This is a genomic window from Collimonas antrihumi, assembly GCF_018304965.1.
Classification (GTDB): domain Bacteria; phylum Pseudomonadota; class Gammaproteobacteria; order Burkholderiales; family Burkholderiaceae_D; genus Collimonas; species Collimonas antrihumi.
The window spans coordinates 1-57,671 of sequence record NZ_JAGQED010000018.1; the positions used below are offsets into that span (position 1 = coordinate 1).

Sequence of the window (57,671 nt, forward strand, 5' to 3'; positions counted from 1 at the left end):
AGCCGGATGCCGACGTCATGGACCTGCTGCCGTTCAACTTCCAGCCGCAAAACGCGACAGCCGCTGGCTAACTCGGCCAGCGCCATGTCCACGCCAGTGGCCGTGTGCTTAATTCAGCGCTTACGTTACCTGGGGGCGGCGAGCAGTTTTAATTTGTGGGGTGGGCGGTTTTTTTTGCCCACGCTGAAGCGCAACCGTCCGCGTGGGCATAGGTGCCCACCCTACAAAAACCGGTCCAGTGGCAGATTAGCCTCTTGACCTATCTATTCCAGAGCAGTCTGATTTGGGGAGCTATGGTCAATTTCTGCCACCGACTTAATCGATCCTGTTGCATCCCCAACCCGTAGTTGATTAACTTGCTGACATACAATTACCCAGTGAACTATCCAACACATGCTGGCAAACAGTCCGAGAAACATCTTTTGCTGCGGAATAAACGTATATAACAAGCTGACGCTTGCGAAAATAATGCCGGTATCTCGCCCTATATCAATTTTTTGTATCTTGATATTGCGTTGAAGATTTTCGGCGTGCAAGGATTTTGCCATTTTGAACATCAAAATGTAATGCCATAAAAATGCAAATATAGGAACACACGATAGCCATACCCTCCATGGAGGGAGCGCCCTATTTTCGGGGCTAATTGATTTCAAACACTTGTACAGCGTGAGAATGTAAAGGACTCCAATCACGACTATGCCGAGAAGCATGACAATGACGACTGCAATGTGCGCAAATGCCGGGCCCGCAAATAGACTCATAGAGTGTTGAGAGTAAATTGTCGCTGGTTAGTCGATGAAGCACGTCGTTACGTAACTCTAGGCGCGCGGCCAGCAAGGGCCGTCACCGACTACAAAAACCGGTCCAGAATCTTGCGGCTAGCCTTATCCAGGGCTTGCGTGTCACGTATCAAAAACTGTACGCCATGGCTGTCGGCGATCAATAAACTAGTCGCCACTATTCGACGGATATCCTCTTCGCCTTTCAGCGTAAAAGAAGCATCGCCGCGATTGGTTTCTACGTACCAGGTGCTGGGTGCGGTGAAACTCGACACCCGTTGAATCCGCCGGATTTCCGGCATGAATTCACGGCTCGCCAATTCCTTTTCGACGATGACCCGGGTCGCATCCGGCAAATCCGTCAGGCGTGAAATCCAGGCCAGCTCCTGACCATCGGCACTCACCAGGGAAATGCCGTCATCCGGCGCGCCGATAGGAAAAGCACGTACCGGCACCACGCCTTCATGCACGTCGCCATTCGCGCTGGTGAATACCAGGCGGCCAAAGGTGTTGCGGCTTAGTTTGAAATCATGTGTTGTCATGCGACGCTTTCATCACTGTCTGCACTGTCTTCATCGACCAGCGTCGGCTCGGCGTCGACATTGCGCAACTGCGCCTGATAAAGACGATAATAAGCGCCTTCGCGCAGCATCAGCTCGTCATGGCTGCCGACTTCGACAATCTGGCCGCGATCCAGCACCACCAGCCGGTCGGCCTTGCGCAAGGTCGACAAACGATGGGCAATCGCAATCGTGGTGCGGCCTTGCACCAGGTTGTCGAGTGCTTTCTGGATCTCTTTTTCCGTAGTGGTATCGACCGACGAGGTGGCTTCATCCATGATCAGGATGCGCGGATCGATCAACAACGCGCGCGCAATCGAAATACGCTGGCGTTCGCCGCCGGACAACGCCTGGCCACGCTCGCCGACCAGCGAGTCGTAACCTTGCGGCAAGCGCAAAATGAATTCGTGGGCATGGGCGGCACGCGCGGCGGCAACGATTTCTTCACGCGTAGCTTCCGGTTTGCCGTAGCAAATATTTTCCGCAATCGTGCCGAAAAACAGGAACGGCTCTTGCAGCACCAGGCCGATATTGCGGCGATATTCCGAGATCGGCATCGAGCGGATATCGACGCCGTCAATCCGTATCGACCCTTCCGACACATCGTAAAACCGGCAAATCAGATTGACCAGCGTGCTCTTGCCGGAACCGCTATGCCCTACCAGGCCAATCATCTCGCCCGGTGCAATCGTCAGGTTGACGTCGCGCATCACGGCCCGGTTACCGTAACGGAAACCGATGTTGCGCAATTCGATGGCGCCTTTCACGTGCTCCAGATGCACCGGGTTGGCCGGCTCTGGCACACTCGATACATGATCCAGGATTTCGAAAATGCGCTTGGCGCCGACTGCGGCTTTTTGCGTTACCGAAACGATCCGGCTCATCGAATCAAGACGGGTATAGAAACGGCTGATGTAAGCCAGGAACGAGGCCAGCACACCGACCGTGATTTCATTCTTCGAGACTTGCCAGATACCGAAAATCCAGACCACCAGCAACCCTACTTCGGTCAGCAAAGTCACCGTCGGCGAGAACAGGGACCAGATTTTATTGACCCGGTCGTTGACCAGCAGGTTGTGCTGGTTGGCATCGCGGAAACGCGTGGCTTCACGCTTTTCCTGGGCAAACGCCTTGACCACGCGAATCCCCGGAATGGTGTCGGCCAGCACATTGGTTACCTCGGCCCAGATACGGTCGATCTTTTCAAAACCGTGCTTCAACCGGTCCCGTACCAGATGGATCATCCAGGCAATGAACGGCAACGGCACCAGAGTCACCAGCGCCAGCCACGGATTGATCGAGAACAGGATCACGGCGGTCATGACGATCATCAGTACGTCAATCGCAAAGTCCAGCAGATGCAAGGACAGGAAGACGCAGATACGATCGCTTTCGGAACCGATGCGGGCCATCAGGTCGCCGGTGCGTTTGCCGCCGAAATACTCTTGCGACAGGCGCAGCAGATGTTCATACGTGGTGGTGCGCAAATTGGCGCCGATGCGCTCGCTGACCAACGCCAGGATGTAGGTACGGGCCCAACCCAGGCTCCAGGCCACCAAGGCGGAAGCCAGCAAACCGGACAAGTACAACTTGACCAGGTCGTGATTGATCGGCTTGCCGTTTTGATAAGGGATCAGCACGTTGTCCATCAAGGGGCCCATCAGATAAGGCGGCACCAGGGTGGCAGCGGTAGAAATCAGCATCAGGATAAAACCCAGCGCCAGCATGCCTTTGTATGGTTTGGCAAACCGCGCCAGCCGGAACAAGGCCCAGGTTGACGATGGCGCTTCACCTTTTTCGGGACAAATCAGGCATTCATCGCTATCCGGCGGCAACGGCGCTTTGCATTGCGGGCAAGTTGCCTGCTCCTCGCGTAACGCAGCATGTCCCGCCAGATGATCGTCGCGCTGCTGCTCGAAGACTTTAATCAGGCGCAGCGCTTCCAGGTTGAGACCGAGCGTGTAGCGCCAGCAAGCCAGCCGCTGTTGTTCATCGTGCAATTCCAGGCTGCCGACGCCGGCATGATCATGATGGCCCAGCGTCAAACCCGGCCGGTAGGCCCATTCGCTCCAGCTGCTGTCTTCGTCCATTTTTGCCAGCACGCGGCGGTTGGTGAGCAGCACGACGCCGTGCGCAAAATGCAGTGACGCATTGAGGTCGACTTCCAACGACGCCAGCACTTCCTCTGCAGGAGCGAGCAACGTTGTCACTTCAGCACGCAGGGAAGCGGTCAAGATATGGGACAAATAAATACCGGTGGTAGGCACAGGGGATAATGGATTGCTAGGGTTGCTTTTCATCTGAACGGCATGGTGTGGCCCGTATATTTTTACACGGACCGGATGGAATTTTGTGTGAAATCGCCTTAATTGGCGCACATCGTCTGCCGCAAGTATTATATCCTATCGTGTTTTTCAGAAATGTTACTTTTCGTTACCAATTAAACATATCTTTTCACTATTTGGTAACTCTCTGTAAACCAATTCACGGTTTAGCGCGTTACAGCTAGCTACAGGGTGTTGAAACCGATATAAGCAAAAATTCAGCATTCACGCTTCATAAGCCTTATTGCATAGCCTCATTGCTCACTCATGAAAAACATTGAAATCCTCCGTATCATGTCGCTGCGCGGACCAAATATCTGGACGTATCGATCAACCCTTGAGGCGTGGATCGACATCGGCGAACTGGAAGATTTCCCGTCCAATACCCTGCCCGGCTTTAACCAGCGCCTGACCAGCTGGTTGCCTTCCCTGATCGAGCATCGCTGCAGCTACGGCGAACGCGGCGGTTTTGTCCAGCGGCTGCAAGACGGCACCTGGCCCGGCCACATCCTGGAACACGTCACACTGGAACTGCAAAACCTGGCTGGCATGCCGGGCGGTTTCGGCAAGGCGCGCAGCACCTCGGTGCGCGGCGTCTACAAAGTGGCAGTCCGCGCGCGCCATGAACAGGTGACCCGCGCCGCCCTGCACGCTGCCCGCGATCTGGTGATGGCTGCAATTGAAGACAAACCATTCGACGTCCACGCCAGCATCACTGAACTGCGCAGCATGGTGGATTCGCGCTGCCTGGGGCCAAGCACGGCCTGCATCGTCGAAGCAGCGGACGAACGGCGCATCCCCTCATTCCGCCTGACTGAAGGCAATCTGGTCCAGCTCGGCCATGGCGTTCGCCAGCGCCGTATCTGGACCGCGGAAACCGACCAGACCAGCGCCATCGCCGAAAGCATCTCTAGCGACAAAGACTTGACCAAAACCTTGCTGCAGGCTTGCGGCGTGCCGATTCCTGAAGGCCAGCTAGTGGACAGCGCCGCCGAAGCCTGGGAAGCGGCCGAGGATATCGGCTTGCCGGTGGTCGTCAAGCCTTCTGACGCCAATCACGGCCGCGGCGTATTCACCGATCTGAAGACCCGCGCCCAAATCGAAACCGCTTACGAGCTCGCATTGCAAGAAGGCAGCAGCGTGATTGTCGAACGTTTCATTCGCGGCAATGAACATCGGCTATTGATTGTAGGTGGCCGGGTGGCCGCAGCTGCGCGCGGCGAACCGCTATCGGTTACCGCTGACGGCACTTCGACAATCCGGCAACTCATCGATGACCAGATCAATTCCGACCCGCGCCGTGGCGAACTTGAAGAGTGCCCGCTTAGCCCGGTGTTGCTGGACGAAGAGCCTGTGGTACGGGTCGAACTCGAACGGCAAGGCTTTACCGGTGAATCGATTCCTGCGGCAGGCCTGCAAGTATTAATCCAACGTAACGGCAATGTCTCCATCGACGTCACCGATCTGGTCCACCCGAGCGTCGCCGCGGCGGCTTCGCTGGCAGCACGCGTGGTTGGCCTGGATATTGCCGGTGTCGACCTGGTGGCGGAAGATATTTCTCGGCCGCTGGAAGAACAGCGCGGCGCTATCGTCGAAGTCAATGCCGGCCCTGGCCTGCTGATGCATCTCAAACCGGCGCAAGGCAGGGCGCGCCCGGTCGGCAGAGCCATCATCGAACACTTGTTTGCGGCAGCTGACAATGGCCGCATCCCGATTGTCGGCGTCACCGGCACGCATGGTAAAACCACGGTCTCGCGCCTGATTGCCTGGCAACTCCATTTGAGCGGCCACCATGTCGGCTTGGCTTGCGGCGACGGTTTGTATTTCGCGCAACGGCAAGTTGAAAAAGGCGACCGCGCCAATTGGGAATCGGCGCAGCGTGTGCTGATCAACCGTGCGGTCGACGCGGCAGTGTTCGAGAACAGCCATGACACCATTTTGTCGGAAGGCTTGGTCTACGATCGCTGCCAGGTTGGCGTCGTCACCAACATTGCGGCCGACGACAGCTCGCCGCAGTACTACATCGCCGATGCCGAGGAAATGGTGAAAGTCACGCGGACCCAGGTCGATGTCGTCTTGCCGAGCGGCGTCGCGGTGCTGAACGCCGCCGATCCGCTGGTGGCAGGCATGGCGCCGCTGTGCGACGGTGAAGTGATTTTCTTTGGCATCGACGCTACCCTGCCGGTGATTGCAGAGCAGCTTGAACAAAACCGGCGCGCAGTCTTTGTCCGCAATGACCAGATCATGCTGGCGATCGGCAAAAACGAAATGCTGCTGGCCGACATCACCACCGTGCCGCTGATTGCGCGCAACAAAGATAGCTTCCAGATTGAAAATGTGCTGGCGGCGGTTGCTGCCGCATGGGCGCTGGATATCTCTCACGACTTGATACGTGCAGGGATAGAGACTTTCGAGATGGTTTAAAAATGTAGGGTGGGCACAAAAACGTGCCCACCCTACTTCTGTCATTAGTATTAATAGGAAAACTTGTTGATGGACGTATCACGTATCCGAGTACTTCGCGGCCCCAATCTGTGGAGTCGACATACCGCTATCGAAGCCATCGTGTCTTGCGCCGAGGCCGAACGCGCCATTGCAGGCATTACCGGCTTTGAAGCCAAGCTGCGTGAACGGTTTCCGCAGATGGGTTTTTTGCAAACCAGCGGCAAGAACGAGGTCGTGTCGATGGCGCATGCGCTTGAAATTGCTGCGCTCGGACTGCAATCGGAAGCCGGATGCCCTGTGACCTTCAGCCGCACCGTGCCGACCCTGGAAGCCGGCGTCTATCAAGTGATCGTCGAATACACCGAAGAAGAAGTCGGCAAGATGGCGTTCAAGCTGGCGCAGGAACTATGCCTGGCAGCGCTGCAAGACCAGCCGTTCGATCTCGTCAGCGCCTTGGCTAACCTGAAGGAACTGGACGAAGACATTCGCCTCGGCCCAAGCACCGGCTCCATCGTGCAAGCGGCTGTCATGCGCGGGATTCCGTTCCGCCGCCTGACCGGCGGCAGCATGGTGCAGTTCGGCTGGGGTAGCCGGCAACGCCGCATCCAGGCTGCCGAAACCAACCACACCAGCGCCATCGCCGAATCGATCGCGCAGGATAAAGACCTGACTAAAAAATTGTTGAATGCGGCCGGCGTGCCAGTACCTATGGGCCGGGTTGTCACCAGCGCCGAACAAGCCTGGGAAGCCGCACAGGAAATCGCCGGCGCGGTGGTACTCAAGCCGCGCGACGGCAATCAAGGCAAGGGAGTGGCAGTCAATATCACCGCCCGTGAGCAAGTCATGGCGGCCTTTGAAGTCGCCGCCAATATCTGTTCGGAAGTGATCGTCGAGCGTTATCTGCCCGGTCACGATTTCCGCCTGTTGGTGGTCGGGAATCAGCTGGTGGCCGCGGCCCGCCGCGATCCGCCGCAAGTCATCGGCGATGGCGTGCGCACTATCGGCCAGCTGGTAGAGCAAGTCAACAGCGACCCGCTGCGCGGCGACGGCCACGCAACCTCCCTGACCAAGATCCGCTTCGATGCGATCGCCCTGGCAACTTTGGCCAAGCAACATTACACAGCCGACTCGATTCCGCAGCAAGGTGTGCGCGTAGTCTTGCGCAACAACGCCAACCTGAGCACCGGCGGCACGGCGACCGACGTCACCGAGGACGTCCATCCTGAAATGGCGGCGCGTGCAGTGGCTGCGGCACAAATGGTGGGACTGGATATCTGCGGTGTCGATGTAGTCTGCAACAACGTCCATCAACCGCTGGAAGAACAAGAAGGCGGCGTGGTGGAAGTCAACGCCGCACCTGGTTTGCGCATGCACATCAGCCCTTCCTACGGCAAGGGCCGCGCAGTAGGCGCTGCTATCATGTCGACCATGTTCGCCAGCGGCGATAATGGCCGCATCCCGCTGGTAGCGGTAGCGGGCACCAATGGCAAGACGACCACCGTGCGCCTGATCGCCCACCTGTTGGGACGCAAAGGATTACGCGTCGGCATGACCAATTCCGACGGTGTATACATCGAACAGCAACGCATCGACACCGGCGACTGCAGTGGTCCGCGCAGCGCCCGTAATGTGTTGATGCATCCAGACGTCGATGCAGCCGTATTTGAAACTGCACGCGGCGGTATCTTGCGTGAAGGCCTGGGCTTCGATCGCTGCGATGTCGCCGTGGTCACCAATATCGGCATGGGTGATCACCTCGGCTTGAGCTATATCAGCACGGTCGAAGATTTGAGCGTGGTCAAACGCGTAATCGTCGAAAACGTTTCCCCCGGCGGGCACGCAGTCTTGAACGCGGCCGATCCTATGGTCGCCAGCATGGCCAAATCCTGCCCTGGGTCGATCACCTATTTCGCCCACGATTTCCATCATCCGCTGATGACTACCCATCGCGCGCAGGGGCATCGGGTGGTGTACCAGGACGGCAATGCCATTGTCGCTGCCAAGGGTAAGCAAGAATATCGGATAGCGCTGCATGATATCCCGCTGACCCGTAACGGTACGATCGGCTTCCAGATCGAAAACGCCATGGCTGCCATCGCCGCCGCCTGGGCCCTGGACCTGGATTGGGATGTGGTTCGCGCCGGCCTCGGCACCTTCGTCAACGATGCGGCTACCGCACCCGGCCGCTTCAACGTATTCGACTATCGCGGCGCGACCCTGATTGCCGACTACGGCCACAATCCCGATGCGATCCAGGCGCTGGTAAAGGCCATCGACAGCATGCCCGCCAAACGCCGCTCGGTAGTCATCAGCGGCGCCGGCGACCGGCGCGATATCGACATCCGTCACCAGACAGAAATTCTGGGCGATGCTTTCGACCAGGTGATCCTGTATCAAGATCAATGCCAACGCGGCCGCGCCGACGGCGAAGTGCTCGGCCTGTTGCGCGAAGGCTTGCAAAATGCCCGCCGCACCACGTCGACTGAAGAAATCAATGGCGAATTTATTGCTATTGATACCGCGTTATCGCATTTGTCGCCGGGTGATCTTTGCCTGATTCTGGTAGACCAGGTGGAAGAAGCGCTGGCGCACATTGCGAAGCGCATCGCTGAAGTGTGATTTTAATAGGGGGGGCGCAGGTGCTCGCCGTTCAGTTGTGAACCGACGACGTAGTGATCTGGGGTCAGAGTCTAATGCCGTTAAGTTAAGGTTACCGGTTATAGCGCTTGGCACGTCGTTCCCGCGAACGCGGGAATCCATTTTAACCACCATACTGTGCAACATGGATCCCCGCGTTCGCGGGGATGACGGAGTGACCGCATTGGTCCATCTAAAGAATACCGTTCGTGGCTTAACTTAACGGCATTAAGGTCAGAGTCAACTTTCGCAGGTTTTATCGCGAAACTTGACTGTGACCGCGGTTAGTTCGTGCTGCTTGTCGCGTAGACCTTAAAAACTCCGGTCTTGCAATTTGCCTATGCCGGCTTATGCCCGGTTAGCGCGGCGCCGGCATTTAGTGGCAGCCGCCGGGTTACCGGAATCGACGCCATCGAAAACAGGCCGATGACTATGAAGGCCGGCCAGAAATCTGCGGCCACGATGGTCGAATGACCTTGCAGGCGGCTCGACATGTGTACCGCCAGACCGCCGATGGTCACCCCCAGGCCCAAAGAAATCTGCTGTACCACGCTGGCCAGGCTGGTAGCGCGGCTGACATCGGCGCTATCCAGGTCGGCGTATGCCATGGTGTTGAGGCAGGTGAATTGCATGGAAGGGAAAAACCCGCCCAGCAGTACCACCGCCATCATCACCAGATACGGCGTGGCCGGGGTAAATAAACCGTACGACGCCAGCGCCAGTCCGGCCAGCACCGCGTTCCAGATCAACACTGAACGGAAGCCGTAACGGCGCAGGACCGACGTACCGATGGCTTTCATGAAGATCGCGCCGAAGGCCGACGCGCAAGTGATGGTGCCGGCGTGAAAGGCATTCATGCCAAAACCGATCTGCAAAGCCAGCGGCAGCAGGAACGGCACCGCGCCCAGCCCGATCCGGAACAGCGAACCGCCCAGCACGCTGGCGCGGAAGGTCGGAATCCGCAACAAACGCAGATCCAGCAACGGGAACGGCTCGCGCCGCGCATGCAGCAAATACACGTATAAGGTCGAGCCGCCCAGCACCATCATCGCGAATGCCCATTCCGACGCCAGCAACTCGCCATCGATCATCGACAAGCCCAGCATCGTCAGCGTGCTGCCGACTGCCGACAGGACAAAACCCTTCATGTCCAGCGGCTGCAAATCGTCGGAACGGTAATTCTCGATATAGCGGCTGGCGAGGTACATGCCAAGAATGCTGATAGGTACATTAATCAGGAAAATCCAGCGCCAGTGGAAATAAGTCGTGATGAAACCGCCCAGCGGCGGACCGATCACCGGCCCCAGTTGCGAGGGGATCGTCAGATAGCTGATGGCTTTGACCAGTTCGGTACGCGGTACCGAACGGAAAATCACGATGCGCCCGACCGGCACCATCATGGCGCCGCCTATGCCTTGCAAAAAGCGCGCAGCGACAAATGCCGCCAGCGAGCTGGACGCGGCGCACATCAGCGAACCCGCCAGGAACACCATGATGGCGGAACGGAATACGGTGCGCGCGCCGAAGCGATCGGCAACCCAGCCGCTGATCGGGATGAACACGCCGAGCCCGACCACATATGAGGTCAATGCCAGTTTAAGGGTAAGAGGGTCTTGTCCGAGGTCGCGCGCCAGTACTGGCAGCGACGTGGCAATCACCGTCGCGTCCATGTTTTCCATGAACAGCGCACAAGCGACAATTAGCGGAATGAGAAGAGTACGTTGCACTGCCGATGATCGTAAGGTAAACAAAAAGACAGATGCACGCAGTGTTGCATCTGTCTGGTCAGGAGTTTACACCTATTCGTGAAAGCCGGCAGGATGTACGACAACTACCTGTTCATTATGCAGAAACGGCATGGCGTCAGGCCAGCTTGCGTTGCCCCGGATCGTAGTAAAACTGTTCTTCAACGATCTTGTCCCCGCGCCAAAGCTGCCAGGCAATTTCGTCTTGCCGGAAACTGCGGCCATCGTGGGCCACTATTTCGAACAGCCAGTTGATGGCCACCCGGTCACCATCGATCAGGAAGGATTTGGCTGCCAGCGTGCGGATTTCCTTGCAAGCGGCCAGCGCTTTTTCCTCTCCCGCGACTAACAACTGCATTCCTTTGCGCGGCGGCTCCTGGTTTTCCTGCATGGATGCATCTTCGGCATAAAATTCCCGGATCGCTTCTACATACTTGCCTTGCACAACCAACGCGATGAAGCTTTCAACATGTTCTCGACCTGGCATGGGATGGTCCTGTAATGTAATGGAACGAAGTGGATAGGAATCAAAACTATACCCCGCTTCAGAACGGCCCGTTGGACTCGCGTAATTTATCCGGCAAGCCGTCATGCGGACCGAGCGGATCCTTCGGCGCCCCGGCCCAATACAGATCACCGATTCCTGTATTCCGGTCAGGATGCAAGGGATAATAAACCTGGTTATCGGCAGGCCGGCGTTCCCCCACCACCAGCAGTCGGACGTCGCTGTCCGTATTGTTGATAAAGGTATGTGCGATACCTGTACCGGCGGGAAATCCGACGCCGTCGCCCTGCGCCAGCCGATGCAGATGGCCGTCCAGCCATACATCCGGATTACCTTCAATGACGTAGACGAATTCTTCTTCCGTCTTCTCGGCGTGCGGCCACGACGTACGGCGCCCGGGCGGCAGCACTTCGTGATGAATACCGAGGCGATTCAAACCGAATACGCGGCCGAACGGCGAACCTATCGCCATCAGCTCGGCGCTGCCGGGATAGCCCGAGTTATCCGCATCCTGAATCTCCTGCCAGTGTTTGATGCATTCCGGTCTATTCATTGTCATTCCCTAACTGGCTTGTCTTTATTGTGAAAGCAGAATCCGATAGCCGACCGCGGTTTCAGTCAGCAGATGTTTTGGCTGGGCCGGATCGTCTTCCAGTTTCTGCCGCAAGTGTCCCATATAAATCCGCAGATAGTGGCCGCTCTCCGAATGCGATGGCCCCCACACTTCTTTCAGCAGCTGCGGATTGGTCACTACCCGTCCGGCGTTGGCTATCAGCACCGTCAACAACCGATACTCGGTCGGCGTCAGATGTACTTGCTGTTGCGCCTTGGTGACCAGCCGTGCTTGCAGGTCAAGCGTGACGTCGCCGAAACGGATCAGGCCATCGTCACCGGCCAGCGGCTGGTGTTGGCGCCGCAACGTAGCGCGCACCCGCGCCAGCAATTCGCCGACGCCGAACGGCTTGCTCAGGTAATCGTCGGCGCCGGCATCCAGTGCTTTGATCTTGTCGGTTTCATTGACCCGTGCCGACAGCACGATGATTGGCACGCGCGACCATTTCCTGACATCCAGGATGAAATCGACGCCGTCGCCGTCCGGCAGGCCGAGATCGAGAATCACCAGGTTCGGCTTGCGTGTGCCGCAATCGATCAGGCCACGCTGCATGGTCTCTGCTTCAAACACCTGCCAGCCTTCGCTCTCCAGAGCGGCGCGGACAAAACGCCGGATCTGCGGTTCGTCTTCTACCAGCAGTGCTACGGGTGTCGGTTGCATCGTCATGCTCTCTCTGTGTCGTCGCCGACGCTCGGTTTGTGTTCTTCAAGGTCGGGCATGCCGGGAGGTATCCCGAGCGGAATGGTAAAGATGAATTCAGCGCCGCGCTGGCCGCTTTGGCCAAGATGATCGCTGCGGGCGTGGATGGTGCCGCCGTGGGCCTCGACAATCGCGCGGCAAATCGCCAGCCCTAGCCCGACGCCGGGTTTGGCCGATTCGCGCTCGCCGCGTGTGAATTTCTCGAATATCGCATCCTCCATACCGGCCGGCAGACCTGGTCCGTCATCTGCCACGGTAACCGCCAGGAAACCGCCGTTGACCACAGCGCCCAATACGATGTGCGAGCCGGCCGGCGTGTACTTGGCGGCGTTCTCCAGCAAATTGCACAGCACGCGCTCAATCAATACCGCATCGAAACGAATCAACGGCAGCTCGTGCGCGACCCGGATTTCCACCTGATGTCCAAGCAACGCAGAGCCACTGGCGCGCAACGCACTGCCGACCACTTCCTCGAACGGCTGCCATTGCAGATTCAACTTTACCTCTCCGCTCTGGATTCTGGCCATATCCAACAGATTGGTGACCAATGCGCTCATGCGCAGCATTTCGCTATGCAGCGCGCCGGCCAGCACTTGCTGGTGCTGTTGCAATGGCGGTTTGGATAACACCAGCGACTCGGACAAACCAATCAAGGCCGTCAGAGGCGTGCGCAAATCATGCGACAGCGCGGACAACAGGGAATTGCGCAAACGCTCGGATTCCATGCGCACCAAGGCATCCTGCGCCACTTCGACATAGTGCACGCGCTCCAACGCAATCGCGGTCAAGGTGGCGAACGTGTACAGCTGTTGCTGCTGCTCCGGAATCAGGATCCAGCGCCGACTGTGCGGCAAGATCACCAGCACGCCTCGGGTGCGCATCGGCGCCACCAAGGGCAGATACAGATAGCTGCTGGCCGGCAGCGTGTCGGTGCCGATGCCGGCGCTGCTGGCGTTGTCGAAAGCCCACTGGGCGATACCCATGTCGAGCGCGGTAGCGACATTCGCCACGTCATCCGGTATCACCGCCGGCATTTGCAGTCTGCCGGCATCATCCGGTATCAGCAGCAAAGTCTTGGCCTGGAAACTGCGTTGCAGGAACAGCCGGCTGGTTTCAAATATCTGCTCGGTCTGCAGCACGCCGGACAAGGCCCTGGCGAATTCGAACAAGGCGCGCGAGCGTGCTTCACGGTCTGACGCGATGCGCGCCTGATAGCGCAATCCGGCGGTCAAATGGGTGATCGTCAGGCCTACCGCCAGCATCACGCCGAAGGTCAGCAAGTACTGGAAATCGCTGACCGCAAACGAAAAACGCGGCGGCACGAAAAAGAAATCGAAAGAAGCGATACTCAGCAACGCGACAAAGATTGCCGGTCCGCGGCCGTAACGGGTGGCGATCAAGACTTCTGCCAACAGATACAGCATGACGATGTTGGCCAGGTCGAAAAACGGCAGTATCGGCGTCGCCAGCAGGGTTACCAGCACACATGCCGCAAGCGCCCATGCATAACCCCACCATTCGATCCGACTCTGCATCGGCACGTGGCGCGGCGAGATTTTTCCAGCAGCGTCTCCCTGCTTTTCCGCAGCGCCGGTCGGCGGCACGCCGATTTCAATCAGGTCGACGTCGCTCGCAAGCGCGGCGATGCGCGCGGATTGGCTAGCCTGCCAGGGAAACTTGCGCTGGCTACGGCCAATGATGATCTTTGAAAAATTATGGCTGCGGGCATAGCCGGCCATAACGGCAGCTACTTCGTTGCCGGCCAATACGGCGGTTGTCGCTCCCAGATCCTGCGCCAGCTTGAGCGTCTTCAGGATGCGTTCGCGCTTGGCGGACGGAAAACGCTGCAACCTTGGCGTCTCGACATATACCGCATGCCATTCGGCATTGAGCTGGGTCGCCAGCCGTGCAGTGCTGCGGATGACATGTTCTGCGCTTGGTGAAGGGCCGACGCAAGCCAGCAAGGCGGCATCGGTCTGCCACACCGCGCCTATCGATTTTTCAATCCGGTAGGCTTGGACATCGCCCTGCAAACGATCCGCGGTACGGCGCAATGCCAGTTCACGCAGCGCGATCAGATTGCCTTTGCGAAAAAAATTACGTGAGGCGCGTTCGGCTTGCGGCAGCTTGTAGACTTTGCCGAGCTTGAGCCGGTTCAGCAATTCATCGGCCGGCAAATCCACCAGCACCACTTCGTCGGCGGCATCGAACACGGTATCCGGCAAGGTTTCCGCAACCCGGATGCCGGTAATTCCGCCGACCACGTCGTTCAAGCTTTCCAGGTGCTGGACATTCAGCGTGGTGAAGACATCGATCCCGGCATTCAGTAATTCTTCAACGTCTTGCCAGCGCTTCGGATGGCGTGAACCGGCGGCATTGGAATGCGCCAGTTCATCCACCAGGATCAGCGAAGGCTTGCGCCGCAAGGCGGCGTCCAGATCGAATTCCGGCAGCTGCTTGTCGCGATACGCGACCTGCTTCATGGGCAGCAATTCCAGTCCGTTCAACATGGCGGCGGTTTCAGCCCGGCCATGGCTCTCGATCACACCGGCCAACACATCACGGCCTTCACTATGCAATTTATGCGCAGCCCCGAGCATCGCGTAGGTTTTCCCGACACCTGCCGAGGCGCCGAAATAGATCCGCAATTTTCCTCGTCCGGCCAGACTCTCCTGCACCTGCAGTTGCGCCAGGAGAGCATCCGGATCGGGACGCAGATCGTCGTTTGAATAGGGTGAAGACACTGATTGCCTTGTAAAAGCCATCGATATAGCAATATATCAATCGTAGCGCAAAATGCAGATTGAATTCGGTAGATTGAATCCGTCTGGCGCTACGATATCCTGAAAGCTAGTTAAAACGTTTTCGTCGCCGATACTACCAACGCCGTTTTACCCAGGTTTTTGCGATCCGGCGCCGGCCCGACGTAATTATTGGTGTCGGTACCGATCACGGCAACGCTGCCTGACAGGATGCCGAAATCCTTGGTCAGGCCGATTTTCCAGTCGTTATAGCTTAATGTCGAATTATTTTTGACGGTTTGATGGCCGGCATGCAAATTGACCGTATAACCGTTGCTGACATCGACATTGGCGCCAAGGTCCAGGTAGCCGCTGTTCTTGCTGTTGGCGGCGCCGAACAGATTGGTCAGCGACTGCGAATATTTGATATATGCGGGACCGTAGCCAAGCTGTCCATAAAGTTCCGTCGTATCGGCATCAGGATTCAGGTCATTGGATGGGTAGACATACGACAGGACTCCGAAATCGTAGCTCAGGTCTTGTGTGAAATTACCTTTCTTTCCGGCATAGATATCCCACTCGATATTGCCGTTGCCGCCACTGTCCTTGACCCATTTAAGCGTCGATAGCCAGGTGCCGGCATACAGGCCGGTTGGATTATTGCTGTAGTCTGCGCCGCCCTGCAGAGCCGGCTCCAGACGTGTTTGGGAGATACCGCGAAAGCGATAGTCGGAGACGACGCCGACATTGAACGTCAAGGAATTATCGGGACCGGCCTTCTCCACCTCCTCCGCCTGCGAGCAGTTTGCAATGAAGGCAGTAACGCCGATGACGGTAACCAGATTAGCAAAACAGATAATTTTCTTCATGAATTCCAAGTGATAGAAAAATGGGGAGGACTTAATACCGTTAAGTCAAGGTTACCGCTTATAGCGCTTGGCACGTCATTCCCGCGAACGCGGGAATCCATTTTAACCACCATACTGTGCAACATGGATCCCCGCGTTCGCGGGGATGACGGAGTGACAGCATTGGTCCATCTAAAGAATACCGTTCGGGGCTTAACTTAACGGCATTAGGGACGGAACTTAATTTGAGGCCGGATGCTGCCGGTCCAGAGCCAGATTCAACGCTATGACATTGACGCGTGGCTCGCCGAGGAAACCAAGGCTGCGCTCCAGCTTTAAACTATCGATCAGACTATGCACGGTATCGACGTTCAATTTGCGTTCACGCGCAATGCGTCCCGCCTGGTAATAGGCCGCAGCAAGGCTGATTTCCGGATCCAGGCCGCTGCCGGAAGCCGTCACCAGATCGACCGGAATCGGTAGCGTGTTGCCTGGATCGGCGGCTTTCAAGGCATCGACCCGCCCCTTCACGGCATCTATCAGCGCCGGATTGCCCGGCCCGAAGTTAGAGCCGCCGGAAGACTGGGCGTTGTATGGCATAGGACTGGTTGCTGACAGGCGTCCCCAGAAATAGTTGGGCGCGGAAAACTCCTGGCCGATTAGCCGTGAGCCGATCAGCTTGCCGTTTTGCACGATCAGACTGCCAGACGCCTGGTCGGGAAAAGCCACTTTGCCGATCCCGGTCACGGCCAGCGGATAGATCACGCCGCACAGCACGGTAAGACCGACGAACAGCACCAGTGCCGGCCGCAATACGCCTTGCGACGTGATTTTCGTGACGTTTGCTGCAGCTGCCGATGGCGCTGTAGACAGTGTTGTTGTAGATGCGGATTTCATTTCAATACTCCTGATTACACCAGATGCATTACCGACAGAATCATGTCGATCAGTTTGATGCCGATAAAGGGCAATACGATACCGCCCAGGCCGTAGATCAGCAGGTTACGACGCAATAGCGATGCAGCGCCGACCGCACGATACCTGACGCCTTTCAACGCCAGCGGAATCAATACCACGATGATCAAAGCGTTGAAGATAACCGCAGACATGATGGCCGACGACGGGCTGGCCAGGCGCATCACGTTAAGCGCTGCAAGCTGCGGATAAGTAGTGATGAACGCCGCCGGGATAATCGCGAAGTACTTGGCGATATCGTTGGCAATCGAAAAGGTCGACAAGGCGCCGCGCGTCATCAGCATCTGCTTGCCGATTTCGACGATTTCCAGCAACTTGGTCGGATTCGAATCGAGATCGACCATATTACCGGCCTCTTTCGCCGCTTGCGTGCCGCTGTTCATCGCCACCGCTACGTCAGCCTGGGCCAGCGCCGGCGCATCGTTGGTGCCGTCGCCAGTCATCGCTACCAGCCGGCCTTCCGACTGATAGCTGCGGATCAGCTTGAGCTTGTCTTCCGGCGTCGCTTCGGCCAGAAAATCGTCGACCCCAGCTTCGGCGGCAATCGATGCTGCGGTGAGACGGTTATCGCCGGTGATCATGACAGTCTTGATCCCCATCCGGCGCAGTTCGGCAAAACGCTCCTTGATGCCGCCCTTGACGATATCCTTCAGTTCGACCACGCCCATCACCACGCCTTCATCCACCACCACCAGTGGCGTGCTGCCGCGGCGGGCGACGTCGTCGACGTTGTGGGCGACTTCGGCTGGAAACGGCTGCCCCAGTTCTTGCAGATAGTTCTTGAGCGCTTCCGACGAACCTTTGCGGATTGCACGAATCTTGCCAAATTCGCCGATATCGATGCCACTCATGCGCGTCTGCGCGGTGAACGGCACGAAGGAGGCATGCAACGTGGTCATCTCGCGTTCACGAATATTGAAGCGCTGTTTTGCCAGCACCACGATACTGCGCCCTTCCGGCGTTTCATCCGCCAGCGAAGCAAGTTGCGCGACGTCTGCGAGTTGCTGCTCTGTGATGCCAGGTGCAGGAATGAACGCCGAAGCCTGACGGTTACCGAGGGTAATGGTGCCAGTCTTGTCCAGCAACAGCACGTCAACGTCGCCGGCAGCTTCCACCGCACGGCCGGAGGTGGCGATCACATTGGCTTGCATCATGCGGCTCATGCCGGCCACGCCGATAGCGGACAGCAAGGCGCCGATGGTGGTCGGGATCAGACACACCAGCAAGGCAACCAGTACCGTGATCGTGATCGGCATACCGCTTTTGGCGGCAGTTACGCTAAACAGGGAGAATGGCAACAAGGTCACCGTCACCAGCAAGAACACAATAGTCAGCGCTACCAGCAAAATGGTGAGGGCGATTTCATTCGGTGTCTTTTGGCGCTTGGCGCTTTCCACCATCGAAATCATGCGGTCGAGGAAAGCTTCGCCTGGATTGACCGATACCCGTACCACCAGCCAGTCGGACAGCACCCGGGTGCCGCCGGTAACCGCGGAAAAGTCACCACCGGACTCGCGGATCACAGGAGCAGATTCGCCGGTGATCGCACTTTCGTCGACCGAGGCCACGCCTTCGATGACTTCGCCGTCGACCGGAATCACGTCGCCGGCTTCTACCAGCACGACATCACCCTTGCGCAGATTGCTGGCCGGCGTTGCCGACCAGTTGCTGAGCTGGCCCTCAGGCTTGCTGTCGCGCTCCAGCTTTTTGGCTGAAACGGTTTGCTTCAAGGCGCGCAGCGATTCTGCCTGCGCCTTGCTGCGTCCTTCCGCCAAAGCCTCGGCGAAATTGGCAAACAGAACAGTGAACCAGAGCCATATCGAGATGGCCAGGATAAAAGCCGGACTGGCTTCACCTTTGCCGGTCAACGCTTGGAAATACAACAGCGTGGTCAGGATACTACCGATATAAACCACAAACATGACCGGGTTGCGCAATTGCGTTTGCGGCGCCAGCTTTTTAAACGATGCGACGATGGCCGGGCCCACGAGCGCGGAATCGAAGAGCGTCAGATTGGTGCGTGACATGATGTTCCTTCTTCTTATCTTATTGTGCAAACATTTGCAGATGTTCGACGACTGGGCCTAACGCCAGAGCCGGTACGTAATTAAGTACGCCCACCAGCACCACGACACCGATCAGCAACGCGATGAACAGCGGGCCATGGGTCGGCATCGTGCCGGAGTTAGGTTCCAGCCGCTTTTTGGCAGCGAACGAACCAGCCATGGCCAGGATCGTGACGATGATGATGAAACGTCCGAACCACATTGCTATCGCCAACATGACGTTATAGAACGGCGTGTTGGCGGTTAAGCCGGCGAAGGCGCTGCCGTTGTTGTTGGCGGCAGACGAGAAGGCGTAAAGTATTTCGCTGAAGCCGTGGGCGCCCGGGTTAAGGATGCCCGCCACGCCAGCCGTCGCCATCACCGCAATCGCCGTACCGCCCAACACCAGCATTGGTGTCGCCAGGATGGCGATCGAAGTCATTTTCATTTCGAACGACTGGATCTTCTTACCCAGATATTCCGGCGTGCGGCCGATCATCAGGCCGGCGATGAATACCGCCATGATCGCAAACACCAGCATGCCGTACAGGCCGGAACCGACGCCGCCGAACACCACTTCGCCCATTTGAATCAACGCCATCGGCACCATGCCGCCCAATGCCGTAAATGAATCGTGCATGGCGTTCACCGCACCGCAAGACGCAGCCGTGGTAACCGCGGCAAACAAGGCCGAAGCGCTGATGCCGAAACGGCTTTCCTTGCCTTCCATGTTGCCGCCCGATTGCAGCAGGCTATGCGCCTGGTCGATGCCTAATGCGCTAAGGCCGGGATGCGATTGCTGCTCGGCGTACATCACCACGGCCGTCATGATCACGAAAATGATGGTCATCGCCGCCAGCACCGCCCAGCCCTGGCGGATATCGCCAACCATGAAACCGAAGGTGAAACACAGCGCCGCCGGGATCAGGAAGATGGCCAGCATCTCCATGAAATTCGACAACGGCGTCGGGTTTTCATATGGATGGGCAGAGTTGGCGTTGAAGAAACCGCCGCCGTTGGTGCCGATCATCTTGATCGCCTCTTGCGAAGCCACCGGGCCCATGGCCAAGGTTTGCACCTTGGTATTCATGGTCTCCGGCACCGGCTTGCCCGCGGCATCATTGACCAACTGACCGTCAGCGCCGACTTTGGGCTGCTGATAAGTCAGCGGCTGCACGATGGTGGCGTCTTTATATGAATCGAAATTCTGGATCACGCCTTGACTGATCAGGAACACCGAGAAAATCACCGATAACGGTAACAACAGGTACACGGTAGTGCGGGTGATGTCGGTCCAGAAATTACCGATCGACTGTGCAGAGTGACGCGAGAAACCACGGATCAGTGCGAAGGCAACCGCGATACCGGTAGCTGCGGAGAAGAAGTTCTGCACTGCCAGCACCAGCATCTGGGTCAGGTAACTCATCGCGCTTTCACCCGAATAACCTTGCCAGTTGGTGTTGGTGATAAAGCTGACCGCAGTGTTGAATGCAGAATCGGAACTGAGATTCACAAAATGCTGCGGATTCAGCGGCAACCAGAGTTGGAAACGTTGCAAGGCGTAAGTCGCCAGCGCGCCGATGGTATTAAACAGCAGCAATGCCAGTGCATAGGTCTTCCAGTTCATCTCGGACCTGGCCTGGATGCCGGCGCAACGATACAGCCATTGCTCGATCCGACTGAACCAGCCGAAACCGGTTACCGGCGCATGATCGGACGATCCGGCGGCCACTTGCACGATAAATTTCCCGAGCGGGTAGCTCAGCACCAGCAGCACCGCCAGGAAAGCTATCAATAACATGGTGGATTGGGAGGTCATGTCAGAAGTCCTCCGCTTTGATCAAGGCCACGACCAGATACACCAGCAGCGCGACAGTAACCACCGCGCCAAGCACATAAAACGGGTTCATTGCCGGCTCTCCAATTTTTTGCATCCCACCGCCAGCGCCCAGGTGACGACAAACATCGCCACGATTGCGCCAACATAAATTCCGTCCATCGCCAGATCCTTCAGCTCCATCATTACCCTCATCACAGATTAGTTGCGGTATCGTCAGGCTATAGAGAAGCTTCTAAAAATGTCGTAAAGAGTCTGGATCGGGGTGTAAACAAAGTGTAAAAAAACCGTAAAAGCCCCGAGGGAAAGCCCGTTATCTGAAGGACAAACAGGTTCCATGCCTTTTTTGCACCTTCCGGCTCAATTTTTGCTGGCAAACGCGGTACACTTTCAGCCTCGCCAGCTAACGCCATGACACCTACATGCACTACGCTCTAGATCTGCGCACCTTTATTTTTAGTCATTATTTCTATACTGGTTTGCGGATCGCCACGGGTGTGGTGGGGCTGACCATGCTGGTGCTGCAGTTCAGCGACCTGCCGACTGCGATGACGGTTTGTATCGGCGCCTTGTCGACCAGCCTGATGGATTTGCCGAGTTCGCTGCGCCACAAATTCAACGAAATGCTGTCGAGCGTGCTGTTGTGCACCGTGGTCACCCTGATCATCAGCTTGTGCGCGCCGTTTCACTGGCTGCTGAGCTTCATGCTGGTGGTAGTGACTTTCCTCGCCAGCATGATGGTGGTGTACGGTAAAAAGGCTATGCCCTTGCAATTTGCCGCCTTGTTCGTGATGACTTTGTCGATGGAAAACGCCATGAACGTGGAGCAGGCGTTTTTCCATACCGGCTTGTTCCTGGCGGGCGGCCTGTCTTATCTGGCCTACTCGATGGTGGTCTCCTGGTTCCTGCGCAGCCGCATCAAGCAGCAGGTGCTGGCCGAAGCCTTGTTTGAACTGGCGCGCTATATCAATATCAAAGCCGATTTCTACGATATGCATGTCGACCTGAACAGCCAGTTCAATCTCCTGGTGCGCCAGCAGATCGTGCTGGCGGAAAAGCAGCAGGCATCGCGCGACCTGATCCTGCGCGATCCCAGGAACCAGGAAGATGCGATCCTGGTGCAGGTTCATTTCGGCATGTTCGATCTGTATGAACACATTCTCTCGACCCACACCGACTACGCCATCCTGCGCCAGCATCTGGCCGATGCCGAAGTCCTGACTTATCTGCGCGACCTGGTCGACAAGGCGGCCAAGGATATCGAAACGATTGCCTACGCAGTCACCCGCAAGCGCGCCTCATTCGCCAGCATCAGCTACAAGGCGGAGCGGCGTTCGATCGAAAGCGAACTGCAGCAATTGCAGCAGGACAGCCTGGCCGGCAAGGTGTCAGAGGATGCGCTGGACATCCTGCGCACCACCTACGGCAAAATTTGCGATGCGATCGATATGATCGGCCAGCTGCACCACGCCACGCAAAGCGTGCAAGGACCGTTGCCGGTACTGCTGGGCAAAGACATGACGCCGTTCCTGACGCAGCAAAAATACCAGTTGGGCGTGCTGGTTGCCAATCTGCGCTGGCACTCGCCGACATTCCGCTTTGCGGTGCGTGCCGCGCTGGCGATTTCCTGCGGCCTGCTGGCGGCCGATGCCCTGCCCTACGCCGGCCACGGTTACTGGATCGTGCTGACGATTGCCATCATTTTGAAGCCCAGCTTCAGCCAGACCAAGCAGCGCCGCAGCGACCGCCTGATCGGTACCCTGATAGGGTGCGTGGCGACTGCGCTGATCTTGCGCTTCGTGCACGAGCCGATTGCATTGCTCGGCTTTTTATTCATGGCCACAGTGGCGGCGCCGGCATTCATCTACGTCAAGTATCGCTACACAGCAATCGCCGCCAGTATGCAGATACTGCTGCAAATCAATCTGGTGATCCCGAGTAGCGGCCATGTCATCGGCGAACGCCTGATCGACACGCTGATCGGCGCGGCCATCGCTACCGCATTCAGCTTCGTCTTGCCAAGCTGGGAATATCGCACGCTGCCGCAGTTGATCCGGAATGTCCTGAAGAGCAACCAGCGTTTTCTGGACGCCAGCAACCAGCTCATGCAAGGCAAGGCGCGGGACGACTTCATCTACCGTATCTGCCGCAAGCGTTTTCTCGACAGCATGTCCGAACTGGTATCGACGCTGGTGCGCATGCTCGACGAGCCGGTCAGCAAGCATCGCGCGGTGGAAAACCTGAATCAGTTCATTGTCCAGAATTATCTTGTCATGGCGCATGTGGCGGCCCTGCGCATGCTGTTGCGCCGCAACGCTGAAGGCATGCCGCATGAAGCGGTCAATCTGGAACTGGATGCGGCGACTGCACGGGTCGGCAAGACCTTGGGGCTGGCGGAACTTGTACTTAATCCGAACGCCCCCTTGCCACCCTCCGATGGCGTGCCGATCGCCTCGCAAGAGATCGATGCCGGCGCCCAGGCGGAAAGCTGGCCATCGTGGCACCCGCTGCTGCAGCGGGTAGAGTTACTCTGTCAGGACAGCGAAAAAATCGCCGTCAACAGTGCGGCGATCGGGCGGATTCTGGCGGCATGACGGCGATATGCAACGCGAGCGGTCAAGTTAGGTCGTTTAGTTTTAGTCTGAAGCTACAGGTTTTTGTCTACGTCGTCGTGTTCGCCGCAAATCCTCATGTACGCCGTTTCTTCTTCATAAGTAAAACTAGCTTTGTACGTATCATTTGTTGTCAAATGAATAGAGTACACAGGAACTTTTTTATTTTGATCTAAGGCGGATAAAACTTGTTTGTTGGTTAGAGCGTGTAGATGTAACTTCGCTGGCGCGTTGTCAATATCAAGCAAGATGAGTTCACTCAAGGCACGCTTAGCTTCCTTTAATACGTCTGGCTTGAGTTTCCTGAATGTTTTTTGAAATATAGGGTTGCCATAATTTACTGCGCGAATCTGCCTTACCTTGCTCATGCAGAAGCAATAATTTTATCTAACAGGCGATCAGATTCCTCTTTTGAATGGGCGGTATAGTCATTCAGTCTTTTGGCATAATTTGCGTCGTGCTCAGCAATTGCCCATTGCAGTTGATTTGCTTCATCATATTGCTCACTCATCAATTCCAGGATCGTGTTTAGTTCAAGATGGATTTTTTCCACAGCATCGCCAAATCGGGCCATTTCGGTAGCGGCTTTCAGGATTTGGCCACGGTCAGCATGTAAAACCTGCTTCAAATCCTCTATCTTGCCCCGCAATATCATTTCAGGATCAATAGGTTCGGGATCTGTATTTTGTCGCACTTCCAATACGGAAATTTTTAATTTCCCACAAACGTCCGCCGCGATAGAAGATGCTTTCTTCAATCTTGGCAAAAGAAAATAGTTTCCAACGAAAGCGATAGATCGGGGAAGGCCGAGGAGAGTCTTAGGTGAGGACATTCGTTCAACGCGCTTTGCAGATTCCAGAGCGTCACGAATGGCTATATTCATCGATGCAATTTGCATGCTTTCCTCTCGGCTTCCAAATGGGCTGTACGTTTCACAACGTTCGATTGAAAATCATACTACAGATTCAAATTTTTCCAGCTGTGCGTTCATCCAGCTTCCCTGTATCACTTCCCTGTATCACATGAGGTAGGCGACTTTTAAGAAAAAACTTATTCAGTTTCTCCCGATTAAGACGACCAAAGCATATGCATCTGAAATTTCCATGTAGTATTATTTTCATGTGGAAATTCATTTGCGAATTTCCCCGTCTTTAATGGAGTAAAAATGAAAATCTCCCTATCAAAACTCGCGGTCGCATCTGCCCTGTTAGCTCTGGCTTCAAGCGCCATGGCCAGCGCCAACGGCGGCACCATCCAATTCTCCGGCCGCATTGTCGCGCCGCCGTGCAGCACCGGCAGCTTCAATGCCGGACAGTTGAATCTCCAATGCGACAATCTCAGCGCCTTCGCTGTCTCGTTTCAGCGCGTTGGCAGCAATGCAAACCCTGCCGCTACGACAATCACCTTGACGCGCGATGGCAAACCGTTGGGAACAGAGGAAGCGACCTCTTACCAGATGGTCCTGCGGGGACATACCCAGCTGGGCCTGTCTGCCAAGGCTCCGGCTGCAGGCGCCACTCTTAGCCCGGTCATGATGACTGTCACCTATCTATAGACAACGCAAAACAGTGCAATAAATTGATGGATCAATCCAGCCGCAGCGTTTCCGCCACGCTTTGCGGCTGGTCAGTCTCGGAACCGGGCTTCCGGCAAACCACGCACATCAGGCAGGCGTAACTGGAGCACTCCCCCTGCTGCCGGCTCGGCCAGCAAGGCAGCATCCGATAGCGATTCACGCGCGCTGGTTATGTACAACGTATCCAAAGCCGCCCCGCCAAACGCCACGCAACTAGGCTGCGCTACCGGCACCTGGACGATGCGCTCAATGCTGCCGTCCGGCGCGTAACGCAGCACACGATGACCGCCCCACCGGGCATTCCACAGATAACCAGCGCTGTCGATAGTTGAGCCATCCGGTTCGCCCGGCTGCTCCTGCAAGTCGGCAAACAGGCGATCGTTGCCGATCGTGCCGGCATCGGTGTCGTAGTCGCAGCAACGAATCGTCCTGGTGGGCGAATCGCAGTAATACATGGTGTGTCCATCCGGACTAAAGCAGATGCTGTTACGTCTCCTTGAAATTATTATGAATTCATCCACTGCAGGACCGCACGCGGTAACCAGGTAAGCATGACGACGCTGGACCAGCGTGAATGTGGGCTCATAGCAAGGATTGCTGCGATATCGATCCAATGAATTTTTACGCCACATCAATACTGTATTTGGTATCATTTTGAGAGCTTCACCGTGGCGGCAAAGCCGGTGGAGCGAAGTGGATCAAAGGTGGATCCAATAAATGGCGTACAAAAAAATCAACTAATAAGACGACAATGCCTACCAACGACACCAACTGGTTTCTGCGCGCACGCCTGAAAACCCGGCAGCTGCTTTTGCTGATAGCACTGGATGATGAGCGCAATATCCATCGTGCGGCGGAGGCGCTCAACATGACGCAGCCGGCCGCCTCCAAGCAACTCAAGGATCTGGAAGACATGCTGGATGTGCAGCTGTTCGAGCGGCTGCCGCGCGGCATGCGGCCGACCATCTATGGCGAAGCGATGATCCGCCATTCGCGCATGGCGCTGACCAGTTTGTCGCATGCGCACGACGACATCACGGCGCTGAAGTCCGGCCTGTCCGGGCAAGTGAATGTCGGCGCGATCCTGTCGCCCGGCATGGTGCTGCTGCCGCCGGCGATTGCACGGCTAAAGCAGCAGGCGCCGATGCTGCGGATCGGGGTCGAGGTGGAGAGCAGCAATATCTTGCTGGAGCGGCTTCAGCGCGGCTCGCTGGATTTCCTGGTGGCGCGCATCATGGATCAGGATGACAACCACAATCTCGACTATGAAGAGTTATCGGACGAACCGGTATGCGCAGTGGCGCGAGTCGATCATCCCTTGCGCCATGTCACCAACCTGCAGTTGAAGGATATCGCCGATGCCGGCTGGATCCTGCCGCCCAAGGGCAGCATCTTGCGCCATCGGGTCGACATGATGTTTCACAAGGACGGCCTGGCGCCGCCCGCCAACGTGGTCGACACCACCGCGATCCTGGTCATCAGCAGCCTGTTGCAGCAAACCGATTTCCTGCACGTGATGCCGGCCGAGGTGGCGCGCTTTTATGCGCAGGTGAACGTACTGGCGATACTGCCGATCGAGTTGCCGTGCAAGATGGATGGCTTCGGCATCATCACCCGGCGTCTGCAGATACTTTCCCCGGGCGCGAAAATCCTGCAACAAACGATTCGTGACGTCGCGGCGCAAATCTACTAGAGTAGAGACGTTAGCCCCGACGGCGACGGCAAACATCATGATCCGGGGCGGTCAATAAAAAATCAGAAAAAAGGGGATGGTCGATGTTAACCAAATTAGCAAAATACCGATTTCCGGCTTTAATTGCAGCCGCCTTCTTTGTTTGTAATGCTGGCGCACAAACGTCCGTGACTGAGGTACGTGCGCCAGCGGAATCAAGCATTCCAGCCGGCCCCAGGGGAGCCGCGATTCAGGAAGGCCGGAAACTGATGAACGAGACCCATCAGCGCCTGCCCAAAAATGTCGGGAACGGCCTCAATTGCACCAATTGTCATCTGGCTGGCGGCGCCACGGCGAACGCATCGCCGTGGGTCGGTATCTGGGGAGTTTTTCCGGAATACCGCGCGCGTAGCGGCAAGCTGATCTCCTTGCAGGAAAGGATCAACGATTGCTTCGAGCGTTCGATGAATGGCAAGCCGCTGCCATATACGTCGACGGAAATGACGAATATCCTGGCTTACATGCAGTGGTTGTCGACCGGCGTGCCGACTGGCGTAAGCGTGGCGGGAAGAGGTTTCGGAGCGATCGACCAGAAACTCAAGGCGGATCCGAACCACGGCAAGCAGGTGTATGCAGACAAATGCGCGAGCTGCCATGGTGCAGACGGAGCAGGCATGAAAAACGGCGAACACGGCTATACCTTCCCGCCGCTATGGGGAGCAGACTCCTTCAACGACGGCGCCGGCATGGCCCGCACCTACACGGCGGCGGCGTTCGTCAAACACAATATGCCGCTGGGCCAGGGTGGCACCTTGACGGACCAGGAGGCGGTGGATGTATCGGAATTCTTCACCCATCAGCCGCGACCGGTCTATCCCGGAAAATCACATGACTGGCCGCTGGGTGATAAGCCGAAAGATGCGCGCAGCTGAGCGCTCAAGCCCAACCTGCATCTACGATGAATTCCTGCGCGGTGCACATCGCGCTATCATCTCCGTTCGACAAATCACGGATTTACCAAGCCGACGTGTCGGCTATCTTCAATGACTTAACAACAATGGTCGCCAAGAAATCCATGTTCTAAATTTTATTAAAAAAATAACTATACTTACCAAAAAAACCATACATGCGGCAGGGGAAGTTGACGTATTATTAATTTTAATAATTTGTCATCCTACCTGGAGTTGCCGCCACTATGTTTACTTCCCCACGAACACTGAGTGTAAAAAGCGCAGCCATCCCAAAAATAATGGGACAACCGGCGTTAGTCGCTGTGAGCATCAAGGGCACTGAGGCGCTCAATAATCTCTTCATTTATAAGATTCTGCTTAAAACCCCAGATGATATGCTCAATTTCGGCCCGGCAGCCGATCATGATCTCGCCGCATTTGAACGGCAAGAACTGACGGTAGAAATACAGTTGGATGGCGCGGGCAGCTTTATCCCGGGCATGCCCGGTAGCAGCGGTTCGGCGAACGTAGGCGCCGGCATCCGCGAAATTTCCGGGATCATTACGCGTGCCACAATGCTGCGGCAAGTCGGGCGCCATGCGTTTTATGAACTTACGCTGGAACCTTGGCTGAGACTAGCTGATGACAACGCCGATTGCCGGATTTTCCAAGACAAATCCGTTGTCGACATTCTGGATGAAGTGTTATCCAAATACACCTTCTCGGTCGACAAGCGTCTTTTTGACGACTACCCCAAGAGAGATTACGTTACCCAATATTCGGAATCGGATTTCACTTTCTTCAGCAGATTATGCCAGGACGCCGGCATAAATTATTGCTTCGAACATACAGACGGTAAGCATCGCCTAGTGCTATCAGACAGCAATTCATCGCATCGACCGTTTCACAGCGAGGCCTATCACGCACTTAACTACTTTGACGAAAAGCCGCGCATCGACCAGGAATACATCCATACATTCTCACCGTCGCAACGCTTGACACCCGGCCGCTACACTACACGCGATTACGATTACACCCGGCCGAGAAGCACACTTGAAGTAACCGACAATGACCCGCGCGCGTCCGACCATAATGCCGAGGTCTACGAATACCATACCGATGCACATTATGTGCAACCGAAAGCCGGCCCTCAGCAGGCAACAAATGATCCTTTGGACGAGGGCAGGAAAAATGCCCGCATACGGATGGAACGTTTACGCAACGACGTTCAGCGCGCCAGCGGTTCTGGCCACTTGCGTGCCGTGGTGCCTGGTTGCACCTTCAAGCTGGGCCGTCATCCGTCGACTCAAGCCAACATTGAATATTTAATCGTCGCCACGCACTTCGAAATGGAGGAAGTCGGACAAGCGACCCAACCTCAGGATAGCGGTTCACAACAGTTCCGTGTCAATGTCGATTTTGAAGTGGTGCCGTTGCGTGGCGGACAATATCGCCCCGAACGGGTCACACCAAGACCGGCCATGCACATCCTCACCGCCATCGTCGTCGGGCCGGAGAATGAACCGCTCTGGACCGACAATCTAGGCCGGATCAAGGTGCAATTCCAATGGGATCGTCTGGGGCAAAGCGATCAAAACAGCAGTTGCTGGGTGCGGGTTTCCAGTCCATGGGCGGGCAATCAACTGGGCGCCATCCACATTCCCCGCATCAACCAGGAAGTCTTGATCGATTTCATCAGCGGGAATCCGGATTTGCCGATCTGCACCGGGCGCGTACACAATACGCTCAATACGCCGCCCTGGTCGTTGCCCGGCCAAAGCGCACTATCCGGCTGGCGCTCACGCGAGCTCAGCAAAGACGGCGGCAACAGCGCCGGCGGCCGAAGCAATCATCTGATCCTGGACGACACTGAAGACAAGATACAAACACAACTCAAGAGCGATCATCAGCACAGCCAGCTCAGTCTCGGCAATATCACCCGCATTGAAGACAACGCTGGTCGCAAAGATCCGCGGGGTGAAGGTTTTGAGTTGCGCACCGACGGCCATGGCGCGATACGCGCCAAGGATGGTTTGATCATCACTACCGAAGCGCGGAACAAGGCGCAAAGCCATATCAAGGACATTGATGAACCGGTGCAGCGGCTGACGCAAGCACGTGAACAACAGGAAAGCCAGGCTGATCTCGCTCAGCAACATCAAGCGCAAGAAAACGGCGTCGATCAGAGTGATGTCTGCAAGGCTATCAAGGCGCAGAACGATGCGATCAAAGGTAGCGGCGGTGATGCGAAAGCTGGGAATTTCCCGGAACTGACAGAACCACATCTGGTTCTTGCCAGTCCTGCCGGAATTGAAACCACGACGCCGAAATCGACCCATATCGCCAGCGGCGAGCATATTGCGTTGACCAGCGGCTGGCATCTATCGATGGCTGTGGGTAAATCGCTGTATGCCAGCATTGCCGATAAGTTGTCGGTATTTGTCCATAAACTTGGTATCAAACTGATTGCCGCCAGTGGCAAAGTGCAGATACAGGCGCAGAACGACGACATGGAACTGATCGCCAAGAAGGTCATGGACATTATCAGCGCCACCGACTGGATCAATCTGAAAGCCAGGAAAGGGATTCGCCTGCAAGGCGGTCACAGCGAGTTTGTCATCGGTGGCGACGATGACGGGATCATCGGCCGCACGCCTGGCGTGTTCCACGTGTGGTCGGCAGATACGCAGACGTTTGGACCGAAGAGCGTTCCTCTTGCCTTACCTACATTTCCACAGTCCGTATGCAAAGAGTGCATGAGCGCAGCCATGGCAGCGCGTTCGGTCGCTGGCTCCCCTACTCTTTGACGACTTACCTGAAAGAATAACCCTATGTATTTCGGCGTAGATCCACACCACCCTGAATTAAACAGCCTGATCCAGACAACTATCAGCGCGACCATTGAAAGGCACGGCAAGCTCCGCGTGTATGCGCTGGTCGACGGCGTCTTTGACGATAATCTAGGCCGCCAACTTTGGGCGCTCAGCAATCAAACCGATACCGGTGTCGTCTCGCTGTATGACAACACGGTGTTAAGCGGGTATGAAGAATGCGCACCGTTTCTGATGAATCTGTCGCCGGAGAATCTACCAAAGTTACTCAAGTTCAGTGTCGACAAACCGATGCTGAGCGTTCTGCAAAGCCCGTTGTCCCTCGGGGCGATGCAACAGCACTTTGCAGGTTTTTTACAGATACGCACAACTTCCGATGGCGTGCGCATGCCGCTGCGGTTTGCCGATGTCATGTGCAGTCAGAATGCGCTAAAGATGTTCAATGATGCACAACACAGTGCGTTCTGTTCCGGCTTCACGGCATGGCATTTGATTAATCGCAAAGGCACGCTTACCAGCGTCGACGGCACTTGTCTGGACGCTGCTACCTATATCCGGCCCGCTGTCGGCGAAGGTAATGCCATCGATATCACCGACAGACAGTACGTTGACCTAATCAATGGTGGCGAGGCGGATTTCATCCTCTGCGATCTCGCCAAGAAAGCGTTCCCCGTGGTCGCGGAACGCACTCCTTCAGTCCTGTACAGCATGATCAGTGCGCTATTGAAACAGTTGACCGTGTACCGCATTAACAATGATGCGGAGAGATATGCGTTGGTTACACAAGCCATCATGCTTCCCGAACGGGAACAGGCATTGACCTTGTTGGAGGACGCGAAAAAATATGGCGTGGAGATCGCGTTGCAACGTGCTGCTTCAGCACAGTGATCGAAAAAATATTGAAACGAAGGAAATTCATGCACATCAGATATTCACACTTACTCGCCGCGACGCTGGCACTCAGCGGCTGTACGACTACAACACAGAACACGGGGCCGGAAGCGATCTCCAAGCCATCCATGGTTGTCAATATTCCGATGACCCCCGTGTCTATCGGATGTTTGAGCCATGACGGCGCTCCTCCCATTACTTCATTTTACGTTCAAGAACCATTTAGCAAGCAAATGCTAGGGGGACTCAGTTGCGGCGGAAGTGGTGCTTTTGGCTACATGCTCCCCTTGACATGGCAACCCGGCATGAAAGTTAAGGTGCGCTGGAAACCGAATGCACGCGATTGGATAGAAAAAAACACCACGATTCGGCGCTATAACGAAGCCGGAGATATTTTTGTTCATTTTTTTGCAAACGATGAGGTACGTATAGTCTCAGCTGCCCGTTATGGTGCCCAAAATCCAAACCATCCAATTCTTAAGAGTCTGACAATCGCCCCACCGGAGGAAGAGTAAATGAGCGAACCGATTCTCTCCGCGCCACCGCGCATTTCAAGTTCCGCAACAGAAGAAATGACGCCAAAAACTGTCAACGTGGCTAGTCGCATTCTTAAAGACCAACAGCCCACCGTCAACGCTCCCCCTTGCCAAAAATTGATCAATATTGGTTTGTTTTTCGATGGCACCAATAACAACATGATTCGCGACATGCCGCAACAATGTCATACCAACGTCGTCAAAATGTTTAATGCACATAAAGATGTCAATGAAAAAGGAGCGCTACAAGAACCAGGGCACTACAAGTTTTATGTCCCCGGTCTCGGTACACGTTTTCCTGAAAACCTCGAGTGGCGCGAAACCACAGATGGGAAAGCCTTTGGTAAAGGTGGCCAGGCTAGAATTTTATTTGCGCTACTTGAAGTCTATAACGCGATTTACCGGGCATTTAGCGAAGATGCCTTTATGTTCAGCCGACAGGAAATTACCGCCAAAATCCAGCAATACGCTAAAGACATCGAAACCAACGACCCCTTGGGTGATCCAAAAACTCCGCGTCCAACTCGCCGAAGTTGGTTTGACGAACTCAGCAAAATACTCGACGAAAAATTAAGCAAGGCACGTCAAGACAGGCAGCAACCAGTTATTCCAAAAATTACACTGAACGTATTCGGCTTTTCTCGCGGCGCAGTCGAAGCCCGGGCTTTTTGTTACTGGTTTTCTGATGTTCTGAAAGACGGAAAACTTGCCAGCATGCGTGCCGAAATTAATTTCTTAGGCTTGTTCGACAGTGTGGCGTCAATTGGCCCAGCGAATTCCGCATCAGAAACGACACCGCTTTTCTTTGCTGACGGTCACTTTAGCTGGGCCAAGGAAATCCGAAAACCTTTACCTGGCTGTGTCAAAAAAACTGTGCACTACGTCGCGGCCCACGAACAACGTCGCAACTTTCCGCTCACCCGCGTCAAAGGTAATGATGTCACCGAATATATGTATCCAGGCGTGCACAGCGATGTCGGCGGCGGTTACAGTCCGGGTGATCAGGGCCGGGGGATGACAATGGGCACAATGCTCTCGCAGATACCGCTGCTACATATGCATCGAGCAGCGACTACGGCTGGAGTACCCTTGCTGTCCCATGCACAAATGCCGTCGGATTTAACTGCCGATTACGATCTTAGTTCCGATCTGAGCGAAGCCTGGAATTTCTACATGAAAGCTCTCGATTTCAAACCCGAAGCAGATTTCAAGATCGAACCGAACGGAACTGTAATGGGAAGTTATCACGCCATGGTACGAGAGCATATGCGCCTGTTTTATAGTTTCCGACGCAGATATCTGAACGAGTACCAGAACATTCCTTCGTTTTCCAAAGCCAGCAAGCAGGACCAGGAAGACCTGAATAGTTACAACGAATTGTTAAAAGGCGACCTGGCGGTCTTGCGCGGGCGAGAAAAAAATGCAACGCGGTACGTTAGTGGCATTTCTGATCGTCACATCACTCACGCCTCGAAAGAAGCCCAGTTCGCGAATGCCTGGCAACGGCTGCTCGCGGGTACCAGCGTCCCGCCGGGCAAGAACGAGATATGGGCATTGAAACAATTCGATCAAGCGACGGACTCGACCGAGCCGCACTATATGTCGCTATTGATCAATCAAGTGCACGACTCGCTGGCATCGTTTTATCTGGCCGGTTACTCGTCTGATGAAGACAAGGCAGAAAAGCTACTAACGCTGGCACGGAAATACAGTAAGCCGGGGCAAGCGCCTTCCGGGTCTTACGACAGGCAAGTGTGGGATGCGTATCAACAAGACCCGGTGGCCATGGATATCGTAAAACAACGGATTGATGCGTACAACGACGTCGACAAAACTGGCGGCCTCCGCCTGGAAAAATTCCAGGCGCTGAATTCCGCCAATCAGCAGACACCTTTCACCCAAGAGGAACAAGCCGTGCTGGCTAAATGTTTTCCGCTACAAACCGACGCTGATACCGGGCAATTGCTCAATCCTTTCATGAGAACCCAAACCGGAACCCGACGCGAAGGCAGCGGATTTTTGCGGCAACGTGTTGTATTTGAATAATAGAACACGCCTGAGCCTTGGCTCAGGCAATTCGCAGTGACAACCTTGAGCAGAAACCTTTGATGACAGACACTACATCGGACTCCACATTGTATGCGGGCATTAATCATGACGACGCCAGCTATGACGAATTTGCATGGGAAACCAGTATTGCATCTCGGGCGTCGGCGCATGCTTCGGTCGAAGCCCCCTCACAAGCAATCAGGGATGCCGGCGTAACTGAAGCAAAGATCAACGCCATCGCCAGCGAGGCTATGGAAACGACCGAGCAGCTACATTATAGGCAGGAGAAGATCATTGCCGCCCGCAATCCCTTATATCAAGCGGCCAAGCCATTATTGCGCACACTGGCGGATTTACCGGACACACATTTTGACAGCCGCATCCGAATCGAAACCTTCCGTCGTATCATCCAGTGCGAGGTAAGCAATTTTGAGATGCTATGCACCCGGGCGAACATCGATCCCAAACATGTAAAGACGGCGAGTTATTGCCTATGTACCGCCATCGATGAGGCTGCCAACAGCACGCCTTGGGGTGGCGGTACAAACGGTGAACTCGGCCCGTGGGCGTCAGGCATGCTGGCGCAATCCCAGCACAGCGATAGCGAAGGCGGTCGGAAATTCTTCTTGCTGATCGGAAGGCTGTCAACGGCACAGCCGGAACAGCATTGCGATTTGCTGGAAGTGATGTATCACATCCTTTGCCTGGGTTTCCAGGGTCAATATCGCAGCGATCCAGATGGCCCGCGCCATCTCGTCGCAATACGCAAGCATCTGGATACGCTGATTACAGCTGGCCGCGAGCCAATTCCATCGGCGTTGTCACCTCACTTGCAGGGCGTGGCACCGGACCGTTTTCAGGCCTTCCGCAGCATTCCAGTGCGGGTCTCGGCCACCGTGATGACGCTGGTGGTACTGGTGACATGCGGGTATTACAAATACCAGTTAGTGGAAATGACCAACAAGGTGGTCGACAACATCGTTGCCATCAGCGCGATGTCAGCACCACCGGCAACACCTTCCCCAACCAGGTAATAAAAAAAACGACCACAAAACCGCAGACGGAAAATGCCTGAATTAAAAACCGAGAACACGAATTTTCTGGGACGACTGAAAAATGACTAACGTAAATACACCGATGAAAAAAGCCAAAAAAATCTTATTCGCAACAATCACCGTACTTGGCATAACTCAATTAGCCATGAGTCGCGACCTACCTGCTACTGACGATTCGGAATTGCAGCACCTAACTACTCCAATTGCCGCTGCTGGCTTTACAGAAGCGCGAGCAATTAGCGCGAATGGCAAGGTTGTAGTTGGCAGTGCTGATTTTAAGGGAGCGGAATGTCGTTGTGATTCTGATGCTTTCGCATGGTCGAGCACAACTGGCATGATCGATATCAATCAAGGTGCAGTTCCTTGGTCATGGGCAACTGCCGTAAATGCCGATGGATCCGTTATTGTTGGATTATTGCAATACGCGGTGGAAGAACGTTCGCGCCCGTTTAGATGGACCGCCGAAACCGGTCTCGTTGATTTGACAAAAGCCAATCCGCAATTAGAAAACTTTTATCCTGTAGCGCTCAGTGCCGACGGAACGATCATGGCGGGTAGAGTGCGCCTATTAAATCAAGGTGCTCGCACACGAGCCGCCATCGTGTCGAATGGAGTGCTCACCTATCTGGGATCACCGCAAAATACAAGGGAAGATTCCGATGTTACCGCAATGACACCGAATGGTGACATTGTGGTCGGCCATATAAATGCGGATGGTACGAGTAATCGAGCTTTTCTATGGAAAAAAAATGAAGGAATGAAAGACATCACCACAATCAAAGGCCATTTTTTATCAAGTTACGCAACTAACGTAAGCGCAGACGGTTCTACCGTCGTCGGATCGGTGTTTGCCGATGGAGTTAATCACGCATTCCAGTGGACAGAAAAGAATGGCATGAAAGACTTAGGAGCACTTACTAATGATGAAGACGAAAAATTGGAAGCCATAGCTGTCAGTGGAAACGGCGCACTTGTCTTTGGAATATCTTCGAGACGTAGTGTCAGCGAAAGACGTTTATTTCAATGGAGTGTAAACAAAGGCATGGTGGACTTAGGGCCGGCACCCGGCAACATTGACACGTCATATATCGCAGGAACGTCATCTGACGGCAGTATTTTGACTGGAACGATTTCTCGCGGCGGGTTAAAAAATGCTTTTGTGCTTGATTTGAGCAAAATTGGCAAGTCGCAGGAATAACAATATCTATCAAGACCAAGCAATCAAGGGAAACGACCATGAAAAACGCAGAAGGCAAGTCAGTAATCCGGCTGGGCGATAAAACCGATCACGGCGGCGAAGTGATCAGCGCGTCCACGATGAAGGCCATGGGTATCGCCGTGGCGCAAGAGAGTGACATGACACGCTGTCCCAAATGTAAGGGAAATTTTCCGATTCTGCCCAAGGGTAACGGCCGCAGACATATGGGGAAACTGGTGGCGCATGATGGCGACGAAACGGGCTGTGGCGCAAAACTGATCGCCTCTTTTTAATAGTGGTAAATATTGTTGCTGCATAAGCGCAATGAACTGGAATAGTTAAAAGCACGCATGACGAATCAATCCCGAGACATTGCCTCACCCGTACCGCCGCCATCCGACACAGCAACCCCGATACCGGACAAATCATCTGACGACGCCATCCTTAAACAAAAAAAGACTCCCAAAAAGAAAGCCAACTCCGATACGCTCGATCCCGCTCTCAAGAGTGCTCTCGACAAATTGGATGGGGCATTCCAGCGCTCTTTGATGCGGCTTAGAAGCATGCGTGGCGCCCGTGGTTTGCGACGTCTGTGGGAAGGAAATCGCCACGTGTACGCGGGACCTTGGTACCTGGTGATAGGTAAACACGGCGTTGGAAAAACGAGTGCTCTGCTCAATTCCAGTCTGACATTTCCGCCGTCTGGCCGCATATCGATCGCTTCCGATTCATCGAGCGCGCAAAACCATGCCGGTCATGCCGATTGGTGGTTGTCCGATTCTATTGTGCTGATCAACGCCCCCGAACGATACGTCGTACAGCAAGTTGCTGCTGCGAGGGACAATGCAGAATGGCTTGGCTTTCTGGGCCTGCTGCGCAAATACCGCAGGCGCACGCCGATCAACGGTGCATTGGTGATGCTCGATGTCGGTGAGTTACTAACTCAGAGCGAGTCTGACCGCCTGGCCTACGCGGATCAGCTGCGCGCACGGCTGCATGAACTGCGCATCGAATTGGGTATCCGCTTTCCAGTCTATGTGATCGTCACCAAGATGGATCTGCTGAAAGGCTTTACCGATTACTTTCATTCGCTCACGGCCGAAAACCGGGCGCAGGCATGGGGCTTCACTTTGCCTTACGTTAAGACCGGGGGCAAATACACCGCCAGGACTTCGCCGCTGGAAAACGAGCTGCAAAGTGAGTTGCAAACCCTGAGCCGGCGTCTTGACGACGGTTTGCAACGGCAACAGCGGGATGAACTGGATCATGCCCGGCGCCGGGCCTTATCAGCGTTGCCGCAGGAATTCGACAGCTTGACGTCCCTACTGACATCCATCCTTGGCGCGATATTTTGTGATAGCAGCTTTGACAATACGCAAACGCGTCACTCGCTACGTGGAATCTACTTCACCAGCGCTGCACAAGGAGAACACCGCATTCCAGCGGATCAGCTGACGCCGTTGCAACGTCAACTCACAGCTGAAAACGACGAAAAAGATAAGACAAACTCCGCAACACACGACGCGCACCGGGCTAATCCAGAAGCGAGTCCGACAAGCGGCAATCGCGGCTATTTTCTGAGCGACATGTTCAACAAGGTCATTATTCCGGAAGCGCATTTGGCACGCCCCAACTTGCGCAGAGTATTTCGCTTACGTCTGTTGCGTTGGATCGGCCATGCCAGCGCCGTAGTCATCGGATTTTGGTTGGTGACAGGACTGATCCTATCGTTCGGCAATAACTCTGCATATTTGCACGCAATCGCCGATAAGACCACCGATCTCATGCAACGCATGAACAAGCTGTTTGCTTTGCCAGATACCGAACGAATGTCAGTGGTGCCAGACGCATTGACGGCGGCACAGGAGTTGCCGCTATATCGTGGGTTGGATATCAAAGCGCCGTCAACCGGATTTGCTTACGGCTTGTACAGCGCGCCGCCTGTCGCCGCAGCAGCGCACGACAATTACGCAGCGTTGGGAGATCGCCTGCTGTTGCCGCAGATAATCAAACGCATGGAAGCGACCTTGGCGACAGCTGTCATCAACAAGGATGCCGAAACCGCGTATGACACCTTACGCGTGTATTTACAGTTGCACGACAAAGCCTACTTCAGCGCAGCCGATGTACAAGGATGGGTGGAAAAAGATTGGTCCTCGCCAGATAGCGTGGCTACGTTTGGCGGCCGAGCGTCCATGGCCGGCCATGTCAAACAATTATTTTCAGGGGAGCGCGTAGTGCAAGCAACTACGCCGCAAAATGCCGCCCTGGTCCAGCAAGCACGTGAGCTTTTGAATGGCAGCCCATCGACGCTACGTTTGTACGAACGTGCCAAAGCCGCCATGATGCAGGAAGCGCCGCGGGATTTTACATTGACGCGCGCGGTTGGGCCTGGGGCAAGCACAGTGTTCTTACGCATTTCAGGTGCGCCTTTAGATAAGGGGATTCCGGGCCTGTTTACCTATGACGGCTACCACCGGCTGTTCGATGTACGCTTATCCGAATTTGTGGCTAAAGCACAGGCCGACGATGCATGGGTAATGGGCCATCGCCATGCTGAACAAAAGCCGGCCGATGTCGCCAGATCCATGCGTGAAGATGATCCAGTGACACAAGCTATCCGACGTCAATACCTGGAAGACTATACCCGACACTGGACTACATATCTGGATGATATCGACGCTGTCAGCGGGAAGGATCTGAAAGCAGATATGGACGTCTTGCACACTTTGTCTGCGCAGGATTCTCCATTGGCGCGTTTAGCAAGAGCGGCAGCGCAGGAAACCACCCTGTCGCGGCCATTAGATATGCAGAGCGACAACAGAAACCTGCTTGATAAAGCCACTGAAGCTCTCAAGAAAAAAAGCCGGGGCGCATTGGGTATCAGCCCACAGGAACGACAAGAGAAAGAACTGGTCGATAACCATTTCACAATCCTGCGCGAAGTCGTCACAGGACAGCCTGAGATCGGGCAAGCAAAAACCGTGACCCTGCCCGCTCTGGCCAATGTCATGGCATTGCTGAACGAATATTACACGGTGCTGACGGTCGCCGACACCGCACTGGCGACCAACAGCGCTCCTCCCGCCAGAATCGACACTGCGATCAAGTTGGAACAGGCTAGCGTGCAATTGCCGGCGCCTTTCAAGCGCGTTCTGACAACATTGGAAGATAGCGGCAGCAAAAAGATATCGGATGGTACCTCCAGCATCTTCCGGGTTCAGGCACAACGCCAGGTCGACCGGATCAATGCGTTGATGACGAGCCAGGTCAGCGACCTATGCAAGCGCAGCATCGAAGGACATTATCCCTTTGCAGCGAGCGTCAATGAAGTATCGATTGAGAATTTTAGCCGCATGTTCGCCGCTGGCGGGGCAGCCGACGAATTTTTTCAGAACCAGCTAGCGTCGTTTGTCGATACCAGCAGCCGGCCATGGAAGTACAAAATTCCGGTACCGGCGAATCTTGGCGGGGCAATAGCCGTGGGAATGCAAGACGCAAACTTGACTGGCTCGGCGGCTCACAACGAATTACTCAAAGTACTAGCGCAGCAAGGCCCGAATCCCGATGCGTTTGCACGGATTCGTACCATCAGAGAGGCATTTTTCCGTGAGCCAGGCAGCAAACAGGTGGCGTGGAAAGTTGATGTCAAAGCTATGGACGTAGCTCCCACCATCACCACCTTGCTGATCAATCTCGACGGTCAGGTGCAGCGTTATTCACATGGCCCGGTACAGGCGCTGACCGTCAACTGGCCCGGTCCGCGTGGTGGAGTAATGGCGGAACTTACCGCGTCCCCACGCATTAGCGCGGAAACATCGACCATCGCCACGCAAGGGCCGTGGGCTTTATTGCGCTTGCTTGAACGCGGCACGCAGATCGGTTCGTCTGCAGATGGCCGGACGACGATGGAATTTCAGTTCGATACGCGCAAAGTGGTACTGGAAATGAATGCCGGTGCCACGTCGAATCCTTTCACACCCGATGTTTTGAAAGGATTCTCTTGCCCGGGAAGTCCTTAATGAGGTTCAAGCGACACTCAAGCCCAACCCGCATCGACAATGAATTCCTGGGCAGTGCACATCGCACTATCATCCGCCGCCAGGAACAAGACCATGCGCGCCAGATGCCACGGTTGCAACTTACCGGGTAGGCACTGGTTGCGCTTGATGTCTTCCTCTCCCGCCGCATCCAGCCACAACGCGACCTGCCTTTCAGTCATCACCCATCCCGGCGACACGGTATTGACGCGGATATTGTACGGCCCGAGGTCGCGCGCCAAGCCGCGTGTCAGGCCGACCACAGCCGCCTTGGCCGTGGTGTACACCGGATAACCGCCGTTCGACAGATGCCAGCTGATCGAGCTGAGATTGATGATCGATCCGCCGCCCTTTTTTTGCATGCCCGGTGCGATCGCCTGGCAGGTAAAGAACATCGGGCGCTGATTGATGGCGATCCGGTCATCCCAATAATCGACGGTTACTTTCGCCAGTTGATGGCGCTGGTCGTTGGCGGCATTGTTGACCAGCACATCGAATGTGCCTATCTCTTGCGCCAATCCCTGTATGGTCGTCTGCAATGCCGCAATATCGCGGATGTCGCAATGACGAAATAGCGGCTTGACCAGACCTGCTGCTGCCAGGCTTTCACACAAAGCCTCGCTGGCCTCCTTCTCGATATCGACGAAACCTACGCGCGCGCCCTGTTCCGCAAATGCGCTGACAATCGCCGCGCCGATACCGCTGCCGCCGCCGGTGATGAATACGTTCTTGTCTTTCAGGCTGGGGAAACGCGCCAGCTGTGCTTGTGCCATGTCGTTTACTGCCGGCATATCAACTCCTGTTCAATGTGGTGCCTGGAAAATCCGCTTACCTTACCTTACTTCAGTTTACTTGCCGCTCAACTGGCCATTGATACGCTGCCCGATCGCCAGCGGATTACTATCCTGAATCGCTGCCGGCAACAGGTCCTGCGGTATGTTTTGATATGAAACCGGCCTTAAAAAGCGCTGGATCGCAGCCGTGCCCACTGACGTCGTGCGGCTGTCCGAGGTGGCCGGGAACGGCCCGCCGTGAACCATGGAATAGGACACTTCGACTCCGGTCGGAAAGCCATTCGCCAGAATCCGGCCGGCCTTGCGCTCCAGGATCGGCAGCAGTCCGCGCACTGCCTGGTGATCGCCGTCGGTCATCTGCAAAGTTGCGGTCAGTTGCCCTTCCAGGTTCTCCGCCACCGCAAGCATCTCGGCCATATCGCGGCATGCGACCAGCAGCGACGCCGGTCCGAATATTTCTTCCGACAACTGCGGATCGGTCAGGAAATCCTGGGCGCTGGTGCTGAACAATGCCGGTACGCCGCTGCCTGCCGCGTCGCTGGCGACGCCTTGGCTGAGCTGACGTACGCGAGAGTTGGCGGCAAGACGGCCAACACCTTTTTGATATGCGTGATGAATGCCAGCCGTCAGCATGGCCGCGGCATTGCGCTGCGCCAGTTGCGTCGCGGCAGCCGTACTGAAGCGTTCCAGATCCGGTCCTTGCAATGCCAGCACCAGGCCAGGATTGGTACAGAACTGGCCGACGCCCAGCACCAGCGAATCGACAAAAGCAGCGGCCAGCGGTTCGGCCTTGTCGGCCAGCGCCTGCGGTAACAGGAATACCGGATTGATACTACTCATTTCGGCATACACTGGAATCGGCTGAGGACGCGCGGCAGCAGCCGACATCAACACCAGGCCACCTTGACGCGAGCCGGTGAAGCCGACCGCCTGTATCGCCGGATGCTGCACCAGTTCGATGCCGAGATCGTTGCCGATACCGGTCAATAGCGAAAATACGCCTTCCGGAAAGCCCGCTGCCGATACCGCTTTCTGCAGTGCCCGCCCGACCAGCTCTGAGGTGCCGGGATGGGCAGGATGGGCTTTCACCACCACCGGGCAACCCGCCGCCAATGCAGCTGCGGTATCACCGCCGGCGACTGAAAACGCCAAAGGAAAATTACTGGCGCCGAACACCGCAACCGGCCCCAATGCAATCATGCGCAGACGTAAATCGACCCGCGGAAAAGGTTGGCGATCCGGTAGCGCCGGATCGATCCGCGCATCCTGCCATGAACCTTCACGCAGTACTTCGGCAAACAATCTGAGCTGGCCCACGGTGCGGCCGCGTTCGCCTTCCAGCCTGGCGCGCGGCAAGCCGCTTTCACTCATCGCACGCTCTATCAGCTGATCGCCGAGAGCCAGGATATTTTCAGCGATGCTTTCCAGTAAGCGGGCGCGCGTCTCCGGATCGGTATTCCGGTAAGGATCAAAAGCGATCCGCGCCAATTCGCAGGCGCAGTCGACCTCGGCTTTGCCGGCGGTATGGAATGCTGGTTGAAGTTCGCTGGCGGTGGCGGGATTGAATGCAAAAAAGGCAGTTCCTCCGCCTTTGATATGAGAAGCGCCGATCAGCGATTCGCCTGTGATGTCCATGCTTTTCCTAACAATAAAATGGCTGTGGTTCAGAGATTCCGAATCACAGCGGGCGAATCCGCGGTGTCGCCAAAGTCTCGACTGCGAGCCGGTTACGCAACGGCGGCCCGAAGGCAGCCACGTCAATCTCGAATGTTTCTCCGGGTGCGACCTGGATGCCATCCGAGCAACTCAAGGTCGCCGTGCCGAAGAAATGGATATGGACATCGCCGGGGCGGCGGAACAGCGGGTATTTGAAGTGGTGATACTCCAGGTTGGCAACAGTATGCGACATATTCTCTTCGCCGCTGACAAACGGCTTTTCCCAACGCACCTGGCCATTGACACTGCGAATACGCGACATGCCTTCCACATGCGATGGCAAATCACCTATCAGCAAGGCGGGACCGACAGCGCAAACCCGCAGTTTGGAATGCGCCAGATACAGATAGTTCTGACGTTCGGTGACATGATCGGAAAACTCGTTGCCAATCGCAAAGCCGAGCCGGCATGGCGTGCCATCCGCAGCAATCACATACAGCGCTGCAATCTCTGGTTCTTCCCCGCCGTCCAGCGCAAATTGCGGCATCGTCAACGGTTGCTCGCCAGCGCAGACAATGCTGCCGTCGCCTTTGTAAAACCATTCCGGTTGCACCCCGGTCTGGCCGGGCTGCGGCTTGCCGCCTTCCAGGCCCATGCGGAACATTTTCATGCTGTCGGTCAGGGTATCGACATCGTTGATTTTCTTGTGCATGGCGTCGCGGCCGTCAGCGCTGCCCAGATGGGTAAGGCCGGTGCCGGTGACGTAACAATGGGCGCTGTCGCTGTGATCCAGCGGTGGCAGCAAGCGACCGGCCTTCGCAACTTCAGCGTAATCCAGAACAACAGCTCCCAACCCGGCGCTGGCCACGCTTTGCAACGAACTATTGCTTTCGATCGCTGCTTGCGCCAACTCGTAGGTTGAGGCATAACCATCCACTACATGGATTTTCCGGCCTTCATCTTCCAGTACCCCGATCCGACGCTGTCCGTCGGCCAGTTTGAATTGAACCAACAACATGTATTTCCCCGTTCTTGTAGGGTGGGCAAGATTTTTTGCCCACGCGGATTATCAAACATCGACGGCACAAAAACGTGCCCCCCACGATTGCAATTAGTGAGAATGTTTAGGCACAGCCGAACCGCGGCAACCAACCAGGAAATCGAAATCGCAGCCTTCGTCGGCCTGCAAAACCCGGTCGATATACAAGCGCTGGTACCCGCTATGTGCAGTCACGGTTTCCGCGTTCACTATGGCTCTTGCAGTCTGGCGCTGCGCCATTTCGGCATCGCTGATATCCAGATGCAAACGCCCTGCTTCGCAATCCAGCTCGATCCAGTCGCCGTCTTGCACAATGCCCAGCGGTCCGCCGGCGGCGGCTTCCGGCGCCACGTGCAGGACCACAGTACCGTAAGCAGTGCCGCTCATGCGGGCATCGGAAATCCGCACCATGTCTTTGATGCCCTTCGCCAGCAGCTTCGGCGGCAAACCCATGTTGCCAACCTCGGCCATGCCGGGATAGCCTTTCGGTCCGCAATTCTTCATCACCAGCACCGAGCTGGCATCGACATCCAGTTCCGGATCGTTGATACGCGTCTTGTAGTGTGCAAAATCTTCGAACACCACCGCCTTGCCGCGATGCTTCATCAGTTCCGGCGAGGCAGCGGATGGCTTCAGTACCGCACCGCGCGGCGCCAGGTTACCGCGCAAGATGCAAATGCCGCCGTCGGCAATCAATGGCTTGTCGATGACGCGGATCACTTCATCGTTGTAGATGGGTGCGTCCCGGTTATTCTCCCAAAGCGATTTGCCGTTCACCGTCAGGGCGTCCTTGTGCGGCAACAACCCGGCTTCGCCCAGACGGCGCAGCACGCCGGGCAGACCACCGGCGTAGTAAAACTCTTCCATCAGGAAGCGGCCGGACGGCTGCAAATCAACCAACGTCGGCGTGCCACGCCCAATTGTCGTCCAGTCTTCCAATTCAAGCGGTACGCCGATACGGGCGGCGATCGCCTTCAAATGAATCACAGCATTAGTCGAACCACCGATCGCGGCATTGACCCGGATCGCATTTTCGAACGCAGCACGAGTCAGTATTTTCGACAGCCGCAAGTCTTCCCACACCATATCGACAATCCGCATGCCCGACATGTGCGCCAGCACATAACGGCGCGCATCGACTGCAGGAATCGCGGCATTGTGCGGCAAGGAAGTGCCAAGCGCCTCGGCCATGCAAGCCATGGTGGAAGCCGTGCCCATGGTGTTGCAGGTGCCGGCCGAGCGCGACATGCCGGATTCCGCCGCCAGGAATTGATGCATGGTGATCTGGCCGCCTTTGACTGCTTCGCTCAGTTGCCAGACAGCGGTGCCGGAACCCAGATCCTTGCCTTCGTGTTTACCGTTCAGCATCGGGCCGCCGGTGACAACAATCGCCGGGATGTCGCAGCTGGCCGCGCCCATCAGCAACGCCGGCGTAGTCTTGTCGCAGCCGACCAGCAGCACTACGGCGTCCATCGGATTGCCGCGTATCGATTCTTCTACATCCATGCTGGCGAGATTACGGGTCAGCATGGCGGTTGGCCGCAGATTCGATTCGCCGTTGGAGAACACCGGGAACTCCACCGGGAATCCGCCCGCTTCATAAATGCCGCGTTTGACGTGTTCCGCAATCTTGCGGAAGTGCGCGTTGCATGGTGTCAGTTCAGACCAGGTATTACAGATGCCGATGATCGGCTTGCCCTGGAATTCATGATCGGGAATCCCCTGGTTCTTCATCCAGCTGCGGTACATCATGCCGTTCTTGTCGTTGCTGCCAAACCATTCGGCCGAGCGCAGCGGGCGTGTATTTTGGAGCGGGCTCTTTTTATCGACAGTCATCTTTGGCTTCCTTTTGAATTTTCAGGACGGCATCTCTCCGCACCGAGGTTGATGCCGCTATAAAATGAAATCTGGAAAATCGCCAGCTGCGGATCAATCATCCGCAACGGCATTGCAGTTGTTCTATTTGTTCTTGTTGTAGACGTCGACAAATACTGCGGCCAGCAATACCAGGCCTTTGATTACCTGCTGATAATCGATGCCGATGCCCATGATCGACATGCCATTGTTCATCACGCCCATCACGAAAGCGCCGATCACCGCTCCCATGACCTTGCCGACGCCGCCGGATGCCGAGGCGCCGCCGATGAAGCAAGCTGCAATGACATCCAATTCAAAGCCGGTTCCGGCTTTTGGCGTGGCTGTATTGAGACGGGCTGCAAAAATCAAACCCGCCAGCGCTGCCAGCATGCCCATGTTGATGAAGGTGTAGAACGATACGCGCGAGGTCTTGATGCCGGACAGTTTGGCAGCCTTCTCGTTACCGCCGACTGCATAGATGCGGCGGCCGATGGTGGTGCGGTTGGCGATAAACGTGTACACCACCATCAGCAGGAACATGATGATCAGTACGTTCGGCATGCCCTTATAAGAAGCCAGCAGATAACTGAAGAAGATGATAACCGCGGCAAACACCGCGTTCTTCACGATGAAGAACAGATAAGGCTCATCCTCCATGCCGTGCCTGGTCTGCTTGTTGCGGGCGCGGACTTTGACGAAAATCATGATGGCGGCGACGACGACGCCTACCAGCAAGGAAGTGATGCGCACATCGGCGGCGCTGAAGATATCAGGGATGAAGCCCGAGCTCAGCATCTGGAAATCGTCAGGGAACGGCCCTATCGATTGCCCTTGCAGCAGCGCCAGCGTCAATCCCTTGAACACCAGCATGCCGGCCAGGGTGACGATGAATGAAGGAATCTTGAAAAACGCCACCCAATATCCCTGGGCCGCGCCGATCACGCCCCCAGCCAGGATGCAAAGGATGCTGGCCAGTACGAAATTCATGTGCAGGTTGACGATCAGCACTGCCGCCAGCGCACCGATGAAACCGACCACCGATCCCACCGACAAGTCGATATGGCCAGCCACGATAACCATCAGCATGCCCAGCGCCATGATGACGATGTAGCTGTTCTGCAGCACCAGGTTGGTCAGGTTCAGCGGCTGCATCAGGGTGCCGTTAGTCATGTACTGGAAAAACGCCATGATCGCGATCAACGACATGAGCATGCCGTATTCGCGCATATTGTTTTTCAGGAAGCCGCTGTATTCCTTCTTTTCGGCTGCGGGCTGGGGCCGGTTCTCATTGGCTGTCGGCGCTAGAATATCGTGGTTCATTTCAGTTGTCTCCGTTCTTCACATTCCGTACTATTGCGCGCATGATTTTTTCCTGGGATGCTTCTGCCGCCGTCAGTTCGCCGACAAATTTCCCCTCGTTCATGACATAGATACGGTCACACATGCCCAGCAGCTCCGGCATTTCCGATGAAATCATGATGATGCATTTTCCTTCCCTGGCCAGCTGGTCGATGATGGTATAGATCTCGTACTTGGCGCCGACGTCGATGCCGCGCGTCGGTTCATCCAGGATCAGCACATCGGGGTTGGAAAACAGCCATTTGCTGAGCACCACTTTTTGCTGGTTGCCGCCGGACAGGTTCAGCACTTTCTGGAACACGTTCGAGCAGCGTATCTTCAGCTGGCGCCGGTAATCGGCTGCGACCGAATACTCGCGCCCTTCGTCGATCACGGTCTTGTCGGCTACGCCGTCGAGGTTGGCCAGCGTAATATTCTTCTTGATGTCCTGGTCCAGGATCAGGCCGTAGCCTTTCCGGTCTTCGGTGACATAGGCGATGCCGTTGTCGATGGCTTTTTGCACCGTGCTGACGTCGATCTCCTTGCCGCGCAAAAACACCTTGCCACTGATGCGCTGGCCGTAGGCGCGGCCGAAAATGCTCATCGCCAGTTCGGTGCGGCCGGCGCCCATCAAACCGGCGATGCCGACGATCTCGCCTTTCCTGACACTGAAATCAACACCCTTGATGACCTGCCGTTCCGGATGTATCGGGTGATGCACTTGCCATTGCCTGACTTCGAAAATGATCTCGCCTATGTCCGGGGTGCGCTTGGGGTAGCGGTCCGCCATCTCGCGTCCGACCATATTCTGGATGATGCGGTCTTCGCTGATCACTTCTTTGTGGCAGTCCAGGGTATCGACCGTGGAACCGTCGCGCAGGATCGTGATCGAATCCGCGACTTTGGAAATTTCGTTGAGCTTGTGCGAAATCAGGATAGAGGAAATGCCCTGCGCCTTGAGCTCCAGCAGCAAATCCAGCAAGGCGTCGCTGTCGCTTTCGTTCAGGCTCGCGGTAGGCTCGTCGAGGATCAGCAGCTTGACCTGTTTCGACAGCGCCTTGGCGATTTCAATCAACTGCTGCTTGCCGACGCCCAGGTTGGTGATCAACGTGCTTGGCGATTCTTTCAGGCCGACTTTAGCCAGCAATTCCTTGGTCTTGGCGTACGAAAGTTCCCAATCGATCACGCCGTTCGTTGCTTGCTCGTTGCCGAGGAAAATATTCTCTGTGATCGACAGCAGCGGCACCAGCGCCAGTTCCTGGTGGATGATGATGATGCCGATTTCTTCGCTGTCGGCGATGCCGTCGAACTGCCGCGCCTTCCCTTCGAAATGGATCTCGCCGGTGTAGGAGCCGTGCGGATAAACTCCGCTCAGCACTTTCATCAAGGTGGATTTTCCGGCGCCGTTTTCGCCGACCACGGCGTGGATTTCGCCGTTACGGACCGCCAGATTGACATTGTCTAATGCTTTAACTCCCGGGAATGTCTTCCCGATCCCGCGCATTTCCAGGATGGTTTCCATCTGTTGTTACCTCGCTTACCTCAAACCTTCGCCAGCGCCTGACTCCGAGACCTCGCAATGCACTCATGCACATTGCAAGGTCCGGCCAAACAAGACTCTTTATCGCTACCTAGCAATACGTATCACACCATATTGCTACGCCCTGGCCGATGCTTATTTGATCTGCGTTTCGGTGTAATAGCCGCTGCCGACCAGCACTGGCTTCCAGTTGGCGACATCGACGCTGACTGGTTTCAGCAGGTAGGAAGGCACCACCTTGACGCCGTTGTTATAAGTCTTGGTATCGTTGATGGCAGGTGCTTTGCCGCTCAGCATGGCGTCGACCATGCCGACCGTCACCTTGGCCAGTTCACGCGTGTCCTTGAACACGGTCTGGCGCTGCTCGCCGCGCACGATGGATTTCACTGAGGGGACTTCGGCGTCCTGGCCGGTCACCACTGGCATCGGCGACTTAGGCGTGCCGTAGCCTACCCCTTTGAGCGACGACAGGATACCGATGCTGATGCCGTCATACGGCGACAGCACTGCATCCACATGGGCGTTGCCGTAGTAGGCGCTGAGCAGGTTATCCATGCGCGCCTGGGCTACCGCGCCATCCCAGCGCAAGGTCGAGACCTTGTCCATGCCAGTCTGTTTGCTGCGCACCACCAGCTTGCCTTTATCGATATACGGCTGCAGTACCGACATCGCGCCGTTGTAGAAGAAGAAGGCGTTGTTATCGTCAGCCGAACCGCCGAACAGTTCGATATTGAACGGACCCTTGCCGCCCTTCAGGTCCAGCGCTTTTTCGATATAGCTGGCTTGCAGGACACCGACCTGGAAGTTGTCGAAAGTAGCGTAGTAATCGACGTTCCTGGAGCCACGGATCAGGCGGTCGTAGGCAATGACCTTGACGCCTTTGTCGGCGGCTTTTTGCAGGGCGTTGGATAATGTCGTGCCGTCAATCGCGGCGATCACCAGCACCTTGACGCCTTTGGTGATCATGTTTTCGATCTGCGCCAACTGATTCGGGATGTCATCTTCGGCATACTGCAGATCGGTCTTGTAACCTTTTTCCTTGAATACCTTGACCATGTTGTCGCCGTCGGCGATCCAGCGCGCGGATGATTTAGTCGGCATCGAAATACCGATCGGGCCCTTCTCTTGCGCACCAGCCTGGGACACCAGGCCGAACACGCCAATCATCAATCCAACAATCGTCGATTTAATCATTTTCACAGCTTGTCTCCTTAGTTATTTTGATCTTGCGTCAGAACATTGTGAGGCGCTTGCTTTAGCTATCCGATTAACTAACTACTTAATAACTACTTAATAACTACTTAATAACTACTTAATAACTACTAATCATGTGGCCCGTTGCAGGATGGCTGGCGACTGCAGACTACCGGTATTGCAAAAATATATTGCAGTCATGCAACCATCAATATGGACCTTTCCCGCTGAATCTCCTCGTCATCTTACGAACATCATTGATATCAAACAAATGAATTTTTTCGTGATTTCGATATCTTTTTCAATATCGAAATGGTGAAGGGAAAAATTCTGTGAAAGGCTTTCAGCCATCAATCACAAGAGAATAAATACCGAAGCCAGTGTAAAAACACTTGGCAAGTCTTACTAATCACTTTTTTATCACGATTGATATCCATTTCGATATCAGTCGTATTCGGACGGACTGCTGTTCAAGACCAACTGCGGCAGTAAGCCAGAAACTGCATCAGCCGCAGCGACAGGATTTTGTGTTTGCTGTGGATCAGGTAGAAGTGCCTGTGCAGGCGCGGCAACGATGTTCTCAACTCAACCAGCCTTCCGCTTTGCAGGAAATCCGCCACCACCGCATGCGACAGGCAACTGACGCCAAGACCGGCGGCAGTGGCGTGTTTAATGGCTTCCGAATTGCCGAATTCATAGCTTTGCCGTAAATAATGCAGATGCGGCAACAAGACTTGCTCGACCGCTTCACGCGTGCCCGAGCCCGGTTCGCGCAGCAGCCATTCAGCCTCGCGCAACTGCGCCACGCCGACTTTCTTTTCGCCGCCGGCCAAAGGATGCTGCGGCGAGGCGACAATCAGCAACTCATCGACCATCCATGGCTCAACTTGCAGGTCCGCAGCATGGGTGGGGCCTTCGATCAGGCCGACATCGACTTCAAAATTAACCACCGCGGCGACGATGTCAGCCGTGTTGGCAATCGTCACTCGCACTTGCAGCTCACTGTGCTGCTGGCGGTAGGCGGCGATCATCGATGGCAGCAGATAACTGCCGATCGTGGTGCTGGAGCCGATTTGCAAGCCTCCGCCCTGCGCCATGTCCGGCGTCAGGAACTGCTGTTCTATGGTCTTGGCGGCATCCACCACCTGCCCCGCCTGCGGCAATAAGAGGCGGCCGTTATCGTTGAGGATCAGGCGCTTGCCGACGCGGTCGAATAAACGGCAATCCAGCAGGTTCTCAAGCTCGTTCAAGGCGGCGCTGGTGGCCGATTGCGAGAGCGCGACTTGTTCGGCAGCCGCGGTCGTGCTGCCGGAATGGGCGACAGCAAGGAATATCTGTAATTGTCTGATGGTGAGACGCATCGTGGACCGGCCTCCGTATAGGGTAGCAACAACAAACAACAGCGAAAATTTCTGCGGGCGGAAACGCCCTCGAAACCTACCTGCATAATAGGTTGATTATACAAAATTAATCCGTTTTTCTTTTAGATCCCAAGTCGTTATAGTGACTTCCATAGCGGCATCGCGCCACATCACAATTGGAAGTCTTTGTGAATACCTCGACACTAACAACCACAACAACTGCAGTTCGTCCCTCCCCAGCCCGGTCCCCACGGCTGGCCGGATTGGCCTTGAGCGCATTGATTGCCGCGGCAGCGATTGCGGCCGCCAGGACAGACTGGCTGCAAGCGCACGGTTTCAGCGCGTTGACGCTCGCCATCGTGATCGGCATGCTGGCCGGTAACCTCGGTTATCGGCGGATCGCCCCTTCCTGTGCGCCCGGCGTCAATTTCTCCAAACAAAACCTGCTTCGGCTGGGGATAATCTTGTACGGCTTCCGGCTGACATTCCAGGATATCGGCCACGTCGGACTGAGCGGCGTATTAATCGATGCCCTGGTCTTGAGCTCCACCTTTGGCATTGCGCTGCTGGTCGGCACGCGCGTATTCAAGCTGGATCGCGAGACCGCCATGCTGATTGGTGCCGGCAGCTCGATCTGCGGCGCTGCTGCAGTGATGGCTACCGAACCGGTGCTGCGGGCACAGCCGGCGCAAGTTACAGTAGCGGTGGCGACCGTAGTGGTATTCGGTTCGCTGGCGATATTTCTTTATCCGCTGCTGTACCACCTCAATCTGCACTGGCACTTTCTGGCGGCCTCGCCGCTGGCCTTTGGCATCTATACCGGATCCACCGTGCATGAAGTTGCGCAAGTGGTGGCGGCAGCCCGCGCCATCAGCGCCGATGCAGCCAATACCGCAGTGATTGCCAAGATGGTGAGGGTGATGATGCTGGCGCCGTTCCTGATGCTTCTCTCCGCCTATGTCGCGAAGAAAGCCGCGAAGAAAACGGCCGGCACCAGGCAAGAGCATGAGAAATCGGACAGCACTGCCAAGCCCGGCGCCGGCGGCCTGGCCATTCCATGGTTTGCGTTTGGTTTTGTCGCCGTGGTGGCGTTCAATTCGATGAACCTGTTGCCGGGCCCGCTGGTGTCGCACATCAACGATGCCGACAACGTGTTGCTGGCAATGGCGATGGCCGCGCTAGGAATATCCACCCATTTCTCTTCGCTGCGTACTGCGGGAATCAAACCATTGATGTTTGCGGCAGTATTGTTCGGCTGGCTGATCGTCGGCGGCGCCTTGATCAATACGCTGGTGTTGCGCTTGTTCGCCTGAAAGCAGTCACCGGCTTAGTGACTGACGGGGCGGGGAAACACGGTCCCCCGCCCGTATTACTACTTGTCGTTACTACTGACCAGCTTTTACTGCAATCAGAACTTGTGACGCAGGCCTACGCGCAATACGTTCTGGCTGCTGTCATCCGCTGGCGAGTTGGTGTATGCACCGTTGATCACACCTGGATTGTTGACGTTGTTAGCGCGCTGATTGCTGTACATCGCGTACACGTCAGTGCGTTTCGACAGGTAGTAATCCACACCGAGGTTCAACTGAGTCGTCTTGCCCTTGGTCGAGCCCAGCGTTTTACGGCTGATATCGGCACGGTCATAAATCACGCTTGCCAGCAAATGCAGGTTACCCGAAACCGTATAATCCACACCCAGATCGAAGATGTTGGCTTTGGTGGCGGTAGTGATATTAACCAGGCCGGTTGCTGCCAATGCCGTCGCCAATGGACGCTTTGTTTGCGACCATGCACCGTAGATCTTGGCCGAGCCGGCTTGGTAACTGGCGCCGAGGGTGAAAGTTTTCAGGTCGGTGTCGCCAGCTTTGGCCGGCAGTGCATCTGCAGCCAGTTTGGTCTGGAAGTAACCCAGGCCGATACCGAATGGGCCATTAGCATAGTTGGCGCCCAGGCCGAAAGCCTGGCCAGCAGAGGTTTGACCTGCAACTTCGCCGAAACCGTAGAACAGGCTGCCGTTGAAACCGCTGTAATTGGCGCTGTCGTAGCGGATCGAGTTATTGGTGCGGGCGCCGGAGATGCGGTCCAGGTTGTTGAAGTGGCCGCCTTTGACGCCGTTGCCGCCGAATGTCTGCACCGACGTATACTTGTTGCCGATGTCTTCCAGATAATCGGTTTGACGGCCGATGGTGACAGTACCGAAGCTGCCGGACAGGCCGACTACCGATTTACGATCAAACAATGTGTTGGCGGTGCCTAACGAGCCATCGTCTGCATTGAAACCGTTTTCAAGTTGGAAAATTGCTTTCAAACCGCCGCCCAGATCTTCCGATCCCTTGAAGCCGATACGGGAAGTCGACAAATCGCCTGAATCCACGCTGAAGCGGCTATCGTTTTTCGGGCCTACTTTGCTGGTGTATGTCAGGCCAGCGTCAACCACGCCATAAATGGTGACATTGGTTTGTGCTTGTGCATTAGCGCCGATCAGGCCGAGGGCGGCTAGTGCGAATACAGTCTTTTTCATTTCTTCCCTTTGTTAATGTGTAAATATTCCTGGTGTCCGGCCTGGAGACCCTGGCAACATCTATTTCGAATGTTACGAATTGTTACAAGCTGAACGGCCTAGATATTACCAATTAACAAGAATATTGCATTGATTTTTGATGCTTCATTAAAAAGAAATGAAAATTTAATAGACGTTGCTGATTTATGTTGTTTTTTAACAGTAGTTTATGACATTTATGACTTGGCATAGTCATTATTCAACTAAGCGTATAGTGAAAGGTGTCGGCAGCACGCACCGATCGGGCATCGCCGAAAGATCCTCCATCCCAGCATTTGCATCGATCAATCAGCTGATTGATCAATATCGGTTTGTCGTCTCACCGCATACGAAGGGAAATGTCATGCTTAAAGCCGTTGGATATGCCGCGCAGACTGCGCAAACACCTCTTGCCCCGTTCAGTTTCGATCGCCGCCAGCCGGGACCCCACGATGTCCAGATCGAGATTCTGTTTTGCGGGGTATGCCATTCCGATCTGCATACCGCCCGCAACGAGTGGCACAACACCGTATACCCGGTGGTGCCGGGGCACGAAATTGTCGGCCGGGTGACCAAGGTCGGCGAGCACGTCAAGCAATTCAAGGCGGGCGATCTGGCCGGCGTCGGCTGCATGGTCGACTCTTGCCAGCACTGTCCGAGTTGCGCTGACGGGCTGGAGCAGTATTGCGAAAATGGCTTCACCGGCACTTATAGCGCTCCCGATAAGCATAATGGTGGCGTGACTTATGGTGGTTATGCCAACAATATCGTAGTCGACGAAAAATTTGTCTTGCGTATTTCAGACAAACTTGATCCAGCTGGCGCGGCGCCGCTGCTGTGCGCCGGCATCACCACTTATTCACCGTTGCGGCATTGGAAAGTCGGCAAAGGACACAAGGTCGGCATCGTCGGATTGGGTGGGCTGGGCCACATGGGCGTGAAGATCGCCCACGCGATGGGCGCGCATGTGGTGTTGTTTACTACGTCGCAGAACAAGATCGAAGATGCGCTGCGCCTGGGCGCCGACGAAGTCGTGATTTCGAAGGATCCAACGCAGATGAGGGCCCACGCCAACAGTGTTGACTTCATCCTCAATACCGTGGCGGCTCCGCATAACCTGGATGCGTTCCTGGCTCTGCTGAAGCGCGACGGCGCCATGACGCTGGTAGGCGCGCCGGCCGAATCGCATCCGTCGCCCAACGTGTTCAACCTGATCATGAAGCGGCGCACCCTGGCCGGATCGCTGATCGGCGGCATCAGGGAAACCCAGGAAATGCTGGATTTCTGCGCCGAACACGGGATCGTCTCGGATATCGAAATGATCGCCATCCAGGATATCAACCAGGCTTATGAGCGGATGTTGAAGAGCGATGTCAAATATCGCTTTGTGATTGATATGGCGTCATTGCAGCGCGAGCGCGATATGGCTGCAGCCTAAGGAGGGTGGGCACGTTGCCCACGTGGAACTCACTTCACGCACATGCGCCTATTTCAGTGCTGTGAGGGTCTGTACTCCGGTTATCGCGGTCACGCGTGGGCAACGTGCCCACCCTACGACAATCAGAAGGTCAGGGTCTTTACGCCGTCTGGCGTTCCTAACAGACAAATGTCAGCGCCCTTCTCCGCAAACAAACCGACCGTGACGACGCCGGTGATCTGGTTGATTTGCCGTTCCAGTTCGACCGGATCGGTGATTCTCAGGTCGACCATATCGATAATCACGCAACCGTTATCGGTAATCAGCGGCTTGCCATCCTTGAAGCGCAAACGCGGCTCGCCGCCTAGTTTGATCAGCTTGCGCGCCACCACCGCCTGCGCCATCGGGATCACTTCGACCGGCAACGGAAATTTGCCGAGCACCTTGACCAGCTTGGAGCCGTCGGCGATACAGATGAATTTCTCGGCTACCGAGGCGACGATCTTTTCGCGCGTCAGAGCGGCGCCGCCGCCTTTGATCATCGCGCCCTGCTCCGTGATTTCATCGGCGCCGTCAATATAGACCGGCATGGTCGCGACCTGGTTCAGGTCGTAGACTTCGATGTCATGCGCCCGCAGGCGCGCCGCAGTCGCTTCCGATGAAGCCACGGCGCCCTTGATGCGGTGCTTGATCCTGGCTAGTTCATCGATGAAGAAATTAGCGGTAGAGCCGGTGCCGACGCCGACAATCTGGCCATCCACCACGTATTTAATTGCTTCACGGGCAACAGCTTGTTTGAGTTCGTCCTGGGTCATGGCAGTCATGGCTTTGTCTTGAAAAAGAGGTAAAGACGCTATTTTAACCAAATGGCGGGATGAATTTGAAAAACAAAGCCGTCACTTAAGCATCTTAACCATCTTAAGCATCCTAATGACTTTCGTCAGGTTGCTGTTCCATCGTTTCACGCAGCGCGATTTGCAACTTGGAATGCAATTTCACAAAACGTTGCCACAACACCAACACCAGCGTGGCTGCGCCGACCAGCACCAGGATCAGCAGATTGGTCGGCGGCAGAATCCGGCTGCTGAGCGCGGCGATCATCAACATGATGCCTATGATGGACACCACCGGAATCACCTCGGCGATCACGCGCCGCACCGCATGGCTATAGGAACCAGCCCAATCCGGCTTGACGCTCATCTCTGCCAGCAACATGCTTAGCGCGTGCAATTTGCGATAAGTTGCGATCAGGAAAGGCAATGAAATCAGCAACGCCCCGCCCCACACTATCGCATTCTGAATCTGCGCATCCGCCACCCACGCCGACATGCTGTTGCCGAGCGTCTGGGCAAAATAGCCGCCGATGATGAAAATCGCCACCACCAGCGCCAGGTTCACCACCACCTGCATCAGGATGCGGCGAATAATGCGCGACAACTCAGCGCGGTCGCCCTGCGGTTGCAAGCTGTCGAGCCAGGTTGAGTACATGCCGAATACCGACACCAGTTTCTCCGGCATGGCCTGCGCCAGGCGGCTTGAGAGCGGATCGGCCAGCTTGATCAGGTACGGTGTCAGCAAAGTGGTCACGGCGGATACCGCTACCACGGTCGGGTACAGGAAATCGCTGGTCACTTTCAGGCTGACACCAAGCGCCGCAATGATGAAAGAGAATTCACCGATCTGCGACAGGCCCATGCCGACCCGCATTGAAGTGCGGCCGTCATGGCCGGACAGGAAAGTCGCCAGGCCGCAGCTGATGACCTTGCCCAGCACCACCGCCAGCGTAATCACACCGATCGGCAGCCAGTATTGGGCCAGGATGGAGGGATTGAACAACAGGCCGATGGCCACGAAAAAGATGGCGCTGAACATGTCGCGCACCGGTTCGATCAGGCGTTCGATCTGATGCAGGTGGCGTGACTCGGCCATCACGGCGCCGATAATGAAGGCGCCCAACGCCACGCTGTATTGCATTTTCATGACCAGCAAACAGAAGCCGAAGCACAAGCCAAGCACCGTCACCAGCAACATTTCCTTGCTCTTGAATTTGGCTACATAGTCGAGCAGGCGCGGGATGATAAGGATGCCTGCCACCAGCGAAACAATCATGAACAGCACCAGCTTGCCGATGGTAACCGCGGCATCGCCGGCGTCCACCGAACCGCTGGTCGCCACGCCTGACAGCAAAGCGATCATGCCGATCGCCAGCACATCCTCGACAATCAGGATGCCGAAAATCAGTTGCGCGAATTTCTCGCGTTTCATGCCCAGTTCGTTGAGCGCCTTGACGATGATGGTGGTGGACGATACCGACAGCATGGCGCCGAGGAATACCGCATCCATCTGCTTCCAGCCGAAATAAATACCGATCTCGTAGCCGACCCACAGCATCAGCGTAATCTCCGCCAGGGCCGCCACAAAGGCCGTGGCGCCGACCTTGCCGAGTTTCTTCAGGCTGAATTCCAGGCCCAGCGAAAACAACAGGAAGATCACGCCCAGTTCCGCCAGGATCTGGATTGTGCGCTCATCCGTGATCAGCGAAAACGGCGGCGTATGCGGTCCGATGATGACCCCGGCGACGATATAACCAAGCACCACCGGCTGCTTGAAACGGTTGAACAGCACCGTGACGACACCGGCGATCAGCATGATCACGGCCAGATCCTGGATAAACATTTCTACCGCATGGTGCATTGGCAAGTTTCCGAAGTAAGCAAATTGGGGGGATGCCGCAGGGTGGGCAGGCCTTTATGCCCACGCGTGACCGCGATAA

General features: G+C 55.7%; 43 protein-coding genes. 16 read left to right on the forward strand and 27 right to left on the reverse strand.

Annotation, left to right across the window (positions count from 1 at the left end):
* Positions 1-263: 263 nt before the first annotated feature.
* The 3 genes from KHU29_RS14995 to KHU29_RS15005 all read right to left on the reverse strand — a co-directional run bounded on the left by KHU29_RS14995 (position 264) and on the right by KHU29_RS15005 (position 3,639).
* Complete coding sequence (locus tag KHU29_RS14995; protein WP_211453578.1) at positions 264-548, reverse strand: hypothetical protein; 285 nt, start codon at positions 546-548, stop codon at positions 264-266.
* Positions 549-850: 302 nt separating this feature from the next.
* On the reverse strand, positions 851-1,321 hold the full coding sequence (locus KHU29_RS15000) for a cyanophycin metabolism-associated DUF1854 family protein (protein WP_211453579.1): 471 nt from the start codon (positions 1,319-1,321) through the stop codon (positions 851-853).
* Positions 1,318-3,639, reverse strand: coding sequence for a cyanophycin metabolism-associated ABC transporter (locus KHU29_RS15005; protein ID WP_211453580.1), 2,322 nt, complete (start codon positions 3,637-3,639; stop codon positions 1,318-1,320). The genes KHU29_RS15000 and KHU29_RS15005 overlap by 4 nt, the downstream gene beginning before the upstream one ends.
* A gap of 291 nt (positions 3,640-3,930) precedes the next feature.
* Between KHU29_RS15005 and KHU29_RS15010 the strand changes: the two genes are divergently transcribed.
* Both KHU29_RS15010 and cphA read left to right on the forward strand, forming a co-directional pair.
* Positions 3,931-6,087 (forward strand): cyanophycin synthetase, encoded by a 2,157-nt coding sequence (locus tag KHU29_RS15010; protein ID WP_211453581.1) that lies wholly within the window; start codon positions 3,931-3,933, stop codon positions 6,085-6,087.
* 69 nt (positions 6,088-6,156) lie between these two features.
* Positions 6,157-8,727: a cyanophycin synthetase gene (gene cphA / locus KHU29_RS15015; RefSeq protein WP_211453582.1), complete on the forward strand. Its 2,571-nt coding sequence runs from the start codon at positions 6,157-6,159 to the stop codon at positions 8,725-8,727.
* 356 nt (positions 8,728-9,083) lie between these two features.
* Here cphA and KHU29_RS15020 read toward each other — a convergent pair whose 3' ends face one another.
* From KHU29_RS15020 to kdpF, 10 genes are all read right to left on the reverse strand, one after another.
* On the reverse strand, positions 9,084-10,424 hold the full coding sequence (locus KHU29_RS15020; protein WP_246542087.1) for an MFS transporter: 1,341 nt from the start codon (positions 10,422-10,424) through the stop codon (positions 9,084-9,086).
* 184 nt (positions 10,425-10,608) lie between these two features.
* Positions 10,609-10,977 (reverse strand): nuclear transport factor 2 family protein, encoded by a 369-nt coding sequence (locus tag KHU29_RS15025; protein WP_211453584.1) that lies wholly within the window; start codon positions 10,975-10,977, stop codon positions 10,609-10,611.
* A gap of 58 nt (positions 10,978-11,035) precedes the next feature.
* Positions 11,036-11,548: a cupin domain-containing protein gene (locus KHU29_RS15030; RefSeq protein ID WP_211453585.1), complete on the reverse strand. Its 513-nt coding sequence runs from the start codon at positions 11,546-11,548 to the stop codon at positions 11,036-11,038.
* 24 nt (positions 11,549-11,572) lie between these two features.
* Positions 11,573-12,268 carry a two-component system response regulator KdpE gene (gene kdpE, locus KHU29_RS15035; RefSeq protein ID WP_211453637.1) on the reverse strand — a complete coding sequence of 232 codons (696 nt, stop codon included), beginning with the start codon at positions 12,266-12,268 and terminating at the stop codon, positions 11,573-11,575.
* A 2-nt stretch (positions 12,269-12,270) separates the two neighbouring features.
* Entirely contained in the window at positions 12,271-15,051 is a 2,781-nt protein-coding gene (kdpD, locus tag KHU29_RS15040; RefSeq protein WP_343216061.1) for a two-component system sensor histidine kinase KdpD, read from the reverse strand.
* Positions 15,052-15,161: 110 nt separating this feature from the next.
* On the reverse strand, positions 15,162-15,917 hold the full coding sequence (locus tag KHU29_RS15045; RefSeq protein ID WP_211453587.1) for a TorF family putative porin: 756 nt from the start codon (positions 15,915-15,917) through the stop codon (positions 15,162-15,164).
* 219 nt (positions 15,918-16,136) lie between these two features.
* Positions 16,137-16,793 carry a potassium-transporting ATPase subunit KdpC gene (gene kdpC / locus KHU29_RS15050; RefSeq protein ID WP_211453588.1) on the reverse strand — a complete coding sequence of 219 codons (657 nt, stop codon included), beginning with the start codon at positions 16,791-16,793 and terminating at the stop codon, positions 16,137-16,139.
* Between the two features lie 14 nt (positions 16,794-16,807).
* Positions 16,808-18,898 (reverse strand): potassium-transporting ATPase subunit KdpB, encoded by a 2,091-nt coding sequence (kdpB, locus tag KHU29_RS15055; RefSeq protein ID WP_211453589.1) that lies wholly within the window; start codon positions 18,896-18,898, stop codon positions 16,808-16,810.
* Between the two features lie 19 nt (positions 18,899-18,917).
* Positions 18,918-20,735 (reverse strand): potassium-transporting ATPase subunit KdpA, encoded by a 1,818-nt coding sequence (kdpA, locus tag KHU29_RS15060; RefSeq protein ID WP_211453590.1) that lies wholly within the window; start codon positions 20,733-20,735, stop codon positions 18,918-18,920.
* A gap of 1 nt (position 20,736) precedes the next feature.
* A complete protein-coding gene (gene kdpF, locus KHU29_RS15065; RefSeq protein ID WP_061534000.1) occupies positions 20,737-20,826 on the reverse strand; it encodes a K(+)-transporting ATPase subunit F in 90 nt (29 codons plus the stop codon).
* Between the two features lie 349 nt (positions 20,827-21,175).
* Between kdpF and KHU29_RS15070 the strand changes: the two genes are divergently transcribed.
* Positions 21,176-23,347, forward strand: coding sequence for an FUSC family membrane protein (locus tag KHU29_RS15070; protein ID WP_211453591.1), 2,172 nt, complete (start codon positions 21,176-21,178; stop codon positions 23,345-23,347).
* 53 nt (positions 23,348-23,400) lie between these two features.
* On the opposite strand, the gene KHU29_RS15075 is transcribed toward KHU29_RS15070, so the two are convergent.
* Positions 23,401-23,733: a hypothetical protein gene (locus KHU29_RS15075; protein ID WP_211453592.1), complete on the reverse strand. Its 333-nt coding sequence runs from the start codon at positions 23,731-23,733 to the stop codon at positions 23,401-23,403.
* Complete coding sequence (locus KHU29_RS15080) at positions 23,730-24,263, reverse strand: hypothetical protein (protein ID WP_211453593.1); 534 nt, start codon at positions 24,261-24,263, stop codon at positions 23,730-23,732. Before KHU29_RS15080 ends, KHU29_RS15075 begins: the two co-directional genes overlap by 4 nt.
* A gap of 267 nt (positions 24,264-24,530) precedes the next feature.
* On the opposite strand from KHU29_RS15080, the gene KHU29_RS22245 reads away from it, so the two are divergent.
* Positions 24,531-24,920, forward strand: coding sequence for a hypothetical protein (locus KHU29_RS22245; protein ID WP_246542083.1), 390 nt, complete (start codon positions 24,531-24,533; stop codon positions 24,918-24,920).
* Positions 24,921-24,991: 71 nt separating this feature from the next.
* Here KHU29_RS22245 and KHU29_RS15090 read toward each other — a convergent pair whose 3' ends face one another.
* Complete coding sequence (locus KHU29_RS15090) at positions 24,992-25,594, reverse strand: SMP-30/gluconolactonase/LRE family protein (RefSeq protein WP_343216062.1); 603 nt, start codon at positions 25,592-25,594, stop codon at positions 24,992-24,994.
* 98 nt (positions 25,595-25,692) lie between these two features.
* Between KHU29_RS15090 and KHU29_RS15095 the strand changes: the two genes are divergently transcribed.
* The 10 genes from KHU29_RS15095 (at position 25,693) to tssM (ending at position 40,145) form a co-directional block, all read left to right on the forward strand.
* A complete protein-coding gene (locus KHU29_RS15095; protein WP_211453594.1) occupies positions 25,693-26,634 on the forward strand; it encodes a LysR family transcriptional regulator in 942 nt (313 codons plus the stop codon).
* 248 nt (positions 26,635-26,882) lie between these two features.
* The gene (locus tag KHU29_RS15100) at positions 26,883-27,545 is read left to right on the forward strand and encodes a c-type cytochrome (RefSeq protein WP_246542085.1); all 663 of its coding nucleotides are present in this window, start codon (positions 26,883-26,885) and stop codon (positions 27,543-27,545) included.
* 263 nt (positions 27,546-27,808) lie between these two features.
* A complete protein-coding gene (locus KHU29_RS15105; RefSeq protein ID WP_211453596.1) occupies positions 27,809-30,370 on the forward strand; it encodes a type VI secretion system Vgr family protein in 2,562 nt (853 codons plus the stop codon).
* Positions 30,371-30,394: 24 nt separating this feature from the next.
* Positions 30,395-31,282: a DUF4123 domain-containing protein gene (locus KHU29_RS15110; protein ID WP_211453597.1), complete on the forward strand. Its 888-nt coding sequence runs from the start codon at positions 30,395-30,397 to the stop codon at positions 31,280-31,282.
* Between the two features lie 29 nt (positions 31,283-31,311).
* Entirely contained in the window at positions 31,312-31,800 is a 489-nt protein-coding gene (locus tag KHU29_RS15115; protein ID WP_211453598.1) for a DUF3304 domain-containing protein, read from the forward strand.
* Positions 31,801-33,867 (forward strand): phospholipase effector Tle1 domain-containing protein, encoded by a 2,067-nt coding sequence (locus KHU29_RS15120; RefSeq protein ID WP_211453599.1) that lies wholly within the window; start codon positions 31,801-31,803, stop codon positions 33,865-33,867.
* Positions 33,868-33,929: 62 nt separating this feature from the next.
* On the forward strand, positions 33,930-34,904 hold the full coding sequence (gene icmH, locus KHU29_RS15125; protein ID WP_246542091.1) for a type IVB secretion system protein IcmH/DotU: 975 nt from the start codon (positions 33,930-33,932) through the stop codon (positions 34,902-34,904).
* An 82-nt stretch (positions 34,905-34,986) separates the two neighbouring features.
* Positions 34,987-36,123, forward strand: a complete 1,137-nt coding sequence (locus KHU29_RS15130; protein ID WP_211453601.1) for a hypothetical protein — start codon at positions 34,987-34,989, stop codon at positions 36,121-36,123.
* Between the two features lie 38 nt (positions 36,124-36,161).
* On the forward strand, positions 36,162-36,416 hold the full coding sequence (locus KHU29_RS15135) for a PAAR domain-containing protein (protein WP_211453602.1): 255 nt from the start codon (positions 36,162-36,164) through the stop codon (positions 36,414-36,416).
* 57 nt (positions 36,417-36,473) lie between these two features.
* Positions 36,474-40,145: a type VI secretion system membrane subunit TssM gene (gene tssM, locus KHU29_RS15140; RefSeq protein ID WP_211453603.1), complete on the forward strand. Its 3,672-nt coding sequence runs from the start codon at positions 36,474-36,476 to the stop codon at positions 40,143-40,145.
* 17 nt (positions 40,146-40,162) lie between these two features.
* Here the strand turns inward: tssM and KHU29_RS15145 are convergent, their stop codons facing one another.
* From KHU29_RS15145 to KHU29_RS15180, 8 genes are all read right to left on the reverse strand, one after another.
* Positions 40,163-40,954, reverse strand: coding sequence for an SDR family NAD(P)-dependent oxidoreductase (locus tag KHU29_RS15145; protein ID WP_211453604.1), 792 nt, complete (start codon positions 40,952-40,954; stop codon positions 40,163-40,165).
* Positions 40,955-41,011: 57 nt separating this feature from the next.
* Positions 41,012-42,592, reverse strand: coding sequence for an aldehyde dehydrogenase (NADP(+)) (locus KHU29_RS15150; protein WP_211453605.1), 1,581 nt, complete (start codon positions 42,590-42,592; stop codon positions 41,012-41,014).
* Between the two features lie 43 nt (positions 42,593-42,635).
* Positions 42,636-43,631, reverse strand: coding sequence for an AraD1 family protein (araD1, locus tag KHU29_RS15155; protein WP_211453606.1), 996 nt, complete (start codon positions 43,629-43,631; stop codon positions 42,636-42,638).
* A gap of 93 nt (positions 43,632-43,724) precedes the next feature.
* Entirely contained in the window at positions 43,725-45,488 is a 1,764-nt protein-coding gene (locus KHU29_RS15160) for an IlvD/Edd family dehydratase (RefSeq protein WP_211453607.1), read from the reverse strand.
* A 123-nt stretch (positions 45,489-45,611) separates the two neighbouring features.
* A complete protein-coding gene (gene mmsB, locus KHU29_RS15165) occupies positions 45,612-46,829 on the reverse strand; it encodes a multiple monosaccharide ABC transporter permease (protein ID WP_246542086.1) in 1,218 nt (405 codons plus the stop codon).
* Between the two features lies 1 nt (position 46,830).
* Positions 46,831-48,369 carry a multiple monosaccharide ABC transporter ATP-binding protein gene (mmsA, locus tag KHU29_RS15170; protein ID WP_211453608.1) on the reverse strand — a complete coding sequence of 513 codons (1,539 nt, stop codon included), beginning with the start codon at positions 48,367-48,369 and terminating at the stop codon, positions 46,831-46,833.
* A 153-nt stretch (positions 48,370-48,522) separates the two neighbouring features.
* Positions 48,523-49,581 (reverse strand): multiple monosaccharide ABC transporter substrate-binding protein, encoded by a 1,059-nt coding sequence (chvE, locus tag KHU29_RS15175; protein WP_211453639.1) that lies wholly within the window; start codon positions 49,579-49,581, stop codon positions 48,523-48,525.
* Between the two features lie 470 nt (positions 49,582-50,051).
* On the reverse strand, positions 50,052-50,942 hold the full coding sequence (locus KHU29_RS15180) for a LysR family transcriptional regulator (protein ID WP_211453609.1): 891 nt from the start codon (positions 50,940-50,942) through the stop codon (positions 50,052-50,054).
* Positions 50,943-51,130: 188 nt separating this feature from the next.
* Here KHU29_RS15180 and KHU29_RS15185 point away from each other — a divergent pair, with 188 nt between their 5' ends.
* The gene (locus KHU29_RS15185; protein WP_211453610.1) at positions 51,131-52,255 is read left to right on the forward strand and encodes a YeiH family protein; all 1,125 of its coding nucleotides are present in this window, start codon (positions 51,131-51,133) and stop codon (positions 52,253-52,255) included.
* A gap of 95 nt (positions 52,256-52,350) precedes the next feature.
* On the opposite strand, the gene KHU29_RS15190 is transcribed toward KHU29_RS15185, so the two are convergent.
* Positions 52,351-53,463, reverse strand: a complete 1,113-nt coding sequence (locus KHU29_RS15190) for a porin (protein WP_211453611.1) — start codon at positions 53,461-53,463, stop codon at positions 52,351-52,353.
* A 382-nt stretch (positions 53,464-53,845) separates the two neighbouring features.
* Between KHU29_RS15190 and KHU29_RS15195 the strand changes: the two genes are divergently transcribed.
* Complete coding sequence (locus KHU29_RS15195) at positions 53,846-54,919, forward strand: NAD(P)-dependent alcohol dehydrogenase (RefSeq protein ID WP_211453612.1); 1,074 nt, start codon at positions 53,846-53,848, stop codon at positions 54,917-54,919.
* Between the two features lie 122 nt (positions 54,920-55,041).
* Here the strand turns inward: KHU29_RS15195 and rpiA are convergent, their stop codons facing one another.
* Both rpiA and KHU29_RS15205 read right to left on the reverse strand, forming a co-directional pair.
* Positions 55,042-55,713: a ribose-5-phosphate isomerase RpiA gene (rpiA, locus tag KHU29_RS15200; RefSeq protein ID WP_211453640.1), complete on the reverse strand. Its 672-nt coding sequence runs from the start codon at positions 55,711-55,713 to the stop codon at positions 55,042-55,044.
* A gap of 112 nt (positions 55,714-55,825) precedes the next feature.
* Positions 55,826-57,592, reverse strand: a complete 1,767-nt coding sequence (locus KHU29_RS15205; protein ID WP_211453613.1) for a cation:proton antiporter — start codon at positions 57,590-57,592, stop codon at positions 55,826-55,828.
* Between the last annotated feature and the right edge of the window lie 79 nt (positions 57,593-57,671).

Excerpts from the sequence above, each read along its gene's own strand:
- KHU29_RS14995 (WP_211453578.1), bottom strand. The coding sequence starts at position 548 with ATGGCAAAATCCTTGCACGCCGAAAATCTTCAACGCAATATCAAGATA.
- KHU29_RS15000 (WP_211453579.1), bottom strand. The coding sequence starts at position 1,321 with ATGACAACACATGATTTCAAACTAAGCCGCAACACCTTTGGCCGCCTG.
- KHU29_RS15005 (WP_211453580.1), bottom strand. The coding sequence starts at position 3,639 with ATGAAAAGCAACCCTAGCAATCCATTATCCCCTGTGCCTACCACCGGT.
- KHU29_RS15010 (WP_211453581.1), top strand. The coding sequence starts at position 3,931 with ATGAAAAACATTGAAATCCTCCGTATCATGTCGCTGCGCGGACCAAAT.
- cphA (WP_211453582.1), top strand. The coding sequence starts at position 6,157 with ATGGACGTATCACGTATCCGAGTACTTCGCGGCCCCAATCTGTGGAGT.
- KHU29_RS15020 (WP_246542087.1), bottom strand. The coding sequence starts at position 10,424 with ATGGAAAACATGGACGCGACGGTGATTGCCACGTCGCTGCCAGTACTG.
- KHU29_RS15025 (WP_211453584.1), bottom strand. The coding sequence starts at position 10,977 with ATGCCAGGTCGAGAACATGTTGAAAGCTTCATCGCGTTGGTTGTGCAA.
- KHU29_RS15030 (WP_211453585.1), bottom strand. The coding sequence starts at position 11,548 with ATGAATAGACCGGAATGCATCAAACACTGGCAGGAGATTCAGGATGCG.
- kdpE (WP_211453637.1), bottom strand. The coding sequence starts at position 12,268 with ATGCAACCGACACCCGTAGCACTGCTGGTAGAAGACGAACCGCAGATC.
- KHU29_RS15045 (WP_211453587.1), bottom strand. The coding sequence starts at position 15,917 with ATGAAGAAAATTATCTGTTTTGCTAATCTGGTTACCGTCATCGGCGTT.
- kdpC (WP_211453588.1), bottom strand. The coding sequence starts at position 16,793 with ATGAAATCCGCATCTACAACAACACTGTCTACAGCGCCATCGGCAGCT.
- kdpB (WP_211453589.1), bottom strand. The coding sequence starts at position 18,898 with ATGTCACGCACCAATCTGACGCTCTTCGATTCCGCGCTCGTGGGCCCG.
- kdpA (WP_211453590.1), bottom strand. The coding sequence starts at position 20,735 with ATGACCTCCCAATCCACCATGTTATTGATAGCTTTCCTGGCGGTGCTG.
- kdpF (WP_061534000.1), bottom strand. The coding sequence starts at position 20,826 with ATGAACCCGTTTTATGTGCTTGGCGCGGTGGTTACTGTCGCGCTGCTG.
- KHU29_RS15070 (WP_211453591.1), top strand. The coding sequence starts at position 21,176 with ATGCACTACGCTCTAGATCTGCGCACCTTTATTTTTAGTCATTATTTC.
- KHU29_RS15075 (WP_211453592.1), bottom strand. The coding sequence starts at position 23,733 with ATGAGCAAGGTAAGGCAGATTCGCGCAGTAAATTATGGCAACCCTATA.
- KHU29_RS15080 (WP_211453593.1), bottom strand. The coding sequence starts at position 24,263 with ATGCAAATTGCATCGATGAATATAGCCATTCGTGACGCTCTGGAATCT.
- KHU29_RS22245 (WP_246542083.1), top strand. The coding sequence starts at position 24,531 with ATGAAAATCTCCCTATCAAAACTCGCGGTCGCATCTGCCCTGTTAGCT.
- KHU29_RS15090 (WP_343216062.1), bottom strand. The coding sequence starts at position 25,594 with ATGATACCAAATACAGTATTGATGTGGCGTAAAAATTCATTGGATCGA.
- KHU29_RS15095 (WP_211453594.1), top strand. The coding sequence starts at position 25,693 with ATGCCTACCAACGACACCAACTGGTTTCTGCGCGCACGCCTGAAAACC.
- KHU29_RS15100 (WP_246542085.1), top strand. The coding sequence starts at position 26,883 with ATGAACGAGACCCATCAGCGCCTGCCCAAAAATGTCGGGAACGGCCTC.
- KHU29_RS15105 (WP_211453596.1), top strand. The coding sequence starts at position 27,809 with ATGTTTACTTCCCCACGAACACTGAGTGTAAAAAGCGCAGCCATCCCA.
- KHU29_RS15110 (WP_211453597.1), top strand. The coding sequence starts at position 30,395 with ATGTATTTCGGCGTAGATCCACACCACCCTGAATTAAACAGCCTGATC.
- KHU29_RS15115 (WP_211453598.1), top strand. The coding sequence starts at position 31,312 with ATGCACATCAGATATTCACACTTACTCGCCGCGACGCTGGCACTCAGC.
- KHU29_RS15120 (WP_211453599.1), top strand. The coding sequence starts at position 31,801 with ATGAGCGAACCGATTCTCTCCGCGCCACCGCGCATTTCAAGTTCCGCA.
- icmH (WP_246542091.1), top strand. The coding sequence starts at position 33,930 with ATGACAGACACTACATCGGACTCCACATTGTATGCGGGCATTAATCAT.
- KHU29_RS15130 (WP_211453601.1), top strand. The coding sequence starts at position 34,987 with ATGACTAACGTAAATACACCGATGAAAAAAGCCAAAAAAATCTTATTC.
- KHU29_RS15135 (WP_211453602.1), top strand. The coding sequence starts at position 36,162 with ATGAAAAACGCAGAAGGCAAGTCAGTAATCCGGCTGGGCGATAAAACC.
- tssM (WP_211453603.1), top strand. The coding sequence starts at position 36,474 with ATGACGAATCAATCCCGAGACATTGCCTCACCCGTACCGCCGCCATCC.
- KHU29_RS15145 (WP_211453604.1), bottom strand. The coding sequence starts at position 40,954 with ATGCCGGCAGTAAACGACATGGCACAAGCACAGCTGGCGCGTTTCCCC.
- KHU29_RS15150 (WP_211453605.1), bottom strand. The coding sequence starts at position 42,592 with ATGGACATCACAGGCGAATCGCTGATCGGCGCTTCTCATATCAAAGGC.
- araD1 (WP_211453606.1), bottom strand. The coding sequence starts at position 43,631 with ATGTTGTTGGTTCAATTCAAACTGGCCGACGGACAGCGTCGGATCGGG.
- KHU29_RS15160 (WP_211453607.1), bottom strand. The coding sequence starts at position 45,488 with ATGACTGTCGATAAAAAGAGCCCGCTCCAAAATACACGCCCGCTGCGC.
- mmsB (WP_246542086.1), bottom strand. The coding sequence starts at position 46,829 with ATGAACCACGATATTCTAGCGCCGACAGCCAATGAGAACCGGCCCCAG.
- mmsA (WP_211453608.1), bottom strand. The coding sequence starts at position 48,369 with ATGGAAACCATCCTGGAAATGCGCGGGATCGGGAAGACATTCCCGGGA.
- chvE (WP_211453639.1), bottom strand. The coding sequence starts at position 49,581 with ATGATTAAATCGACGATTGTTGGATTGATGATTGGCGTGTTCGGCCTG.
- KHU29_RS15180 (WP_211453609.1), bottom strand. The coding sequence starts at position 50,942 with ATGCGTCTCACCATCAGACAATTACAGATATTCCTTGCTGTCGCCCAT.
- KHU29_RS15190 (WP_211453611.1), bottom strand. The coding sequence starts at position 53,463 with ATGAAAAAGACTGTATTCGCACTAGCCGCCCTCGGCCTGATCGGCGCT.
- KHU29_RS15195 (WP_211453612.1), top strand. The coding sequence starts at position 53,846 with ATGCTTAAAGCCGTTGGATATGCCGCGCAGACTGCGCAAACACCTCTT.
- rpiA (WP_211453640.1), bottom strand. The coding sequence starts at position 55,713 with ATGACCCAGGACGAACTCAAACAAGCTGTTGCCCGTGAAGCAATTAAA.
- KHU29_RS15205 (WP_211453613.1), bottom strand. The coding sequence starts at position 57,592 with ATGCACCATGCGGTAGAAATGTTTATCCAGGATCTGGCCGTGATCATG.